The organism is Desulfosarcina sp. BuS5 (assembly GCF_028752835.1).
Classification (GTDB): domain Bacteria; phylum Desulfobacterota; class Desulfobacteria; order Desulfobacterales; family BuS5; genus BuS5.
This window is the reverse complement of the sequence record NZ_CP087952.1, coordinates 922282-979285: the sequence shown is the minus strand read 5'-3', so window position 1 is coordinate 979285 and position 57004 is coordinate 922282. Positions and strand designations below refer to the sequence as shown.

The 57004-nt window shown below is 40.4% G+C and carries 66 protein-coding genes and 1 pseudogene (1 of these 67 cut by a window edge); 28 read left to right on the top strand and 39 right to left on the bottom strand.

The window, feature by feature from the left end:
- Window positions 1-418: the end of an IS66 family transposase gene (gene tnpC, locus BuS5_RS04810; protein ID WP_274428007.1), read on the top strand. Its footprint begins 1142 nt before the window's first position; 418 of the gene's 1560 nt are visible here — the last part of the coding sequence; the start codon falls outside the window, past its left edge; it ends in the stop codon at window positions 416-418.
- Window positions 419-498: 80 nt separating this feature from the next.
- Here the strand turns inward: tnpC (BuS5_RS04810) and BuS5_RS04805 are convergent, their stop codons facing one another.
- The gene (locus tag BuS5_RS04805; protein WP_274428055.1) at window positions 499-681 is read right to left on the bottom strand and encodes a hypothetical protein; all 183 of its coding nucleotides are present in this window, start codon (window positions 679-681) and stop codon (window positions 499-501) included.
- Between the two features lie 732 nt (window positions 682-1413).
- On the opposite strand from BuS5_RS04805, the gene ltrA (BuS5_RS04800) reads away from it, so the two are divergent.
- Window positions 1414-2787 carry a group II intron reverse transcriptase/maturase gene (ltrA, locus tag BuS5_RS04800; protein WP_036019348.1) on the top strand — a complete coding sequence of 458 codons (1374 nt, stop codon included), beginning with the start codon at window positions 1414-1416 and terminating at the stop codon, window positions 2785-2787.
- 145 nt (window positions 2788-2932) lie between these two features.
- Here the strand turns inward: ltrA (BuS5_RS04800) and BuS5_RS20365 are convergent, their stop codons facing one another.
- Both BuS5_RS20365 and BuS5_RS04790 read right to left on the bottom strand, forming a co-directional pair.
- Window positions 2933-3190 (bottom strand): hypothetical protein, encoded by a 258-nt coding sequence (locus tag BuS5_RS20365; protein ID WP_443112705.1) that lies wholly within the window; start codon window positions 3188-3190, stop codon window positions 2933-2935.
- A 123-nt stretch (window positions 3191-3313) separates the two neighbouring features.
- On the bottom strand, window positions 3314-3796 hold the full coding sequence (locus BuS5_RS04790) for a hypothetical protein (RefSeq protein ID WP_274428054.1): 483 nt from the start codon (window positions 3794-3796) through the stop codon (window positions 3314-3316).
- 1072 nt (window positions 3797-4868) lie between these two features.
- On the opposite strand from BuS5_RS04790, the gene BuS5_RS04785 reads away from it, so the two are divergent.
- Window positions 4869-5009, top strand: a complete 141-nt coding sequence (locus BuS5_RS04785; RefSeq protein WP_274428053.1) for a hypothetical protein — start codon at window positions 4869-4871, stop codon at window positions 5007-5009.
- Window positions 5010-5355: 346 nt separating this feature from the next.
- Here BuS5_RS04785 and BuS5_RS04780 read toward each other — a convergent pair whose 3' ends face one another.
- Both BuS5_RS04780 and BuS5_RS04775 read right to left on the bottom strand, forming a co-directional pair.
- Window positions 5356-5712 (bottom strand): DUF5615 family PIN-like protein, encoded by a 357-nt coding sequence (locus BuS5_RS04780; protein ID WP_274428052.1) that lies wholly within the window; start codon window positions 5710-5712, stop codon window positions 5356-5358.
- A complete protein-coding gene (locus BuS5_RS04775; protein ID WP_274428051.1) occupies window positions 5712-5945 on the bottom strand; it encodes a DUF433 domain-containing protein in 234 nt (77 codons plus the stop codon). The genes BuS5_RS04780 and BuS5_RS04775 overlap by 1 nt, the downstream gene beginning before the upstream one ends.
- Before the next feature lie 293 nt (window positions 5946-6238).
- Between BuS5_RS04775 and BuS5_RS04770 the strand changes: the two genes are divergently transcribed.
- A complete protein-coding gene (locus BuS5_RS04770) occupies window positions 6239-6937 on the top strand; it encodes a hypothetical protein (RefSeq protein ID WP_274428050.1) in 699 nt (232 codons plus the stop codon).
- Here the strand turns inward: BuS5_RS04770 and BuS5_RS04765 are convergent.
- The 13 genes from BuS5_RS04765 to BuS5_RS04710 form a co-directional block, all read right to left on the bottom strand.
- Window positions 6887-7873 carry an IS1 family transposase gene (locus BuS5_RS04765; RefSeq protein ID WP_274428049.1) on the bottom strand — a complete coding sequence of 329 codons (987 nt, stop codon included), beginning with the start codon at window positions 7871-7873 and terminating at the stop codon, window positions 6887-6889. The two genes, BuS5_RS04770 and BuS5_RS04765, sit on opposite strands and share 51 nt — an antisense overlap.
- A 122-nt stretch (window positions 7874-7995) precedes the next feature.
- The gene (locus tag BuS5_RS04760) at window positions 7996-9150 is read right to left on the bottom strand and encodes an IS4 family transposase (protein WP_036019371.1); all 1155 of its coding nucleotides are present in this window, start codon (window positions 9148-9150) and stop codon (window positions 7996-7998) included.
- 67 nt (window positions 9151-9217) lie between these two features.
- Window positions 9218-9643 carry a HepT-like ribonuclease domain-containing protein gene (locus BuS5_RS04755; RefSeq protein WP_051375151.1) on the bottom strand — a complete coding sequence of 142 codons (426 nt, stop codon included), beginning with the start codon at window positions 9641-9643 and terminating at the stop codon, window positions 9218-9220.
- Window positions 9636-9941, bottom strand: coding sequence for a nucleotidyltransferase family protein (locus BuS5_RS04750; protein WP_027354937.1), 306 nt, complete (start codon window positions 9939-9941; stop codon window positions 9636-9638). The genes BuS5_RS04755 and BuS5_RS04750 overlap by 8 nt, the downstream gene beginning before the upstream one ends.
- Window positions 9942-11004: 1063 nt before the next feature.
- On the bottom strand, window positions 11005-11343 hold the full coding sequence (mazF, locus tag BuS5_RS04745) for an endoribonuclease MazF (RefSeq protein WP_027354938.1): 339 nt from the start codon (window positions 11341-11343) through the stop codon (window positions 11005-11007).
- A complete protein-coding gene (locus BuS5_RS04740) occupies window positions 11343-11582 on the bottom strand; it encodes an AbrB/MazE/SpoVT family DNA-binding domain-containing protein (RefSeq protein ID WP_027354939.1) in 240 nt (79 codons plus the stop codon). The genes mazF and BuS5_RS04740 overlap by 1 nt, the downstream gene beginning before the upstream one ends.
- Before the next feature lie 117 nt (window positions 11583-11699).
- Window positions 11700-11792 (bottom strand): hypothetical protein, encoded by a 93-nt coding sequence (locus BuS5_RS20360; RefSeq protein WP_443112704.1) that lies wholly within the window; start codon window positions 11790-11792, stop codon window positions 11700-11702.
- Between the two features lie 215 nt (window positions 11793-12007).
- On the bottom strand, window positions 12008-12295 hold the full coding sequence (locus BuS5_RS04735; protein WP_035266442.1) for a hypothetical protein: 288 nt from the start codon (window positions 12293-12295) through the stop codon (window positions 12008-12010).
- Window positions 12292-13356: a hypothetical protein gene (locus BuS5_RS04730; protein ID WP_027354941.1), complete on the bottom strand. Its 1065-nt coding sequence runs from the start codon at window positions 13354-13356 to the stop codon at window positions 12292-12294. The genes BuS5_RS04735 and BuS5_RS04730 overlap by 4 nt, the downstream gene beginning before the upstream one ends.
- Window positions 13357-13775: 419 nt before the next feature.
- Entirely contained in the window at window positions 13776-14885 is a 1110-nt protein-coding gene (locus BuS5_RS04725; protein WP_035266443.1) for a HigA family addiction module antitoxin, read from the bottom strand.
- A complete protein-coding gene (locus BuS5_RS04720; protein ID WP_027354943.1) occupies window positions 14878-15216 on the bottom strand; it encodes a type II toxin-antitoxin system RelE/ParE family toxin in 339 nt (112 codons plus the stop codon). Before BuS5_RS04720 ends, BuS5_RS04725 begins: the two co-directional genes overlap by 8 nt.
- Before the next feature lie 358 nt (window positions 15217-15574).
- Window positions 15575-15697 (bottom strand): hypothetical protein, encoded by a 123-nt coding sequence (locus BuS5_RS04715; RefSeq protein WP_274428048.1) that lies wholly within the window; start codon window positions 15695-15697, stop codon window positions 15575-15577.
- 43 nt (window positions 15698-15740) lie between these two features.
- Window positions 15741-16895, bottom strand: a complete 1155-nt coding sequence (locus BuS5_RS04710) for an IS4 family transposase (RefSeq protein ID WP_036019371.1) — start codon at window positions 16893-16895, stop codon at window positions 15741-15743.
- A 113-nt stretch (window positions 16896-17008) separates the two neighbouring features.
- On the opposite strand from BuS5_RS04710, the gene BuS5_RS04705 reads away from it, so the two are divergent.
- The 4 genes from BuS5_RS04705 (at window position 17009) to BuS5_RS04690 (ending at window position 20087) form a co-directional block, all read left to right on the top strand.
- Entirely contained in the window at window positions 17009-17926 is a 918-nt protein-coding gene (locus BuS5_RS04705; protein ID WP_274428047.1) for a hypothetical protein, read from the top strand.
- 160 nt (window positions 17927-18086) lie between these two features.
- A complete protein-coding gene (locus BuS5_RS04700) occupies window positions 18087-18335 on the top strand; it encodes a hypothetical protein (RefSeq protein ID WP_027355009.1) in 249 nt (82 codons plus the stop codon).
- Entirely contained in the window at window positions 18328-19032 is a 705-nt protein-coding gene (locus tag BuS5_RS04695; RefSeq protein ID WP_274428046.1) for a hypothetical protein, read from the top strand. Before BuS5_RS04700 ends, BuS5_RS04695 begins: the two co-directional genes overlap by 8 nt.
- Before the next feature lie 89 nt (window positions 19033-19121).
- The gene (locus BuS5_RS04690; RefSeq protein WP_157487501.1) at window positions 19122-20087 is read left to right on the top strand and encodes a DUF2971 domain-containing protein; all 966 of its coding nucleotides are present in this window, start codon (window positions 19122-19124) and stop codon (window positions 20085-20087) included.
- 120 nt (window positions 20088-20207) lie between these two features.
- On the opposite strand, the gene BuS5_RS04685 is transcribed toward BuS5_RS04690, so the two are convergent.
- From BuS5_RS04685 to BuS5_RS04675, 3 genes are all read right to left on the bottom strand, one after another.
- The gene (locus tag BuS5_RS04685) at window positions 20208-20474 is read right to left on the bottom strand and encodes a type II toxin-antitoxin system RelE family toxin (protein WP_027355126.1); all 267 of its coding nucleotides are present in this window, start codon (window positions 20472-20474) and stop codon (window positions 20208-20210) included.
- Window positions 20471-20722 (bottom strand): type II toxin-antitoxin system Phd/YefM family antitoxin, encoded by a 252-nt coding sequence (locus BuS5_RS04680; RefSeq protein ID WP_027355125.1) that lies wholly within the window; start codon window positions 20720-20722, stop codon window positions 20471-20473. Before BuS5_RS04680 ends, BuS5_RS04685 begins: the two co-directional genes overlap by 4 nt.
- Window positions 20723-21334: 612 nt before the next feature.
- Entirely contained in the window at window positions 21335-22705 is a 1371-nt protein-coding gene (locus BuS5_RS04675) for a hypothetical protein (RefSeq protein ID WP_274427705.1), read from the bottom strand.
- 405 nt (window positions 22706-23110) lie between these two features.
- On the opposite strand from BuS5_RS04675, the gene BuS5_RS04670 reads away from it, so the two are divergent.
- The 3 genes and pseudogenes from BuS5_RS04670 to BuS5_RS04660 form a co-directional block, all read left to right on the top strand.
- Complete coding sequence (locus BuS5_RS04670) at window positions 23111-23416, top strand: hypothetical protein (RefSeq protein ID WP_274427721.1); 306 nt, start codon at window positions 23111-23113, stop codon at window positions 23414-23416.
- Between the two features lie 284 nt (window positions 23417-23700).
- Window positions 23701-24006, top strand: a complete 306-nt coding sequence (locus tag BuS5_RS04665; RefSeq protein WP_274427819.1) for a hypothetical protein — start codon at window positions 23701-23703, stop codon at window positions 24004-24006.
- A gap of 72 nt (window positions 24007-24078) precedes the next feature.
- A pseudogene (locus tag BuS5_RS04660) lies at window positions 24079-24504 on the top strand (transposase); the annotation flags it as partial.
- Between the two features lie 649 nt (window positions 24505-25153).
- Here BuS5_RS04660 and BuS5_RS04655 read toward each other — a convergent pair.
- A complete protein-coding gene (locus BuS5_RS04655; protein WP_027355183.1) occupies window positions 25154-25606 on the bottom strand; it encodes an HAD family hydrolase in 453 nt (150 codons plus the stop codon).
- A 98-nt stretch (window positions 25607-25704) separates the two neighbouring features.
- Between BuS5_RS04655 and BuS5_RS04650 the strand changes: the two genes are divergently transcribed.
- The gene (locus BuS5_RS04650) at window positions 25705-26583 is read left to right on the top strand and encodes a DUF4338 domain-containing protein (RefSeq protein WP_274427795.1); all 879 of its coding nucleotides are present in this window, start codon (window positions 25705-25707) and stop codon (window positions 26581-26583) included.
- On the top strand, window positions 26573-28024 hold the full coding sequence (gene tnpC / locus BuS5_RS04645) for an IS66 family transposase (protein WP_274427794.1): 1452 nt from the start codon (window positions 26573-26575) through the stop codon (window positions 28022-28024). Before BuS5_RS04650 ends, tnpC (BuS5_RS04645) begins: the two co-directional genes overlap by 11 nt.
- 387 nt (window positions 28025-28411) lie before the next feature.
- Here tnpC (BuS5_RS04645) and BuS5_RS04640 read toward each other — a convergent pair whose 3' ends face one another.
- A complete protein-coding gene (locus BuS5_RS04640; protein ID WP_274428045.1) occupies window positions 28412-28783 on the bottom strand; it encodes an ATP-binding protein in 372 nt (123 codons plus the stop codon).
- Between the two features lie 68 nt (window positions 28784-28851).
- Window positions 28852-29856 carry a transposase gene (locus BuS5_RS04635; RefSeq protein WP_274428044.1) on the bottom strand — a complete coding sequence of 335 codons (1005 nt, stop codon included), beginning with the start codon at window positions 29854-29856 and terminating at the stop codon, window positions 28852-28854.
- A gap of 106 nt (window positions 29857-29962) precedes the next feature.
- Here BuS5_RS04635 and BuS5_RS04630 point away from each other — a divergent pair, with 106 nt between their 5' ends.
- The gene (locus tag BuS5_RS04630) at window positions 29963-31324 is read left to right on the top strand and encodes a transposase (protein WP_274427698.1); all 1362 of its coding nucleotides are present in this window, start codon (window positions 29963-29965) and stop codon (window positions 31322-31324) included.
- Between the two features lie 158 nt (window positions 31325-31482).
- Here the strand turns inward: BuS5_RS04630 and BuS5_RS04625 are convergent, their stop codons facing one another.
- From BuS5_RS04625 to BuS5_RS04575, 11 genes are all read right to left on the bottom strand, one after another.
- Complete coding sequence (locus tag BuS5_RS04625) at window positions 31483-32880, bottom strand: RNA-binding domain-containing protein (protein ID WP_051375240.1); 1398 nt, start codon at window positions 32878-32880, stop codon at window positions 31483-31485.
- A gap of 572 nt (window positions 32881-33452) precedes the next feature.
- Complete coding sequence (locus tag BuS5_RS04620) at window positions 33453-35528, bottom strand: putative transposase (protein WP_274427741.1); 2076 nt, start codon at window positions 35526-35528, stop codon at window positions 33453-33455.
- A gap of 246 nt (window positions 35529-35774) precedes the next feature.
- A complete protein-coding gene (locus tag BuS5_RS04615; protein ID WP_027355089.1) occupies window positions 35775-36062 on the bottom strand; it encodes a type II toxin-antitoxin system RelE family toxin in 288 nt (95 codons plus the stop codon).
- The gene (locus tag BuS5_RS04610; RefSeq protein ID WP_027355088.1) at window positions 36055-36243 is read right to left on the bottom strand and encodes a hypothetical protein; all 189 of its coding nucleotides are present in this window, start codon (window positions 36241-36243) and stop codon (window positions 36055-36057) included. Before BuS5_RS04610 ends, BuS5_RS04615 begins: the two co-directional genes overlap by 8 nt.
- A gap of 32 nt (window positions 36244-36275) precedes the next feature.
- The gene (locus BuS5_RS04605) at window positions 36276-36482 is read right to left on the bottom strand and encodes a hypothetical protein (RefSeq protein ID WP_027355087.1); all 207 of its coding nucleotides are present in this window, start codon (window positions 36480-36482) and stop codon (window positions 36276-36278) included.
- A 115-nt stretch (window positions 36483-36597) separates the two neighbouring features.
- Window positions 36598-36975, bottom strand: coding sequence for a four helix bundle protein (locus BuS5_RS04600; RefSeq protein WP_027355086.1), 378 nt, complete (start codon window positions 36973-36975; stop codon window positions 36598-36600).
- Between the two features lie 196 nt (window positions 36976-37171).
- Complete coding sequence (locus BuS5_RS04595; protein ID WP_027355085.1) at window positions 37172-37591, bottom strand: type II toxin-antitoxin system VapC family toxin; 420 nt, start codon at window positions 37589-37591, stop codon at window positions 37172-37174.
- Window positions 37588-37869 (bottom strand): type II toxin-antitoxin system Phd/YefM family antitoxin, encoded by a 282-nt coding sequence (locus BuS5_RS04590; RefSeq protein ID WP_035266663.1) that lies wholly within the window; start codon window positions 37867-37869, stop codon window positions 37588-37590. The genes BuS5_RS04595 and BuS5_RS04590 overlap by 4 nt, the downstream gene beginning before the upstream one ends.
- 177 nt (window positions 37870-38046) lie before the next feature.
- Window positions 38047-38367: a GxxExxY protein gene (locus tag BuS5_RS04585; protein ID WP_255342839.1), complete on the bottom strand. Its 321-nt coding sequence runs from the start codon at window positions 38365-38367 to the stop codon at window positions 38047-38049.
- Between the two features lie 35 nt (window positions 38368-38402).
- The gene (locus BuS5_RS04580; protein WP_274428043.1) at window positions 38403-38609 is read right to left on the bottom strand and encodes a hypothetical protein; all 207 of its coding nucleotides are present in this window, start codon (window positions 38607-38609) and stop codon (window positions 38403-38405) included.
- 197 nt (window positions 38610-38806) lie between these two features.
- Window positions 38807-39118 (bottom strand): hypothetical protein, encoded by a 312-nt coding sequence (locus tag BuS5_RS04575; RefSeq protein WP_274428042.1) that lies wholly within the window; start codon window positions 39116-39118, stop codon window positions 38807-38809.
- A gap of 285 nt (window positions 39119-39403) precedes the next feature.
- On the opposite strand from BuS5_RS04575, the gene BuS5_RS04570 reads away from it, so the two are divergent.
- The 5 genes from BuS5_RS04570 (at window position 39404) to BuS5_RS04550 (ending at window position 43553) form a co-directional block, all read left to right on the top strand.
- Window positions 39404-39790, top strand: coding sequence for a hypothetical protein (locus BuS5_RS04570; RefSeq protein WP_274427635.1), 387 nt, complete (start codon window positions 39404-39406; stop codon window positions 39788-39790).
- Window positions 39787-40149 carry an IS66 family insertion sequence element accessory protein TnpB gene (gene tnpB / locus BuS5_RS04565; RefSeq protein ID WP_274427634.1) on the top strand — a complete coding sequence of 121 codons (363 nt, stop codon included), beginning with the start codon at window positions 39787-39789 and terminating at the stop codon, window positions 40147-40149. Before BuS5_RS04570 ends, tnpB (BuS5_RS04565) begins: the two co-directional genes overlap by 4 nt.
- Before the next feature lie 53 nt (window positions 40150-40202).
- Entirely contained in the window at window positions 40203-41075 is an 873-nt protein-coding gene (locus tag BuS5_RS04560) for a DUF4338 domain-containing protein (protein WP_274427862.1), read from the top strand.
- Window positions 41072-42631, top strand: a complete 1560-nt coding sequence (tnpC, locus tag BuS5_RS04555; RefSeq protein WP_274427632.1) for an IS66 family transposase — start codon at window positions 41072-41074, stop codon at window positions 42629-42631. Before BuS5_RS04560 ends, tnpC (BuS5_RS04555) begins: the two co-directional genes overlap by 4 nt.
- Window positions 42632-42734: 103 nt before the next feature.
- Window positions 42735-43553: a transposase gene (locus BuS5_RS04550; RefSeq protein ID WP_274428041.1), complete on the top strand. Its 819-nt coding sequence runs from the start codon at window positions 42735-42737 to the stop codon at window positions 43551-43553.
- A 29-nt stretch (window positions 43554-43582) separates the two neighbouring features.
- Here the strand turns inward: BuS5_RS04550 and BuS5_RS04545 are convergent, their stop codons facing one another.
- Both BuS5_RS04545 and ltrA (BuS5_RS04540) read right to left on the bottom strand, forming a co-directional pair.
- The gene (locus BuS5_RS04545) at window positions 43583-44245 is read right to left on the bottom strand and encodes an HNH endonuclease signature motif containing protein (protein WP_274428040.1); all 663 of its coding nucleotides are present in this window, start codon (window positions 44243-44245) and stop codon (window positions 43583-43585) included.
- Window positions 44246-44550: 305 nt separating this feature from the next.
- Complete coding sequence (ltrA, locus tag BuS5_RS04540; protein ID WP_036019348.1) at window positions 44551-45924, bottom strand: group II intron reverse transcriptase/maturase; 1374 nt, start codon at window positions 45922-45924, stop codon at window positions 44551-44553.
- Window positions 45925-46762: 838 nt separating this feature from the next.
- On the opposite strand from ltrA (BuS5_RS04540), the gene BuS5_RS04535 reads away from it, so the two are divergent.
- The 9 genes from BuS5_RS04535 to BuS5_RS04495 all read left to right on the top strand — a co-directional run bounded on the left by BuS5_RS04535 (window position 46763) and on the right by BuS5_RS04495 (window position 53811).
- Window positions 46763-47149 (top strand): hypothetical protein, encoded by a 387-nt coding sequence (locus BuS5_RS04535; protein ID WP_274427635.1) that lies wholly within the window; start codon window positions 46763-46765, stop codon window positions 47147-47149.
- A complete protein-coding gene (tnpB, locus tag BuS5_RS04530) occupies window positions 47146-47508 on the top strand; it encodes an IS66 family insertion sequence element accessory protein TnpB (RefSeq protein ID WP_274427634.1) in 363 nt (120 codons plus the stop codon). Before BuS5_RS04535 ends, tnpB (BuS5_RS04530) begins: the two co-directional genes overlap by 4 nt.
- 53 nt (window positions 47509-47561) lie before the next feature.
- Window positions 47562-48434, top strand: a complete 873-nt coding sequence (locus tag BuS5_RS04525) for a DUF4338 domain-containing protein (protein ID WP_274427633.1) — start codon at window positions 47562-47564, stop codon at window positions 48432-48434.
- Window positions 48431-49801: an IS66 family transposase gene (locus BuS5_RS04520; protein WP_274428039.1), complete on the top strand. Its 1371-nt coding sequence runs from the start codon at window positions 48431-48433 to the stop codon at window positions 49799-49801. Before BuS5_RS04525 ends, BuS5_RS04520 begins: the two co-directional genes overlap by 4 nt.
- 50 nt (window positions 49802-49851) lie before the next feature.
- Window positions 49852-50238: a hypothetical protein gene (locus tag BuS5_RS04515; protein WP_274427635.1), complete on the top strand. Its 387-nt coding sequence runs from the start codon at window positions 49852-49854 to the stop codon at window positions 50236-50238.
- Complete coding sequence (tnpB, locus tag BuS5_RS04510; RefSeq protein WP_274427634.1) at window positions 50235-50597, top strand: IS66 family insertion sequence element accessory protein TnpB; 363 nt, start codon at window positions 50235-50237, stop codon at window positions 50595-50597. The genes BuS5_RS04515 and tnpB (BuS5_RS04510) overlap by 4 nt, the downstream gene beginning before the upstream one ends.
- A gap of 53 nt (window positions 50598-50650) precedes the next feature.
- Window positions 50651-51523: a DUF4338 domain-containing protein gene (locus BuS5_RS04505; RefSeq protein WP_274427862.1), complete on the top strand. Its 873-nt coding sequence runs from the start codon at window positions 50651-50653 to the stop codon at window positions 51521-51523.
- Window positions 51520-53079 (top strand): IS66 family transposase, encoded by a 1560-nt coding sequence (gene tnpC, locus BuS5_RS04500; protein WP_274427632.1) that lies wholly within the window; start codon window positions 51520-51522, stop codon window positions 53077-53079. Before BuS5_RS04505 ends, tnpC (BuS5_RS04500) begins: the two co-directional genes overlap by 4 nt.
- A 111-nt stretch (window positions 53080-53190) precedes the next feature.
- On the top strand, window positions 53191-53811 hold the full coding sequence (locus tag BuS5_RS04495) for an IS66 family transposase (protein WP_274427861.1): 621 nt from the start codon (window positions 53191-53193) through the stop codon (window positions 53809-53811).
- A gap of 444 nt (window positions 53812-54255) precedes the next feature.
- Here BuS5_RS04495 and BuS5_RS04490 read toward each other — a convergent pair.
- Together BuS5_RS04490 and tnpC (BuS5_RS04485) are read right to left on the bottom strand one after the other, a co-directional pair.
- Window positions 54256-55402 (bottom strand): IS3 family transposase gene (locus BuS5_RS04490; protein ID WP_274428166.1). Its coding sequence is split into 2 segments (ribosomal slippage): window positions 54256-55102 and window positions 55101-55402, totalling 1149 coding nucleotides; the frame shifts between segments, so codons are not numbered across the junction.
- Between the two features lie 71 nt (window positions 55403-55473).
- On the bottom strand, window positions 55474-56889 hold the full coding sequence (gene tnpC / locus BuS5_RS04485) for an IS66 family transposase (RefSeq protein WP_274428038.1): 1416 nt from the start codon (window positions 56887-56889) through the stop codon (window positions 55474-55476).
- Between the last annotated feature and the right edge of the window lie 115 nt (window positions 56890-57004).

The window sequence follows — 57004 nt, the reverse complement described above, 5'->3', positions numbered from 1 at the left end:
CAGCGGTCCGCTGATGAAAAAGCTCAACACCTGGTTTCACAAACAAATAGACCAACATTTGGTGGAGCCCAACAGCGGGCTGGGCCAGGCTATTGGCTACATGCTCAAACATTGGGAGGCGTTGACCCTTTTTCTCAGGGAACCAGGTGTACCTTTGGACAACAATATTTGCGAACAGGCTTTGAAAAAGGTCGTTCTGCATCGCAAGAATGCTCTGTTTTATAAAACTGAGCATGGTGCCATGGTAGGTGATCTGTTCATGAGTCTGATTCATACCTGTAATTTATCCGGTACCAATCCTTTTGATTACCTGACAGCACTGCTGGAACATGCCTCTGAGTTGTCAGAATCCCCAGACAAATGGATGCCGTGGAATTATAAATCCGCACTGATTGAACCGGACAATCCTGAAGCATAAAATCACTTTTTAATATTTCCATCCTGATTAATCAGCCGGGTGCCTGCAAAAAAACAGGCACCTAACTGCTGACTGCTTACCTACGCTAAATTTTTTTTTGCGCTATGCACGCTTGCCGAAAGGACACCGAGATCTGAATAATTTGATGGTAAAGCATTTTGTGCCTGGCTGCAAAGAGCTTGAAAAACATATTCAAGCTGTTCAAGCCCTCGAGAATTGATAATTTCGGAAAAACTGCTACGACTGATCCCTCCTCGTGCCAAGATAAATCCGAATCGTTGGGATAAGACACAAGGTCTTTGAAACTCGATATTGTTACCAAGTGGGTGCTCGGGAAACGGTTTGTTTCCTTCATCTCTGCAGGGCTTGCTCTGGCATTGATGTTAAGATAGTCCCACCTGACTAAAGACTAACCAGCAGGTCAGTAGCGAAGTCCACAGGTAAACCCGGTAACGGGAGTCTGGAGCTGGACGGAGCAAGATTGCAGGCTCTGTATTGAGCCCCGAAAAATGTATGGTTGTGGTCATTGTGATAATCCTGCTTGCAGGAAAAAGCCGACGCTTTGGAGACAGCGGAAGGCAGCAGTCCTGAATATGCTAAGGCAAGTATTCAGGACACCACCGGGGTCTTAGACCAGGGCATGTACTCAAAGGGGTAGCTCGGGAACTTGGGAGACCCGGATGTTTCCTTGGGTAAAAAGAACGGTAACAGGAAATCCAGCGCAAGCGAAATCCCGGCGTTGCATAGGAATGTCCCGCCTTGCAACGAGTCTGCCATTGGCAGAAACACAAACATTAAAAGATGGGCGATACAAGGTATCAGGGGAGGATAGCGAAGAGCGAACGAACCTGAGATAAACATTCGGAAGTCTTAGCAGATCATAGTACCGATGATTAAGAATTGAACTATCTTGATCGGAAAGGTGGGGAAGTGATGCCCAAGCGACCCACTGCAGGGAAGGTGAAGCAGGGTATAACGTTTTTTTGGCAGGAATTATGGGAGATACACAGATGTCACAAACCATATCAACAAAAAGCCGAGAAATTGCAAGAACGGTCGCTTGCAATTCCAGACCGATAGAATGGGGACAACCACCGGTGTTAACAGGTGGGTCATCCCTTATCAAAATCGAGCTGCTTGCTCAAAGTAATCCTGAACTGGTATTTACATCAGTAGTCCATCGGATAGACTTTGATTTACTGAAACAATCCTTTCGTAAAATTCGGAAAAGCAAATCTGCAGGAGTGGACAAGGTTACGGCAAAGGAGTATGCCGAAAATCTTGATCAAAACCTCTATAATCTGTATGAACGACTGCGGAGAGGACAGTACGTTGCGTCTCCTGTAAAGCGTATCTGGATAGACAAGGAAGGAGGGAAAAAGCGTCCAATTGGCATACCTGTACTTGAGGATAAAATTGTCCAGAAAGCAGCAGCAGCCATATTGAATGTCATATTTGACAGGAATTTTTACAATTTTTCCCATGCATTCAGAAAAGGTCGGAGCCAACACATGGCAATCAAAGATTTACGTGAGCAATGCTTGAAGCAGAATATCAGCTGGATAGTAAGCGCAGATATTACAGGACTATTTGACAATATTAATCACGAGTTACTTAAAGACATGATACGTCGGAGAGTAAGTGACGGCGGAATGATTCGCCTGATAGGGAAGTGGTTGAATGCAGGCGTAATGGAGGAAGGCAACCTGACGTACTCTGAAACGGGCACTCCACAGGGAGGAGTAATTTCCCCTGTGCTCAGTAATATCTTTCTTCATTATGTTTTAGATGACTGGTACGTGAAAGAAGTGATCCCCCGGATGAAAGGGAGATGCTCCATCATACGCTGGGCGGATGATTTCATCCTCGGGTTCGAGTATGAAAAAGACGCATTGCGTGTCATGGATGTATTACCCAGGCGGTTCGAACAGTTCGAGCTGTCACTTCACCCGGAAAAGACAAAACTGATTCGATTTTCCAAACGCATTAGCGGAAAGGGAAACGGGACGTTTGATTTTTTAGGGTTTACATTTTACTGGTCAAAATCATTAAAAGGGTACATGGTAATAAAGAAAAAGACGGCAAGAAAGCGTTCAAGCCGTTTTATGAAGAGAATATGGATATGGTGCAAGGATAACCGTCATAAGCCAATGGCCGAGCAGTATGAGATTCTTTGCAGTAAACTGCGAGGTTTTTACCAGTACTTTGGAGTAATAAGTAACTACAAAGTGCTGGAAGTTGTGTTTGAATATACTGAGAAAGCATGGCGTCGATGGTTAAGCCGAAGAAGTCACAAGGGCGAAGTAATGTTCGAGGACTTGCGCACAACATACCCACTGCCATTACCCAGAATAGTCCATAATATTTGATGCCGTAAGGGCTGCAAAGTTATACGCCAAACGGGGTGTCGCCTGTTTGGTTGATAATCCGGTAAAAAGGATTTGAACCGAGGAACCGTATGAGGGAAATCTTCACGTACGGGTCTGTAGGGGGGGCGTCGGGTAACCGATGCTCCTACCTGGAATCTGGAGCGACACATTCTTTGGCAAAATCGTCTTCTTTAAGGTGTTGAATAAGATCACGAGCTGATTCATGTTCTTGTAGATGGAAAAATATCAGTGCGTGAAGCTGATCTTCAAAAGTCATTTTCAATGGCCTGTGACCTCGGGATTTAAGCTGTGGCGTGTCAGGAAAAATCTTTTGCAAAGGTTTGAGAAATCGAGCATGAGATTGGGGATTAAAATTCTTTTTTGGGATATTGAATATGTCCATTTTTGTCTTAACTCCTTGTTATAATTATATTTTATAACAAAACGATAAAAAATTTTTATTTGGTTTGTCAAGTAAAAAATGAACATTTTTCTAATTTTTTTATCCCATATAACATGCAAAAACCTAACCGGACACTACTGTGTCAAATATGACATTCAATATGGCTGCTGCTGCTTTCTGGACAATTTTATCCTCAAGTACAGGTATGCCAATTGGACGCTTTTCCCCTCCTTCCTTGTCTATCCAGATACGCTTTACAGGAGACGCAACGTACTGTCCTCTCCGCAGTCGTTCATACAGATTATAGAGGTTTTGATCAAGATTTTCGGCATACTCCTTTGCCGTAACCTTGTCCACTCCTGCAGATTCGCTTTTCCGAATTTTACGAAAGGATTGTTTCAGTAAATCAAAGTCTATCCGATGGACTACTGATGTAAATACCAGTTCATGATTATTTTGAGCAAGCAGCTCGATTTTGATAAGGGATGACCCACCTGTTAATACCGGTGGTTGTCCCCATTCTATCGGTCTGGAATTGCAAGCGACCGTTCTTGCAATTTCTCGGCTTTTTGTTGATATGGTTTGTGACCTCTGTGTATCTCCCATAATTCCTGCCAAAAAAAACGTTATACCCTGCTTCACCTTCCCTGCAGTGGGTCGCTTGGGCATCACTTCCCCACCTTTCCGATCAAGATAGTTCAATTCTTAATCATCGGTACTATGATCTGCTAAGACTTCCGAATGTTTATCTCAGGTTCGTTCGCTCTTCGCTATCCTCCCCTGATACCTTGTATCGCCCGTCTTTTAATGTTTGTGTTTCTGCCAATGGCAGACTCGTTGCAAGGCGGGACATTCCTATGCAACGCCGGGATTTCGCTTGCGCTGGATTTCCTGTTACCGTTCTTTTTACCCAAGGAAACATCCGGGTCTCCCAAGTTCCCGAGCTACCCCTTTGAGTACATGCCCTGGTCTAAGACCCCGGTGGTGTCCTGAATACTTGCCTTAGCATATTCAGGACTGCTGCCTTCCGCTGTCTCCAAAGCGTCGGCTTTTTCCTGCAAGCAGGATTATCACAATGACCACAACCATACATTTTTCGGGGCTCAATACAGAGCCTGCAATCTTGCTCCGTCCAGCTCCAGACTCCCGTTACCGGGTTTACCTGTGGACTTCGCTACTGACCTGCTGGTTAGTCTTTAGTCAGGTGGGACTATCTTAACATCAATGCCAGAGCAAGCCCTGCAGAGATGAAGGAAACAAACCGTTTCCCGAGCACCCACTTGGTAACAATATCGAGTTTCAAAGACCTTGTGTCTTATCCCAACGATTCGGATTTATCTTGGCACGAGTAGTGTTTTGTTGTAAACCCCTGCCTGGTTGCGACAACCTGCTTTTTGTAAAGCAGCTGGATTTGCGAAAGCGTAATTAAACGTTTGCAAATAATACAAAGTTGGCTAACTCACCGTTGTTTGGTGGCGCTTGCAACATAACCAGTTAAAACAATAAGCAACGCCTTGAGAAATAGTTGCAGAAAACGAGACGAGATGCAACCGGATGCTGGAATAATGAAAATAAAAAAACGGTTGCCAAAGCGTAAACCGCTGTTTGCGGCATTTTGCAACAATGATTGTTGATGCGATGCTGACTTTACCAAAAAAGCCACAAAAAGCAAGGCGAGATGTCACCGAGTGCTGAAACAGTGAAAAATGTAAAATGCTTGCCGAAGCTGACGTTCAAAAAAGCAACAAGAAACGCCGGCAAAAGCGATAACCGGCAAATACCGGCAACGGCTGTTAGCAAAACAGACAGTGAAAAATAAAACTCAAAATTAAGCCTGCGATTAGGTTTACAACGCGGCTGTTGAGCCGCGAGAATCGCAGGCACTGGCTGAAAAAGGCAATTTTTTTTCAGCCAGTGCTGAGAATCGCAGTCGGCTCCAACGTCCTTGATAGGTGGAGCGTGAGCGGGAACCTATCAAGGACGTTGGAGGAACTCGACAGCCGCGATAAGTGGACCGTGTGCGTAGCGCAGCGGAGCTCACGGTCCACTTATCGACTAAAATGAGCTGACACAAAAGCCGCTGAAATATTTGGATTTAACGAAAAATCGGCTCGGCTTTTGTGGTCAGCTCCATTTTTTTGTTATGTGCGGTCAGATGTAAGTGATTATCTGATTCCTTTACGAATACGTACAATTCCAGGAGAAACCACCGTAAAAGATTGATAAAGCTTATCTGAGTGTTCTTGTACAACAGATGAAATAATTTTAGCTTTTGCAAGTTGAGATAATCCAGCCAAACGAAAAAACAATACTCCGTTTAAAATTTTATTCTGACGAAAAACTAACTCTCCAAAATCTTTGTCAGCTGTTAACAATAAAGCATTTTGTTGATTTGCCCTTTCAAATACAATGTCATCGGAAATACTTGGATCTATCTCCGCTATATAAAGCACATCATGACCTTCTTCTCTGAGAATTTCAACAACCTGTCTATCAACACATTCATCAGCCATTATATTCATTACGCAACTCTCGATATAGGGTAAATCACATCAGCTTTTAAAGCTTTTGCCGCAAAACCGAGGGCTGCTTGAATAGCATCCTTAGTTAACCGAGGATGAGCATCTATAATCTGCTCAAATGTTTCACCAGCAGCTAACTTTTCTAAAATGAGTTCAACTGAAATTCGTGTTCCTGTAATTACTGGTTTCCCCATCATTACTGATGGTTCAGATTGAATAAATTTTTCATACATTTTGCACCTCATCTCTTAGTTAGCACATAACGCGGCTGTTGAGCCGCGAGAATCGCAGGCACTGGCTGAAAAAGGCATTTTTTTTTCAGCCAGTGCTGAGAATCGCAGTCGGCTCCAACGTCCTTGATAGGTGGAGCGTGAGCGGGAACCTATCACTCGATGATCAAGTTTTTATGATTAGCTAAATTTTAAGCTTGAGAGTATAATCACGGCCATTGAAAAATATTAATAATTTTGAAAGAGTCCATTCATAATGCTATTAACTGAATCTGCACCATTTATCAAACAGTACATTGCTCAAGATAAGAGAATCATGCAAAGAACCAAAGTTAACTCCAAAGGGACGATTAGCAAAATATCAATACGATTTTGTTGGATTAGCAAAATATTTTGAAAAAATAACAACCTTTGTTTGTTGTGGATTTCCTGCCGACCCGGAAACAGGTCAAAAGGAAAAAGCACTTTACATAACCAAGGCTTCAACAGTTCGCTTGAATGCCATACCTGGCAAACATCGAATAGTTGAAAGTCACGACCCTGCCACTCAAACCATCAAGTATCTCCTCACCAATTGTCTCACCTGGGAAGCCACCAAAATCATTTCTGTTTATAGCCACCGCTGGGTTATTGAGGAGTTTTTCAAGAATGCAAAGCAGTTGTCCGATATGGAGGGAGCCACTATCAGGAGTGAACAAGGCGCAACACTAGCGTTGTACCTGGTGTCCTGGATTGACTTCCTCCTCCATTTGGAGAATTACAAGCAATGCACTGTTGGAAAACTGCCAAAGGAACCATTAACGATTCCTTCAATAGTTCGCCGAGCGCAAAACGAAAATTTGGAAGCGTTTGTCTTGCGAGTACAATCCGATGAGGATTTCGTTAACAAACTGGTTGAATTCAGCAGGGCTAACATGAACCGCAATCGTAAGAAATACAAAGAGTTAGTTGTTATTAATGGGGATATTGCTGCTCCTATGAAAAAGGCCGCATAGCAAAAAATATGCCAGATGCCAATTTTTACAGGAACTATTTTTCGAAAACTTGAGTATGTAATTATAGTTGAATAAGTTGATCCACATTACATTACTAAAATTCAACTTGTTCTTGCAATACCCCAGAGTTTTTCTCTGAAGATAGGAGATATGTTGCCTCAGGGTAAGGTTCAGTCTCTTAATAAATGAGGTGTTTTGGCTTTTTCCGGGGAAATCTTTTACAGTACCTTTTACAAAATATTTTTTAACTGTTACAAGCCGACGCTTTATTCGGCGCTTAACAATTTGCAGGTAAGCATAAGGAATTTCAGACATAATGTTTTCGAGCGTATTTTTGTAAGCCGCTAATTTATCTGCAGCGACCTTTAATATATTATCTTTTCCCCATTTGCCCAACTTTTTAACGCCCTTTACTAAACGGTTTGCAGTGTAAGTTGTTCTTGAACCCAACTCGAAACCGATCCAGAATTTTGTTGTTGATTCAAGAGCGATAAAAACCCATAATTGTTGACTTTTATTTTTAAGGTAAGACCATAGTTCATCCATCTGGAGAAATACAATGGTAAGTCCGATAGTAAAACAAAGAAATAGGTGAAATTGCTGGCCTTTTTGCCCAATAGCTTTTTGCCATTGTTCAATTGTCCTTCGATCTTTTTGAAGTACATCGGCAATTGCATCAGTGCCAAGGCCGTAAGAGTTTAGCTTTGCCGTTTGCTCATACTCTTTAAAGCTGCCATGCTTTCCAAAAAGATCGGAATATCCTGTTTCTGAGAATCTATGTTTGCCACCATTGCAGTAAAACATTTGTCTTGGCTCAAAATCGGATTTTGTTATGTAAACTCCATCCTTGGTGATTTTGTTCTCGGTTGATTGATAACATTTGCAGCTTTTCCTGGGACAAAAAAGTGTTAGGGCTGTATTTGCTGTATTTTGCATGGTTGCGATCCTTTGAATAGAGTTTTAACCGTGCTCTACAAAATATATTGCTTTTAGTCTATAGCAATTTTAATTTTTAGTAAAATTTTTTTTTATTCATATTTTCAGACAGTAGTGTCCGGTTAAGTTTTTGCATATAGCATTTGCTCTTTGATAATCAGATTATTAGACCATACGTTTTTTTCGTCAGTACGTAATTCGTTCTGGATGGTATTTCTAAGCTGACGAATCCTCTTTATTGATACAGGTTCATTAAACTGTTCATGGCAGTATATGGCCATAAGCAGGTAGGTTATTAACCCCGCAAGGATTTGAACCATCAGGCCATATCTACTGTGAGCAATCAAGTGGTACACTTTTAAATGTTTCTTCCACCATTTGAAAAAAGTTTCGATATCCCATCTAAGCTTATAAACGGTTGCAACCTGCTCGGCTGTAAGATCATAACGATCAGTTGCCACAAAATATTTGACACCGGCAATTTTATAACCAACCAGTCGAACCGGCTTTCTGGTCTGGTTTACCCCAGGAGTGCCAAGAAGAACCACAGCATCATAAAAAATATAGCTGTCGGGATCAACAGGCTGCTCTTTGATAATAGTTCTTGTTGTTTTCGCTTTGATGCGGCAAACAAAATGTTTTTTTTCATCCTGAAGAAGATCAAAATCCTTATGTGATTGATACCCCCGATCCATGATTCCTGTTTGGCCTTTTGTAAGGATAGACCTGACAAAGGGGCGTTCAGCGCCATTTCCATTTGTCAGATGAATTTTTATAGGAATCTTGCGATTGACATCAAAGCCGAAATGGCCTTTTGCTTTTTTAGCGCCTTTTCTGTAATCAGCCCAGTACATGGACAGAACTGCATCAATTAAAGATCCATCAATGGAAACGAGTTCACCGAGATCTGAATAATTTGATGGTAAAGCATTTTGTGCCTGGCTGCAAAGAGCTTGAAAAACATATTCAAGCTGTTCAAGCCCTCGAGAATTGATAATTTCGGAAAAACTGCTACGACTGATCCCTCCATCTGGAGCGACACATTCTTTGGCAAAATCGTCTTCTTTAAGGTGTTGAATAAGATCACGAGCTGATTCATGTTCTTGTAGATGGAAAAATATCAGTGCGTGAAGCTGATCTTCAAAAGTCATTTTCAATGGCCTGTGACCTCGGGATTTAAGCTGTGGCGTGTCAGGAAAAATCTTTTGCAAAGGTTTGAGAAATCGAGCATGAGATTGGGGATTAAAATTCTTTTTTGGGATATTGAATATGTCCATTTTTGTCTTAACTCCTTGTTATAATTATATTTTATAACAAAACGATAAAAAATTTTTATTTGGTTTGTCAAGTAAAAAATGAACATTTTTCTAATTTTTTTATCCCATATAACATGCAAAAACCTAACCGGACACTACTGATTTGAACTACAGTTTCTATCAAACCTGGAATGCGATCTTTACATACGAAAAATACCACTTCGGCATTCAAATCAAAATAGTGATGGCTAATAATGTCACGCATTCCTTTTGCCCCTTTCCAGTCAACTTCAGGGTATTGAGCAAGCAACTTTCCACCGGTTACCTTGTCCAAATTTTTCAAATTTTCACCGATAACAATCAACATCATGCATACGGCGTCCAACTTATCTATTCCGGCATCGGATAGGAGAAAATCATCGGGACTGCGAACATCTTTGAATCTTCGTTCGATACGATTTGCAGCAGCCAGAATTTGCCTGAGTATTTCCTTTGCAAGCTCCCTGTCAAACATACACGGCCTCAGTGTCGATGCGTTTTTTCAAAAATGTATTCATTTTTTCTCGATAATGAACAATATCCACTTTTGTATGATAATCTGCCTCAAGTTCTTCCTTTATGTGTACCATATTAAAGAGATCAGGCTTGCTCATTCTTACGACAATATCTACATCACTACTCGGTCTTCGATCATTCCTGGCAAGAGAGCCGAAAACGCCAATGGAAGTAACTCCAAATTTCTTTTCAAAAGCTAATTTCTTTTTTTTAAGAACTTTCAACGCCTCATCAAGGCTTAAATTCTTTTTATTCATATTTACCCTCTACTTTCCAGATTATGAGCTAACAGCTCTGAAAATAGTCAGAATTTTGATCCAATAAAATTTTCTACGATGATTGTACTTTAGTCTACCAAAAGTTCAAAGCTATTTTTCTATCATAGATGCGATGACAGACAAACGGCTAACAAGTAATTGTAAGGTTCCGCATATCATGCAGAGTGTTAATAGATAGCCGCATATCATGCAAATCTGAATGATATTTGACTGATAATTTTTTTAACTTTTCCTGAGTAACTCCTTAGCAAAAAGCATCAAGTATCCGTTCTTAAAGGGGAAGTCGTTCCAAAAAATTGTATTTTCATCCATTAAAGCCCAGTTTTCAGACGGTCGGAGAGCCTCGGTTAGAACTATGGGGAATAAGTATTTTTAACTGAAATTCCCAAGAATAGATAAGGGCAGTAAGGTGCTCGCCATTTTCAATGGCAGTGGTATAAAAACGATTCTTTTCACTCGACTATCAAGTTTTTTTCAGTTGACTGAATTTATTGGATATTTTTAAACTGCGATTTTAACCCCCTATCAATAAATTCAACAAGTTACCTTTTGGAGGTGTAAAAACAAAATATTTGCATCAAGTTTTTAACTCTTTGAAAATATTGTATTTATAGAGTCAAGTTTTAAAAACTTGATAGTCGAGTTTCAGATTTCAAAAGGTGTTCTTTTTTACAACTTAACGGAGTCAAACTACCTATAACCCGCTCGTTCACCTGCACCCAGCCTGCTTGCCATATTTTGCATAAAATGTCCGGGAAGAATGCTTCTTTCCTTTCTGATTCGACATTTGTGCCATCACTTAACCGCTCAACGCCGCTACAATCCGCCCTGCTGTTTTCCCATCCCACAATTCCGGACGGTTGGGTTTTCGTTTCAATGTCAATGTTTCCCGATATGCTTTTCGAATTTTATCCACCTGGTTTCCCACCAAAACCGATGCGCCGCCATACTCCCGTAGAACTTAACTGGGTCAGACCCCCAATATTGAAAAAAAGCCCAGGAAGGGCCTAATAAGTTAAAAAATTGATAATAATTTTGAAACTTACTCATTCATCCGTATTAATGCTTCAAACTTTGAGAGCACTTCTTCAAGCAGCGTTTCATCCACCATAGTCACAAATTTAACACCACGAACCCGCCAATCAAGGTTTTTGACCTGATCAGCCAAAACAACACCAGAGATTGTTGGATTATCTTTGATCTTGACCTCAAAAGGGTAGCCTTTTATCTGGTTCGTGATCGGACAAAACAATGCAAGTCCGGTTTTGCCGTTATATGTTGCGGGAGAGATTACCAATGCAGGACGATGACCAGCCTGTTCGTGCCCAGTTTGAGGATTGAATTGCAGCCATACGACATGACAGCGATCCGGTACGTACATCAGAGAATCTCCTTGCCTACAGGCTCGTCCCTGCCAACTTCTTCATGCAGGTTTTCCTGCGTGATTCCAGCCAGCAAATCAGACAGATTATACCGTTTATTTATTGATCTGATCACAATCTCATCTTTTCTTAACGAAAAATCGAATGAATCATTCTCTTCTAACCTGCATTTTGCCGCGATTGACTGGGGTATCATGAATGCAAGATTGTTACCAATTTTAACGGTTTTTGCTTTCATAGTGTGCTCCTTTAAAACAAAATGGTTATGTGGCAGATTGTTTTTTCAACAAATATGCGTTTGTCATATTCAAGGAATTTTTAAACGGACTCATCCAGATTAACCATCCGCCCTTCATTAGTGGACAACTTCCTTTTTCTCTTCAATAACTTCGATAATCGCCTGCTTGAAGAGAACCTTAATTTTTCTATCATCAATTAATGTTTCCATATGACAATATCCCTTAGCGTTGCATCTTTAGTTTATGAAAATCAGCGCCAGGATAATTTATTAGCTGCCGCTTTTTTCCGCTCATGCCCTCTATTAAACTCATATGTCTGAAATCAATGATTTTCAGACTCTTCAGCTCTAAAATCAACCTAACACAATTGCAGGCACAGAAATAATCTCCCGTAGGACTAAGGTGTCTCCCTTTCTTTCTCCTTCTACAACCACCCACATTCATCCAATTTTTTCTGATACTCTTCCCGGCTCAGGGGACAATCCATCAATAGGTCGAAGTCTTTGTTCGGGAGCTTGCATTGCTTGGCCATTTTCCGTTGGTTGGATGAAGAAATCTCACTATGACTGCTACCATGACTTGTCTTGGTCCAGACAGCGGTTTTTTCGCCCGTCAACAGATGATATATAAATTTTCGGTGGTCCCCCTGGTTTTTGGTAAACCCTTTCCGCTCAAGTGCCTTCTCCACGTCTTTCCGGTTTCTTGGATTCATAATGATTTTTCCTCTTTGACCAGATCACGTATCTTCGACCTGAGCTTCTCGGCACTTTTGCTCATCTTTCCTTCAACATCTTTGCCATATTCCTGCCAAACCCAATAGAAATCAGCACAAAACTCAGCCAGAAGATCTTCTCGATTTTCAGCTCCGAGAACAATACCCACATCTTGATAATCCAATGTAAATTCCTGGCTCTCCGGATCAAAGACAACAGGGACGCTGAGCTCTTCATGAAGCATCAGCACATGCCCGTCGGCATGGATTTCCGAAACCTCAAGGGGGCTCACGTCAATTTCCTCGATTTCCAGCACATCGACTATTTTCTCAGGAATACCTCTACTGTCCATCTGAACTTTCCCATGAACCTGGATGATCTCGCGCACATTGGATACGATAAAATCTTCCAACTCCGGGTCGTACGTACAACGGATCACTTTTTGAGCAGGGGCATAAAAAAGTCCCAACGTATTCTCATCAAGATGTATCTGAACCAGTTCACCGGATATCGTCTTTTGCTCGGAGGCCGGAGGTACCAGAATATCTCGGATCGACCTAGCGAGTTCAGGCCGCAAGATTGTCATGATTTGCCCTATAGCTCCGATGCCGACATGCCATTTTGCACCATTCTTTGGACAATAGGAAACGATGGTCCGCAAAACCTTCCGCCGGTAATTACTGTCCGGAATCAAGTTTTTCAATCCTTCCAAGCTGGATTCCTTCAGACAGTTCACGACCTCAAGATATTTTTCCTTCACCGACAATCCAATATCCTCAATCTCGCCAATCCGCTGTGCCGGTGCGATTTCAGCAGTTAGACAGTAGCTCCCTTTTTCTTCCAAGACTCTGTAAATAGCGCAGGCTTTTTTAACTTCCAGAGGAACCCGAATCCGTTGACGATAATCATGCTGCAACTCAGCAAGAGCCAGATAGTATACAGTATCCTGGATGCCTTTTAATATCTGCCCCAACAGCGCAAAGGAAATCTGCCCTTCCTGAACAGCAGATCCCTCAACTTTAATCTGAAAACGACGATTTTCCATCATGTTATCTCCCATCCCCCCGCCTGCTGCCTGCTGCCTGCCCGGTGAAATGCCGTTGCCGTTTATTTCACCCGAACCTGCCTTACTCCTCTAACCTCAAGCCTCACACCCCAAGCCTTTTTCCCCGAGCCCCGAGCATTATTAAATCTTGATAATATTTTCTGAATTCATCCGGGTCTGTTATCCCACAGCTCAGCCTCCTGTTTACCGGATTAAAACCATCTTCTTAGTTTCGATCTGATCTCCAACATTCAGTTGATAGAAAGTAGACCCCCACTGCCGACGTTTACTTTCCTTACTACCTTTACCATTCCATGAGATGGTATGTTTGTGCTAACGTACGCATCACCTGCACCCAAAGCCAATGAGGAGTTGATAAATGGTACTTTTTATGATGTATTACACAAATGGAAAAAATGGCTCGGCTTTGGGTGTCAGAGTGTATGCGATTGTTGGGCACTGAAAGCAAATTTTCTTTTAAGTTTATTAAGCCAACTATATGGTATTAAACCGTCATGTTGAAGTCTTCCAACAATAATGCCTGGAGACAAGTCTAATTCTTTTGCAAACGCTGAAATTGATTGTCTTGAAAATTTAGTCAATGAGGTTAACTTTTTATAATTAGATTTTGAGATTAGAATGTTAGAGGCAAAAACATCTGCTTCGACTTCCTTTTCACTTTTTTCAATGTGATTGTTTGCTTCGATAAAAACTTCAGTTTTGCCATGCAGTAAGATATGACCAGCTTCATGGAAAAAATTAAACCAAAAGTGATCATCCATTTTATGTCTTAAGCTTAAAATAATCATAGCTTTATTAGTATTTAGCCATTTAGTAGCGCCGCTTACATGCGTTTTTGACAGTTCTGGCACAAAAACTAATGAAACCCCTGATTTACGACAACTTTCAATCATGATTTTTTGAAATATTTCAACTGGCTCATTAGTTACTTTTCTAATTTCCGAAAGAGCTACTTTGAACTTTTTTTTATTAAATGGAGCACATTCGACAGATTCAGACATTAGTTCACCAATTCTGAGCCATGTAGCGATAGATTCTGGTTGGCTTTTATAAGCTACAGAACGACGATAAGCGACATTTGGAGCTAAGTAGAAATTATTCCATGCAGAGATAGTGCTTACTCCAAAAAAAGATAACAGGTTTGAAAGATTTTCTGTTAGATTTTTTTTGCGAGGAAGAATACCTAAATTTGATAGCTGCTGAAGGGGAAATTTTTTCACCCATTGTTTTTGTTTATATAGGGAAGCGTGATCCTTCTCCCTTGCAACAAATAGTTCGTAGTCAGTGTTAAGATTGCTCCATAAAGAAGCTGAAACACCAATAGCTCTTTCAAGCCTGATCGCTATTGACGGGGAAATTGAAGCCTTACCATTAATAATTTGGCTGACTGTTTTTAATGTAATGCCACATCTCTCTGCTAAAGCAGTTTTTTTTATGCCTCTTGCCTCCAAGGTTTCTTCTAAAATTTCACCAGGATGTATAGTATAATCTGGCTGGTAAGCATTTGTTTCTATATTATTCATGATAGTCTCCAATCCATATTATTTCGATTGCTGTTATTTGGGATAATTCTATCCCGCCGTCCCTTTTTCGGGGGATTGTTTCATGGTTTGGGACAAAAATTAGCCTCCATTGATCTCTAATTACTACAGCAAACTGTTCATCACGACCCCCTGATAATTGATGGCATCTTTCTGGGGGCTGATGAGGAACATCTGCTAAAGAATTTGCCGCCGCAAGAACTTTCATACGTCTCATAATGAAACGAGTAGTTTTCGAGCCATATTTTTTAATTAATTTTTTAGAAAAATTAAGTTCTTTTTCTAATCGTTTCGTTTTAAAAATTATATGCATTATCAAGATGATAATTCATTTAACCTGTTAGGTAAAGCTTTTTTTATATTTTTTCTGCAAGAAGGAATATAGAGCAAGTAGGTGTGGATGATGCCCAACGATGAACTCACCGGCCGCCAACATGCGGGGCAAGACCTTCCGCAAACGACAACATTTATGCGGAAGAGAGCGTTTAAAAAAAAGCGCCGCGGTTGGCGGTCGGGTTCCAGGTAGGAGCATCGGTTACCCGACGCCCCCCCTACAGACCCGTACGTGAAGATTTCCCTCATACGGTTCCTCGGTTCAAATCCTTTTTACCGGATTATCAACCAAACAGGCGACACCCCGTTTGGCGTATAACTTTGCAGCCCTTACGGCATCAAATATTATGGACTATTCTGGGTAATGGCAGTGGGTATGTTGTGCGCAAGTCCTCGAACATTACTTCGCCCTTGTGACTTCTTCGGCTTAACCATCGACGCCGGTAGTCCCTACAAAACAATGCAGGTGATTAAAAAGTGTCTCTGAAAATCAGTAGTGTCCGGTTAAGTTTTTGCATATAGCATTTGCTCTTTGATAATCAGATTATTAGACCATACGTTTTTTTCGTCAGTACGTAATTCGTTCTGGATGGTATTTCTAAGCTGACGAATCCTCTTTATTGATACAGGTTCATTAAACTGTTCATGGCAGTATATGGCCATAAGCAGGTAGGTTATTAACCCCGCAAGGATTTGAACCATCAGGCCATATCTACTGTGAGCAATCAAGTGGTACACTTTTAAATGTTTCTTCCACCATTTGAAAAAAGTTTCGATATCCCATCTAAGCTTATAAACGGTTGCAACCTGCTCGGCTGTAAGATCATAACGATCAGTTGCCACAAAATATTTGACACCGGCAATTTTATAACCAACCAGTCGAACCGGCTTTCTGGTCTGGTTTACCCCAGGAGTGCCAAGAAGAACCACAGCATCATAAAAAATATAGCTGTCGGGATCAACAGGCTGCTCTTTGATAATAGTTCTTGTTGTTTTCGCTTTGATGCGGCAAACAAAATGTTTTTTTTCATCCTGAAGAAGATCAAAATCCTTATGTGATTGATACCCCCGATCCATGATTCCTGTTTGGCCTTTTGTAAGGATAGACCTGACAAAGGGGCGTTCAGCGCCATTTCCATTTGTCAGATGAATTTTTATAGGAATCTTGCGATTGACATCAAAGCCGAAATGGCCTTTTGCTTTTTTAGCGCCTTTTCTGTAATCAGCCCAGTACATGGACAGAACTGCATCAATTAAAGATCCATCAATGGAAACGAGTTCACCGAGATCTGAATAATTTGATGGTAAAGCATTTTGTGCCTGGCTGCAAAGAGCTTGAAAAACATATTCAAGCTGTTCAAGCCCTCGAGAATTGATAATTTCGGAAAAACTGCTACGACTGATCCCTCCATCTGGAGCGACACATTCTTTGGCAAAATCGTCTTCTTTAAGGTGTTGAATAAGATCACGAGCTGATTCATGTTCTTGTAGATGGAAAAATATCAGTGCGTGAAGCTGATCTTCAAAAGTCATTTTCAATGGCCTGTGACCTCGGGATTTAAGCTGTGGCGTGTCAGGAAAAATCTTTTGCAAAGGTTTGAGAAATCGAGCATGAGATTGGGGATTAAAATTCTTTTTTGGGATATTGAATATGTCCATTTTTGTCTTAACTCCTTGTTATAATTATATTTTATAACAAAACGATAAAAAATTTTTATTTGGTTTGTCAAGTAAAAAATGAACATTTTTCTAATTTTTTTATCCCATATAACATGCAAAAACCTAACCGGACACTACTGGACAATAATAGAAAATCTTTGATTGTTGTGGAAGTCAAGCGTCCTGCAGAGGATATAACGAAGGACTATGTAATAGGGCAATTGAGGTCTTACATGAGGCAAATGAAATCCGATTTCGGATTTTTAATTGGCTCAGATCTGAGAGTTTTTTATGATGGCCCATTAAATCCTCACTCTGATCCAATATTGTTAGAAAGAATTGATTTTGAAAAACAATCAGAGAAAGGAATAACTTTTGTAAAATTTTTTAATAAAGGTAGTTTGGCGGAAAATAGGCATGATGAATATTTAAAAAACAAGCTCCATAAATTTAACAAAAAAAGAGAAGTGAATTCATTAGTTCAGCAGTTAATTGGATTCGAAATAAAACAGAAAGTAATAGGTTACCTGAGAAATGAGTTCCCAGACACGGATGATGAGACATTCTCGGATGCACTTCAGCAAGTAAAAATTGAAATTTCAAGAAAAGGAGAAATAAAACAACAAATTGTTACAACTGAGAAACAAAAAAGAACGCCCAAAAGAAAAATAATCCGCCCTCAAAATCAAAGACCAAATTACCAATCCTTTGGAGGGGCTTCACCTTCAGCAAAAATCGCAAATATTCCATTTGAAAGTCACTTGGAAACTAGATTAAGGCATATATATGGCGTTTTGTATTTTATGAAACAAGGTCTTGATTACCCTTCGGCAATTCACCAAACACATAGATTATTTCCTGAAGTTCAAGATTATGAAACTATTTCAGACAAATGCAGAAGAGGCTTTGCTGATAGTGTTGATGAATTTATATCTTGGTTTAATTCTGACAAAATACTAAACAAACTTTTAGAAAAGTTTTCTTTAACAGATCACGATTACGATATATTTAAAGAGTTGCTGACACAATAAGTATTTAATTTCACATAACAAATCGTTTCAAGGGACAAGCGGGCAGCGTGGTTTTTTGAAATTCAGTCTTGCTGGCCAAATCCCAATTTATTCAAAATTCATAGCTGTAAATCCCGCTTGCCCCTGAACTCAAGCGTTATACGTGAAAACAGGAGGTCTTATGAGAAATTTACCAAAACTCATCTTCGTCGGAGCGGCAGGCGCCGGATTCTTAACTGGATGCGCTCCAAGTGGCCCAATGCCACCCATGTTCGGTCCAGGCGGTACTGGTATATTGTTATTTGTTATGGTCGCTGCTGTTGGCTATTTTATCTGGCATAAGCTTACTGTTATCAGTACAAGGCTTGAATCATTGGAAAAAGATGTACAAAGTCTAAAAAATAGAAGTAAAGGAGAAGATCATGAATAAATCTCGACAGATTGTAATTCTATTAGCATTGTTTTTGATAGGAGGTATAACTATGGTAAACGCACAAGATAAGCCGCCATTACTTGATAGGCCAACTGTTTCTGGATATGGCCACACGTTAGTACCTCCTCCTCCACCTCCGGGACAAGTTCCACCTCCACCACCGCAAGGAGTGGTGCAATCTCCACCACCTGCTCCCGGATTGACACCGCCTCCCCCACCACCTCCCCAACCAGGTAGTCCTTCAACTGGAGTCTATCAGGATATAATAAATAACGCTTCGCTTGCAGTTGCTACTGCCCAAAAAGCAAAGGCATATTTATCGGCTGGGAAGGTTTGGAGTATGACCGGCCTTCGGGGTGAAGTTGAAGTTAAAGCAGCTATTGTTTATGACGGAACAGCGGTAGCTGTTTTACATTTCAACCCATCTTCCGGTTCTATATTACCGCTTGGCATTCATGTTGTAGAGACAGGAGTGTCTCCACAAATTATTGAAAATATAAAGCGTAATATAGCAACCATCGTCAGTAGCCTTAAAATTTTGAATGGTGCCGAATATAGAGCGCCGGAAAGTGCATGGTACATTCCATTGGCTTCCAAAAACATGATTGTGGCACATTTGAAAATATATACTAATGGGATCCATATTATTCCAGACTATCCGGCAAATCAAGAAATGCAAGCATATGGAAAGTAAGGAGGCGTATAACAATCGGGTCCACTTGACCGACATTTCGCTGCGCTCATGTCGGCAAGTGACCCTTGTCGTTAAGTGCTTTTAATAAAATGAGAAAAACATCTGAAGTCTATAAAAAGATATATCATTATACGACTTGGAATGGCGTGTTAGAAATAATTAAATCTCAGCGTCTTTGGTCCACACACTATAAATTTCTTAATGATTTTAGTGAAATCATCTTGTTCAAAAAACCACTAATTTCTTTTCTTTATCCATATGTATTACAATCATATGAAAGAGTTGTTAGCCAATATCCACATATTTTAGCAGACATTAAAACTACTGGAGGAATACATCAGAATGCCAAGCATGATACAGATGCATTTGTCACTGCTCAATATTCAGCAACGGGTGATGAAATTTATATTCTTTCTTTTTGTGGAGAGCATAAAGAAAAGTATATCAATGATAATGGGTTATTAAGTCAATGGCGAGCGTATGGTGTTGATGGTGGTTGTGCTTTGGTGTTTGATACAAAAGAAATTGAAGAATTATGTAAATATGAATTCGCGAATTATCAATATAATCATATACATATATCAGATTTAATCTATAGTGATGATAAAGATAAATTAGAAAAAGAGCTATCTGATGATTTAGGCGTATTAGCAATGGATGCAATAAAAATGTTCAATCCTGATTTATGGAAAGGGGAAACTGAAGAAACTATTTTGAAGGGATACTACTCTTTTTTGCGCTGTATTACACGTTATAAACATCGTGGTTTCAAAGAGGAAAACGAAGTAAGAATAGTTGCTCTACCAAGTAATAATTTATCATTAGATACAAACAACAATTCTAGCAAAAAAGACAAAACTATATTATTTAAATCAAAAAATGGATTAAATGTGCCATATATAGAGTTATTTGACTCTGATGAAATAATACTACCAATAGAAAAGATTATCGTAGGTCCCCATAGAGAAAAAGAATTAAGAGCTAAAACATTAGAGGTTATGTTACGAAAAACAAAAATTGAAATAATGTGTTCAGATATCCCATACATAAGTTAGTAAAATAAGGCACTTAACAATTGGGTGCACTTGACCGCCATTCCGCTGCGGCCTTCGGCCTTGCTTCATGTCGGCAAGTGACCCTTGTCGTTATAAGGCTCAAAATATAAGGAAATAATTTTAGGTGAGGTTTCTGTATATATCTTTACGGTGGCCAATTTTGACAATCAGAATCAATAGGACATCATCTTGAATCTCATAAACAATCCGATAATCTCCGACTCGGATTTTGTGAAAGGGGTTGTTTCCCTTCATCTTGGTTGTATCCGGGTTCGGAAGGTTTTCAGCGAGATTGTCAATAGCCTTGCTTATACGTTTTTGGTCAGGTTTAGAAATCTTCTTGAGCGCTTTTGCCGCAGATCTCTTGACTTCTATCCTATATTTCAAATTTCGAGTTCCTTTTTCAGCACTTCCCAGGGGATCGGTTCACCGGGTTCATTTTTAGATTTCCATGCATCTTCTATATCAATTCGGTCCTCTAAATCTTGCAGCAATTTAAGCTCTTTCATGGACACAATGGCGGCAATAGGTTCGCCCCGTCGGGTCAAGACAAAGGACTCATTTCCAAATGCAACCTGGTTAATAATATTGGCAAATTTTTTTCTTGCATCAGCGGTTGTAATTTTTTTAAGCATGGTAATCACCTCAAATGAATGATATGTACAAATGGTGCTATATGTTCATATGGTACGCCATGAAATCTTTGTTGTCAATAGAAAACTTTAATCGAAATATAAGGCCTTATAACCAGGGCATGAACCTTGACTGGGTTTTCGCTGGCGCTCAAACCCAGCAGGTTATGCCAGTCGTTATGCCTTAAAGCAAGAAAAGTGTATAAAGCAACTTGAAAAGAAATTTAACCCTTTTTTTGGGCAATAGAATGTTACATATGAATTATTTGCGGAGTGCTGCTATTGGTGCATTATGGTATTTTTTAATAACGCTTATTGGATCAGTCATTTTTGACAACGACACTACCTTTTCCAAATCTCAAGATTTAATCATTGGACTACTGTTTGGCCCATTTTATTTTGCAGCCTTTCTTGCATATCCTACAGCTATCGTTATAGGAACAATACTGATATGTTGGTCTGGGGTGTCTAAATCCCCATAATTAGCTTGCTCAGGATTTGGCCCCCCCTTCAGAATATAAGTTATGTATGTCAATTTGCTCCATTTATAAACAAAGCATTAACATGTTGATAATACCCATTATTTATATTTGAATGTGGTCAAACAAATGCTTATTAAGCTGCGGCACGGTTATTATATTCAGCATTATTGGGCGCATAAGGTTGTTTTGTAAACTTATTTACGGGCCCACCTAATTGTTCAAAATTTGCTGTAATATCAGTTACATCTTTTGATTTTTCATCATTTTTTGGCACCGGTAGAAGAGTTAAACCACAGTCAAACTCAGTTGACAAACTATCTGTAAGGCTTCCGGGGGTTGGTAAAATTTTTCGGCGCTGCCGAGTTAAAGACAACAACTTATTTTCAACTTCCTGTTGTTCCTTTACTGTAACGCCCATTGCCATCCGAACGGATTCTCTATTCACAGATCCGCAAAAAGCCGGTAAACGAAGTGCAATTCGGTTTGCATCTTTTACTTCTCCTGTACCATGTGTTTTACCAAGTCCAAACAGGGATTCAATATTATCAGAACAAATAGGCATTCCAGTATTGCCCATGCCCAATGATTCAGCGACTATTAATTGTTTTTCCATCCAGGTAATAAAACCGATACGTACTTGAGAGCTTTGAGGGATATTTTTTAAAAGTTCTTTGCACTCTTTGTAGGTTTTCATATTCAAGCCTTGAGCTTTAAGAATTTCCTGGCTTTTTAAAAGAGGAGATGCATCACGAAGAAATCGCTTGATAAACTGTTTATATTCAGGAAGTTTACCAAGATAATTCCTAAGTTTTGAAACTACAGAGTCCTTTGAAACTCGCCCCCGTGGTGAGTGCTTAAGAACCATTTCAGCCCATTTCACCATTCGATGAATATTCATGAATCGAGCTTTTGTCGAAACCTTTGGGGGTGCAAAAAATGCAAGTACTGTTTGCTTAAATTTTTTTGAGGCTTGTCCGCAAGCAGAGATAAAACAGTCATACGAAGGATGTTTTGTATATTCTTTTTTTAATAGATTGGCAACAACATGAGAAATATCATCAATGGAGAAACTTGAAAATCCTCTTTCATTTAGGAGTCTGACACCTTTCATGAGGTCCATTCCTCCGTCTTTCAAATATGCAGCAGGTTTTCCGGTGATGAGAATCACCTTTTGTAAAAAATTTGCAATGGATTCTCCAGTCCATGATTTCGCCACTGAAATTGCTACACAATTGATGTTTTCAAGAGTTGGAGCACCTTCATGATTTTTAAAATGATCAGTTCTAAGCTCCAAAATAGCAAGAATTTTACCAGCTCCCAATGCTATTGAGGTATCTATCATCCAAATAGCACCATTTACAATCTTATCCATATCAAAAGAAACAGAAGAAAGCCCTTTATAGTTCCAGATTTTTGATAGTGAATATCTGGTGACCCAGTTAATGATCGTTTGAGGGCACGGTATTTTGGTTATCCCAAGGTATGCTTGTAAAATGCCAAACATTCTTGATATTGCTCTGAATCCAACGTGTCCGACCAAAAATAGGCGTAAAGAAATAAAAATCAATTCCTCCTTACTATTAACCGACAATGTGTTCTTTTTACGTTCTTGTTCTAATTCTTGTCTATTTTTCCGGAGTTCAGACTTGTATTTATTTCGTTCATTTTTAGTACGTTTCAGCTCAGCTTTCTGATACTTAATTATACGAGTACGATCAACTGCTTTGTCTTTCCAGGCAGTTCTACTTTTTTTAATTTTGAAACTTTACTCATAGCAATAACCATCTTTTTGGTTAAAATATTTGAATATATAGGGAATAATAATTTTTTTCAATCAGCAATTTTGAATTATTGACGGCATTTTGTTATGGTCTACGCAAATTTTACTGAAAATATTGAAGGTGCCTGAATGACATATGATAGATTGCAAGCAAAAATAATCCCTGGCAAACATTGTAGCTTTTGTGGAAACGATTCTGTTCCTTTAATAAAAACAAAATGTTGTGACCAATGGATTTGCTGTGACACTTCTTTTGCATCTATAAAAGGTGGAGATTATTGCCAATATCATCACGAGCACGAGGGTCTCTGCCATTTTCATTACAATAACAGCCATTCAGGGATATGGCAGGAGTGCAAAGAATGCCGGGATTTGGTTGGGGAAGATAATTTTAATGCTGCATTTCATGACCCCAACAATGTGCCAAGATATTAATCGCACTCATGATAGGGCCAAAAGTTGAGCAAAAAAAGTAGCCACAAAACTGAGTTTTTGGACACCCCATACTTAATTATACGAGTACGATCAACTGCTTTGTCTTTCCAGGCAGTTCTACTTTTTTTAATTTTGAAACTTTACTCATAGCAATAACCATCTTTTTGGTTAAAATATTTGAATATATAGGGAATAATAATTTTTTTCAATCAGCAATTTTGAATTATTGACGGCATTTTGTTATGGTCTACGCAAATTTTACTGAAAATATTGAAGGTGCCTGAATGACATATGATAGATTGCAAGTAAAAATAATCCCTGGCAAACATTGTAGCTTTTGTGGAAACGATTCTGTTCCTTTAATAAAAACAAAATGTTGTGACCAATGGATTTGCTGTGACACTTCTTTTGCATCTATAAAAGGTGGAGATTATTGCCAATATCATCACGAGCACGAGGGTCTCTGCCATTTTCATTACAATAACAGCCATTCAGGGATATGGCAGGAGTGCAAAGAATGCCGGGATTTGGTTGGGGAAGATAATTTTAATGCTGCATTTCATGACCCCAACAATGTGCCAAGATATTAATCGCACTCATGATAGGGCCAAAAGTTGAGCAAAAAAAGTAGCCACAAAACTGAGTTTTTGGACACCCCAGCTGTGGTTCTTCTTGGCACTCCTGGGGTAAACCAGACCAGAAAGCCGGTTCGACTGGTTGGTTATAAAATTGCCGGTGTCAAATATTTTGTGGCAACTGATCGTTATGATCTTACAGCCGAGCAGGTTGCAACCGTTTATAAGCTTAGATGGGATATCGAAACTTTTTTCAAATGGTGGAAGAAACATTTAAAAGTGTACCACTTGATTGCTCACAGTAGATATGGCCTGATGGTTCAAATCCTTGCGGGGTTAATAACCTACCTGCTTATGGCCATATACTGCCATGAACAGTTTAATGAACCTGTATCAATAAAGAGGATTCGTCAGCTTAGAAATACCATCCAGAACGAATTACGTACTGACGAAAAAAACGTATGGTCTAATAATCTGATTATCAAAGAGCAAATGCTATATGCAAAAACTTAACCGGACACTACTGATTTAAAATCAACTTTAGTATTTACTAAATCTGAAGGGTCCCGGTTTTTGCAAAATTTTCATAATAACTGACATTGAGCAGATCATGTCATAACTTCCTGAATTTTATTGAAAGTGAAAATTTTAGATCAAATTTACGTGCAATAAATTCAATGAGTTATATTAAATGACAATGCATGTTTTTCTCATTTATTTTTCTTTTTTATTTTGTGCTTAAACTTTGAAACGGCAAAATTCAGTTCTATCTATGTTTGTTTCTGTGTCGGTTATTTGCAGATCGTCATCAAGGAGTTCAGCGATAAGTTCTTCACTTTTCAGCATCAAGGATTGTTGCTCACGTTTATCCTGCCCTCCATGTACTTACTAAAGAGAAATTGGAAATTGAGGAATTTGTTGTGAGATGTCTCAACATATTGAAGGATAGACGAATCTTGTAATGCAGAACAAAAAAAGGTTAAAGGTCATGGGATCTCGCCATAATAACAGGCTGAAAACATAAAAATTCAAAGGCATTCACAGAAAAATGCTTATACATGCTGGCCACCATCCTCAAAAGCCCGCAAGCGATTCAGGCTACCTTGGCGATAATTGAAACCTTTTCCAAAATACGAAAACTGTCTCACAATATCAAGATTCTTTAACTGATCTCCGTCCCAGGCGGAAATGGTGATCGTTCTTCATCATTAACAACCCTAAGAAATTTAGTTCCACAATCTTGAGCCGCATCAAAATCCGTTATGGCATCACCAACGAACAAGCAATCTCCCAGCTTATACCCATAACGTCCTGCGATATCCTTAACAATCCCCTCTTTTTTTCTCGGAGAACCGTGTACCTCCAGAAAGTAAAGGGCTATATTTCTCTTTTTCGCGATAACTTTGATTTCCTCATCCGGCGTGCCCGATACAACAAAAGCCGGAATACACTGTTTTCTGAGCTGTTCCAAAGTTTCCAATGCACCATCAACGAACGGAGCGGCCAACACGCCTTCTATGGCAAGCTGGTTGAATTCTCTACCAAGAGCTTCCAATATATTTTTATTAATAGGTTTTTGCAAAATTTTTTTGTAATAATATTCGTAACCGTTCACGGGCAATAATCGTTTTGAGTTTAAAATTTAATATCTAACCGCAAATTTTTTTAAGAAAAATTTTGCGTTCCAGTGCCTGATGGTTTATAGTGTCAGGAATGGAATCAGTCATAACATATCGGAGGCGATCAGTCACCAGGCAAAATATAGCGACCGTCAGGCGGATTATTGAATCACATCCTGACAAAAGCAGACGCTTCATTTCTCAAGAAGTCTGCAGGGAATGGAACTGGAGACAGTCTAATGGTGTTCTTAAAGATATGATCTGCCGAAGCCTGCTGCTTCTTTTGGAATCAAAGGGTTTTATTAAACTGCCTGCCCGAAAATGTACCCCTCCCAACCCTCTTGCAAAGCGAAAAAAAACATCCTGGGTAATAGTCGATAAAACTCCTGTTCATTGTTCTGTCGAAGACCTGTTTCCTATAAAACTTGACCAGGTTCGCAGAACTTCTTTTGAGAAGATATTCAATGGTCTTGTAAGTGAGTACCATTATCTTGGTTATACTCAACCAGTTGGGGAGCATCTCAAATATATTGCATTTTCTCATAATCGCCCTATTGCGTGTTTGGCATGGGGGTCAGCGCCATGGTATATTGGAGCACGAGATCGTTTCATTGGCTGGAGCAAAAAGATTAGAGAGAACAATCTTCATCTAATCGCCAACAATCTCCGTTTTTTGATCCTGCCATGGGTTCAAGTCCCTTGTTTGGCATCATATTTATTGGCATTGAACCGTCATCGCTTGTTACAAGATTGGAAAACTTTATATCATCATCCGGTTTATCTGCTTGAAACCTTTGTTGACACAGAGCGCTACCGCGGTACCTGTTATAAAGCGGATAATTGGATCTGTGTGGGGCAGACAACCGGTCAGGGCAAGCTCAGCAAATCAAAGCAACCACTACTTTCCAAAAAGGCTGTTTATGTTTATCCCTTGACTAAAAACTTTCGCAGGGAGTTATGTCATGACGCATGATGAAGCATTGGCTTTGTATAATGCCGGGCTGAAAGTTACGGTCAAAATCCTGTGTGATTTAAGCAATACTATTGAATTTCAGGAAGAGCAGATAAAGGCTTTGGAGGTCAAGGTTGCCAAGCTTTCAAAAAACTCATCTAATTCCAGCAAACGCCCTTCTTCTGATGAGATCACAAAGCCAAAAAATCAAAAAGAAGGAAATCGTAAGATCGGAGGCCAACCCGGACATGAGAGGCATCTTCGTACTCCCTTCACCGAGGATGAGATAAACAAAACTCATCCATACATACTAACTGTTTGCCCTGTATGCGATGGGGAAGTTCATATAATTGATGCGCCTCCTCGTATTATCCAACAAATGGAACTGCCGGAGCTGCCGATAATCAAAGAAGAACATCGTTCGTATCCGGTATGGTGCGAGAAATGTCAGCAAATTCATTACATGCCTTTTCCTGCTAATATAGTCAAGGAAGGGCTCTTCAAAGAGCGCTTGACAGCCTTGGTTGCCTATATGAAAAATGTCTGTCATGCATCGTTTTCCACAATCAGAAAATTTATCCGAGACGTCCTTGGAGAAAATGTTTCCCGTGGATATCTGCGAAAAGTAATTGAAAAAGTAAGTCAGTCCCTGGAAGCGCCATACAGTGAATTGCTCAATCGTTTACCTTTCGAGGAAGCAGTAAATGTCGATGAAACCGGCCATAAGGAAAACAAAGACAAGTTTTGGACATGGGTTTTCAAGGCTGAAATGTATGTGCTGTTCAAAATCGACAAGTCCCGTGGATCAAAAATTTTAATTGATGTTTTGGGTAAAGAGTTCAACGGAGTACTGGGTTGTGATTATTTTTCGGCGTATCGCAAGTATATGAAGGATTTTAACGTTACTATACAGTTTTGTATCGCCCACTTGATTCGGGACATCCGGTTTTTAACAACTTTGCCAGATAAAGAAACAAAAGCATATGGCGAAAAACTTCTGGATGAAGTCCGAAATATGTTCAAGGTTATTCATGATCGTGACAATATAATCCCGGAAGACTTCACCAATGCTCTTGAAAAGGCTAAGGCAAGAATTATTACAGCAGCCTTGGAGGATGTTCCGAGTCGACTGAATAAAGACGGTAAAGAAGAAAAACGGGAAGCCAAAAATATGGCCAACCGATTCCGCAAGCATGGTAAAGAATATTTTGAATTTATCACAACTCCCGAAATAGGCCCTACCAACAATGTGGCAGAACAGGCAATCCGATTTATCGTAATAGATCGTTACGTAACTCACGGTACACGCAGTATCAAAGGACGAAAAAGTTGCGAACGGTTATGGACTGTAATTGCAACATGCGCATTACAAGGCCGATCAGCATTCAATTTTATATTGGAAGCAGTTAAGGCGTACTTCAAGAATGATCCCGCCCCATCCCTTATACCTGATACCTCATAGTGAATTTACGATAGGAATCCCTCGGAATCAGTCTATTAAAAAACCTGGAGTTGATTTGACATTCCGCCACTGCGTGATCGACTGGCCACTGATTTCGAATATTCCGTGTATATTTCGCAGAGGACAATCATAGGTGATGCGCTTATTCTTACACTGATCATGAAATGAGAACGAGATTTCCTAAGTAGTGATCAAATGCAAGAATTTCTTTTTTTGTCTCTTTATAATCCAACATCCTCATCAAAGATGAATCGGTAGGCGTAGTAGTATATCCCTAAAATTTTTTCATCCTTGAAGACAGCGATACTATATACCGTTTATTCATAGGCCCAACCATTTCCTGCCATTCCAATATTTAAAGGGGGCATTTATACCCGTGAACGGTTACTAATATTCAAATTTTTTGAACCTTGAAACACTTCTTTGTATGTCGGTATAACCACAGGCCTGATAGCTCCAGGATACGGTATGTTCATATTTTATATTCCTCACGCAAAGGCGCCCAGTTAAGGGATGGCTAAAGAATAGAATAGAATAGAATAGAGGAATCCTGTTCAAGAGTTTCCCCGGGCTAAAAATAGTGATCCGGTCATCAAAAATCTTGATTTGGATATCAGAAGAGTTAGCGTAATCCCGATGCACAACAGCATTCAACAAGGCTTCGCGCAGTGCGGGCAAAGGATAGGCAAATCGCTCCCTGCGCGGCAGGCTGCCATCAAATTCAAACGCCACGCTGATATGCGAAACAAGAAACTTCATCGCCCGCAATATTGATCTGGGCCGTATCTACGGGGCAGGTATGGGGACGTCTATGATATTATGCGTTTTTACCCTATCAACTCAAATCTGTTTTCTCTTTCAATTTTTTCACCTCTTATGGATGAACGACTTACCGCTGATTGGCATATATTCAGCTTTTTTCCAATTTCAATGGTTGTCATGCCGAGCTTTCGATGAGCCCAAAAACATAAAAGACTTCGCGCTTTAACTGTTGGCGGTGATTTCCCGAAAGCCGTTACCTGCTCAATCTCCATGCCCATCACTTCGGCAACCCGCTGTATTACCCGATTGAAATCATAACCTTTGGCTCTTAATTCATATTTCTGCTCAAATTCTTCTTCGGCGGCCTTTAAAACATTTTCAACAAAATCACTGTCACCTAAAATGCGTTCATCTCCCTTAACACGTATGCCTGCTTTGCGAAAATCTTTGAGAACCGACCAGCCGCCTATACTCCTTAATAATCCACCACCGGTAAGATCCTGCCGTTTACCTGCGCTTATACCTTTTTCCACAAACGCTCGATACCCTTTTATTGCCAATCTTTTTTTGCCGGAAAACAGTTTATAAACATAATCGATATTCTGCCATTCCTCACTGGCTTTATTCATCAGAACACTGTGACCGCACCACTTATATTTATCCAGGCTTTTCATATCTTCCACAAGACCCGCCCTCAACGGGTTTAAGTGGATATAACGCACCAATTCCTTTAGATATATATCTTCCTGGCATAAAATTGACTTGTACCTGTTTTGAAAAAGTTGACCGTGGCGACGGTATTTCTTATTGAAACATACCGCGTATCCGGTGAGCAAACGACTCATTAACACAGAAACCGGAATCAATCCGGTTTTTAATAATAAGTGGACGTGATTTGGAATCAATACCCATGCAAAACACTCGGTTTGTGTTTCAGGAATCAAATTATTGAGCCGATTTAAAAAGTTTTTCCGATCATAATCTGATCTGAAAATTTTCTTACGTTCTATCCCCCTGACAATTATATGATGCAATGCTCCAGGTGCATCTATTCTCGCTTTTCGTGCCATGTTTAAAATGCTCAAGTTTTCGAAAAATAATAGTAGACAAAATTAACAAAACGTGTCAAAATAGTTTGGTTCATTTTTTTTCTCACATATACATCAAGGAGAACAAATGAAAATTCCATGTGCCAAACGGCTTGGTTTTGTTGTAAGTGGTCTCTCTTTTCTTCAACCCGCACTGACGAATGCCCAGATGTATGACTTTACCTTGGTTGCTACAGCATTAATATTAGGGTCACGTCTACATCTTACTGAAATTAGCTGTATGTTGCTGAAAGAGAAAGCAGTGAGCACACTTTCCTATCTTTTTTCGAATGCAAAAATTTGTACAGATGAATTGCAAATGCTCTATTTGCTTCAGACACTCAACACATACAAAATTTCTCATGGCTATTTCATCATAGATGATACCATGAAACATCATACCAAATTTTGTAAATGGATTCATGGTGTTTTCATATTGTTCGATCATGCACTTGGAACCAATTTAAAAGCAACTTGCATTGTTTTCCTCTATTATAGTGATGGGGCACTTATCAAATTCCCCATTGCTTTTCGAGTATATCACAAGGGAACCGGTACTCTTATGCCTTGGCAACGCGGTAAACGGTGTGACTGCATAACCAAATATGATCTTGCAGTAGAAATGATGGAGTGGGCCATATTAAAAGGGTTTCCAAAGTGTATTGTTCTTGCCGACTCCTGGTTTGGAATATCGCCATTTATCAAGGAGCTTAATCGGCTTAATCTTGACTATGTGCTTGAGATAAAAGCTAATCTCAAGATAAGAGAATCATGCAAAGAACCAAAGTTAACTCCAAAGGGACGATTAGCAAAATATCAATACGATCTTGTTGGATTAGCAAAATATTTTGAAAAAATAACAACCTTTGTTCGTTGTGGATTTCCTGCCGACCCGGAAACAGGTCAAAAGGAAAAAGCACTTTACATAACCAAGGCTTCAACAGTTCGCTTGAATGCCATACCTGGCAAACATCGAATAGTTGAAAGTCACGACCCTGCCACTCAAACCATCAAGTATCTCCTCACCAATTGTCTCACCTGGGAAGCCACCAAAATCATTTCTGTTTATAGCCACCGCTGGGTTATTGAGGAGTTTTTCAAGAATGCAAAGCAGTTGTCCGATATGGAGGGAGCCACTATCAGGAGTGAACAAGGCGCAACACTAGCGTTGTACCTGGTGTCCTGGATTGACTTCCTCCTCCATTTGGAGAATTACAAGCAATGCACTGTTGGAAAACTGCCAAAGGAACCATTAACGATTCCTTCAATAGTTCGCCGAGCGCAAAACGAAAATTTGGAAGCGTTTGTCTTGCGAGTACAATCCGATGAGGATTTCGTTAACAAACTGGTTGAATTCAGCAGGGCTAACATGAACCGCAATCGTAAGAAATACAAAGAGTTAGTTGTTATTAATGGGGATGTTGCTGCTCCTATGAAAAAGGCCGCATAGCAAAAAATATGCCAGATGTCAATTTTTACAGGAACTATTTTTCGAAAACTTGAGAAAATGTATCATATAATAATTTCTAAGTAAAGCATAATATCATAGACGTCCCCATACTCCCTCGTCCCCATACTCCCTGGGTGGTGAAATCCCCCATCTCCACTTTATTCAATTGGATAATATCCACCTGTCTTTGGGGCACCTTGAAATCTAATCTTGTGCTGTTTCCGAAGCTCTCCGAGCCATCGCTCCATGGTTCTCTGGGGTAGGTCCATAGCGGCTTTAATATCTTTTGTTTTCAGCCCGGGATTGGCTCTGATGAAATCAAACAATTCGCTTACTCCGCCACTTATTCCGCCACTTACTCCGCCACTTACTCCGCCACTTACTCCGCCACTTTTTGTTTCTCTGATTGGAAACAACGTCACTTTAAAATTATCACCCAATATTTCAAATATCGGCTCAGATGACCCGATATCCGCCATTGCCTGGCGCACCCGTTTGATGCCTGATCCATATTTTTCAATTATTCCCGCTTCTTTGAAGATGGCGGCAATCTGCTTGTTCCTGGGATTGGATGCCATTTTTCCTGAAAGGATATCCTGCATATTAATGCCCTTGGGCAAAGGGCCGGGGTTAAAAAATTCGATTCGGTTTTGAAATATTTTTATGGTGGAGTCACCTTGCGCTCGGTAATCCCGGTGGACAATCATGTTGACGAGGATTTCTCTGACGGCTTCAAGTGGATATTCCCAGACCTCATCTCTTTCAGGCTTCCCTGATATGACAAATCGTTTGCTGATGTGCTTCTTCACAAAGGTCATACATGTTTCCATCTCTGAAAAAAGATCATCTCGAATTGTCAGATTATCCCGAATAATTGTTTCCGAATCAAAACGTCCGGCATCAATAGTGGAGATCAGGGATGAGTGTTTACAAAATAAAAGGAAACAGCCAAAAGAAATTGAATTTTCACGCAATAATTCAAATTTTTTGAGCACGATCAAAGGATCATCAGTAATAGGATAATCTCGATAACGATTTGAAATATCGATAAATCGATTCACTTTATCCAATGAGATATCACTAATGCCATGATTTGAATCTTTTGCAAAATCCCAGCTGAGATTAATTGTCTTCAGATGTTCATTGGCAATTTCACTCAAATCCATAAGATGATTCGAATTGTGAACCCTTTTATAATATTTTCCTCTAAAGCTGATTGGCTTAATCGGATATGAAATGACAGATAAGCTGACGATTGTCTTGCCGTCTTGTGTTAACTGTTCAACATCAGGAACAATAGCGGGGGAAGTCGAGTGTTTTATCTGATTGACCCATTTCTGGATACTTTCCTGTGTCGTTTTTGCCCCAATAACTTCACCTTTGTCGCTGATGCCTATCAAGACTGTTCCACCCAGGCTGTTGGCAAAAGCGGATAAGGCTTCTATGGTCTCTTTTCCAAAAGACGTCTTGAACTCAAGTTGTTCGGATTCGCCTTGGTTTATGAGAATTTGAAGATCTTTCACTTTCAGATACACCTTTGGATATTCATATTTCATGGTCTTTCATCGGGGTCTGACCCGCTTAAGTTGCAGATAAAATGCTTAATTTTTTATGGGCATATAGTTCAACTTGAGTGTACAATAATTTCCTCCACATTTTTGAGTGGAGTCAAATATATCAGAAGGAAATCATCTTGTCCATCATCTTACGTGTCGCTGTAGTGCCAATATACATGTTGCCCAATATAGGCGGATATCAATAAAAAGTCAAGTTATTTTTTATTTTATGGCACTACATTGGTAAAGCCAGAGCAAATTATTTTTAACCTATTAAAATCATTCAAATTAAATTTTTGAAAATTCTAAAATGAGGCTTATTTTGAGCATTTGCCCATAAAACTCAAAAAGATGGGCTAATAATATTTTTGGACACGGATTTACGCGGATGAACACTGATTTTATGAGGAATTGGGAACGCTGTTACATTGTGAAGTTATGGCAGATAATCGTCTATAATTTCAGAGTTACCCACTTAAAGTGGAACAGGCTGTAAAATCAGAGATGAATACGCTATTACAGACCTCGGAAAAAAATAGCATTTTAAGCATAATTTTTTGGACACTTTCCTTTTAAATAGGTGACGAACCAACTTCAATCTGTAATATTTTTCCAATCGGAATATAGGCGCTTAATGCATTCAATCTTTTACAAAATTGTTCCTGCGCTTTTCGGCGGCTTGGTTGTTGAAGAGGCTCCAATCGGACAACCACTCTGTCTGCTTCAGATTTGATCCATCCATGAGACTGAGTGATGGCATAAAACAAGTCCACATATTCATTTTCATTCGGGTAATGACACAATAACCAGTCAGTCATATCCTTACGCGCATTCCATAATGAAGCTGTAACAAAATCAAAAAGATTTTTTCCTTCATTATCAATCTTCTTAAAGGAATTATAATCCTCAAGAGTAGAAACATCCACCTTTTCAGGCAGTTGTTTTTTCTCATTGAGGAGCTTTGTGAGCTCTGCCTCTAACTGGCTTATTCCTGATTCTAAACAGGCTTTCAAGCTGTTTTCGCGCCTTGAGCCATCTTTGTTTAAAACTTCCTTAGTCCTTGAATTTTTTTTATGCTTTTTATCAAGCTTTTTACGTACGGTCTTAATTTCTTTCTCAATGGATTTGATAGCAGGATTTGCTATAAGCTGTTTATCGCTATCTAATGTTTTAAAGCCGGGGTGATAATGAAAAGGATGCCTGTCATGGAGGTGTTTAAATGTATTTTCAGAGGCACCCCAGCGGTTCAATATAGCTTGTGCGCATTGAAGAGTAGTTATAGGTCTGCCGTCATCCCATGCAAGACAGCATGTCCGACGGTTGCTGGTCTGATTCCAAAGATAAATTTTCCTGAGTTCAAAGGTTTTAGTTTTACCATTTTCCTCCAGGGTGAAGGTCTTTTCACCCTCGAAAATGCGGTATTTTTTGTTGTTCATCTCAAAGGATTCGTTAAAACAATCATCATCTAACTCCTTGAGTTTTTTTGAATCAACGTGTTTTTCCCAAGTAACAAAGGGAATTTTATCTTCAATAAGAGAGTTAAAAAATGGAGCGCCATACCCTTCTCTGTCAAAGACCATGATGGGAGGCTCTGTAAGTTCCTTGGCCCATTTTTTTTTCAGTTCGACAATATGAGTTTTAAGATCGCCTTTTCCTTCTTGAATCTGAAAATCAACAATACGACCACTTTCATCGCATGTAACTATATTTGTTTGTCCCGGCATCATCATTTTGCGCTGTGTATTAAAGGCAAGATGAATTTTTCGTCTGCCTGTGTATGGAAGCAGATGCCCATCTGCAAACCATATACAGGTACTGACCAATCCGCCTAAAAGCTGTTGCTTAAAAAATAATTTACAAAGAGATGTGGAAAATCGTAAATTACAAGCTGCATAGAACCATTGCCAAACATCTCTTTTTGGAGGCAATTTATTGAGGCCCAAAATAAGCCCCGCTTCTTTCTGGTTAATATTTTTCAGTTGTTCTATGGATTTGATATTATTGGCGACCATCAACAAGAAAACTAAAAATATTTTATAGGCAGAACCAAAATAACCCATTATCAGCTTAAGCCATTGATTTGTACTAATTAAAACAATTAGATAAGGGAATATCCCTGCAAAACGAGTGAATTTCCAATCATGAAGGCTCTTAAATGGTTGTTCGTCTTTTGAAACAAGTTGTTCGCCGAATTCAAAATCAAGCTCCTGCTGTTTTTTTTGATTTTCTAATCGTTTAGCTTTTCTCTCTTTAGCGAGAATGACAGCCTTGGTGCCCTGTATGCGTTTGTGCTGCGTGCTCTTGCGATGTTGTTCAAGATTTTTGCCCATTTTGGGATTATATCCACCCAATAAGCCTTCTGTCCCAAATTTTTTTTTGCTCTCAATGTAATTGTGTATCGTTTGTCTGCTAATATTAAGGGCACCAGCCAATAAAGATTTATTCGCACCCAATTCAACGGCATCAACAACAAATATTTTTTTTGCCGGCTTGTCAGAAATATCAACCTTTTTAACAATGATATCGCGGTTTTTAAGGGTAATCATGTGCTTATTTCTTCTGTTAAAAACCAACGACAAATTTGCGCCAATCATTTTGGTGTTATCGTTTTTTTTCTTTGGTATATCTGGAAATAGTTGTTTTTGCATAATTGATACCTTAATGTGGTGTACGCAATGTGAATTTTTAATAAGGTATCACAAAAAAATATTTTTTACAAAATAAATTTACATTAAATAAAAGAAATAGTTAAAATAAAATAGGTTAAACATATGAATGTCCAACATTATGCTTGTCCAATAAATTACTGGAGAATAGTCTAACTACCTGAATAATAAGGCTTTACGCATTTCTATTCACTTTGTACGTTCCGAGGTCTGTATTACCAATATAACTTACTTTATACGATCTCTGAGGATTTTATAAAAACTTTCCCTTTTAGCGATCATTAGCACATTAATAATAAAATCGTTTTCTTCAAGCAGATATGCGATTCGATATTGCACTTTTCCAATTTTAACATGGTACGAACGAATGCCAGACAACGGCCCAGTCAGTTCTTTTCCGTCATGTGGTTCCGATAATAGCTTTGGGAGCCATATATTCTTTATTTTTTTTCGTACACCTATATCAATTTTTCTCAGATCTTTTTTAACTACTGGATGATATTGCTCCTTATACATCGAACACTCCATCCCTTGACAGGAATTTGAAACCATCTGCTTCCACTTCTTTTTTTCGTTTTATCAATTCCAGCCCTTCATCATTAAGCAAAAGGCAAAGAGTCTCTATCTCTTTTACATCCATGCTGTTAATTATATCTGCTATGTTTTCTAATGGAATGTTAATGCTTACTTGTGCCATCTCGCTCCTCCTGGTGAGAATTGGGGACATTGTTACAGTATGTTACTCAGATAATTGTCTATAATTTTTGTATTGTCAAGAATTTTCCTTCCTCTCTGCCGGCAGTCGCTCACACCTCTGCCACTTATTCGCAGGATGCGCGCCACGTCATCACCACGATAATCCAGTTTGTCCACAGCAAGGTAACAGACTTCTGCCCTTGCCTGGCTGAGGTAGCGCTTCCGGCTTTTGGAAATCAAATCCTTAATTTTAATCTTACGTTTGGCACAGACCCTTGAAAGAGGTCGGAGATCAGAGATCAGAGGTCGGAGATCAGAGATCAGAGGTCGGAGGTCGGAGGTCGGAGGTCGGAGGTCAGGATTTCAGGATGAATGGACCGGGATTTTTTAACATTGAACCGAGCATTTTGCCTACTGATCTACATCTTTCCGTTAAACGATCATGATCCGCTATACTTAAATATCCACAATCTCTGGCGAAATTTAACCATGTATCAGTTTCGCTGTTTTCACCATCAACATCGGTTAATTTGCTTATAAAATGAGCCTCGTATCTACGTTTTGCCCAAGCTTCTCTGAGGTTGCTGCATACCGATCGTGATGATCTCCTGATTTGATCTGTCAGAGAATATTTTTCTTCAAATGGCCATGCTTTGCTGAATTCAAATATCTCCATGGCCAGTTCATAGGCAGCCTTATACACCTTAAGATCTTTTGCTGAATTTATGAGCATATGCAGGCTATTATATCCAAATGCTTTTCCCTGATTTCCGGCCTTTGGCCATTACGTGCTGCAGTACACCTGGGGCGTCGAGTCTGGCTTGGCGTGGCATAGTATTTTTGGATTCTCTGCGAGAATTAACGCTGTTACAATAGGTTTTACAGCCCGGTTTTGCTTGACCAGATCAACTATTCCGTCTGTGCCCTTTTCATGCATTATGCCAGTTTTCAATTTTCAGCCTTAAAAACTGTTTAAAATCATCAATGTTCCGTGTTACCAGAATCAGACCATTCACCATGGATATTGCCGCAATCTGTCCATCAACAAATGGCGGAGTTAAGCCTTTTGAGGATAATCTGGCACGTTCCCCGGCATGCCACTCTGCTGCCCTGTCGTCATAAGGAAGAATAAGCATCGTGCGTTTAACGATGTCATTAAGAAATGAAGCAATAATTTCACGTTTACGGGACTGCGGAAGGCGCTGATAACCAAATTGAAGTTCATGCCAAACCGGAGCAGCAGTGACTATTTCGTGCTGGCGTCTTTCAAGCATATTCATGACCGATTTATCAGGGACTGTTTTCACGGCCTCTGAAAGTACGTTTGTATCAATGAGATATTTCATCATCTTAACTCAATTCCTCTTCCGGAAGACAGATCTCGAAGCCCGTTGAAATCCCTGTCAGAAATCTCAATCCCTTCATCCTCAGTTTTTCGCCGAAATTCCGAAATGGCATTCCAAAAACCCGTATATTTGCGACTGAGCCGTTCATATTCTTGAATCGACAGCAATATTGCAACCGGTTTTCCTCGTCTGGTCAACTCGACATATGGCCCCTTTTCGACATAATGAACAATGGTGGGAAGTCTGTTTTTTGCTTCAGCTATGGAAAATTGCTTTTGCATTATTATCACCTCCTTGATATATTATCTTTTTATCCATTATAGCCATCTTTATAGCCGTAATCAAGAAAATAACCAAAAGCTTATCTCTCACAGAGCTCTCAGAGGACACAGAGAAAAAATATTATTTAAAAAAAAAGAGCGTTCCCCTCTGCGGACTCTGCGAGAGTTTTTTTATCCTTATGGTGTGTTGATGATTCTTGTTATTCCATTCTTGAGCAAAACTTCGTTAAAATTTATCAAAAGTCCAAGTGGTTTCTCTGTCAATTTCAAGTAAGTAAGGAGTTGCTTTTTATGAACAGCCTTTACTGCCTCAACTGATTTCAATTCCACTATAACTGTTGATTCAACAAGTAAATCAATCCGAAACCCAATGTCAGTAATTTTTCTGCCGGAATAGACAACTGGAATTTCCACTTCAGTCTCAACCTTCATACCCATATCTGACAGTTCAATCGCCATGCATTTCTGGTATACCGATTCCAAAAGACGTGGCCCCAGTAAAGCAATGGGGACGTCTATGATATTATGCGTTTTTACGCTATCAACTCAAATCTGTTTTCTCTTTCAATTTTTTCACCTCTTATGGATGAACGACTTACCGCTGATTGGCATATATTCAGCTTTTTTCCAATTTCAATGGTTGTCATGCCGAGCTTTCGACGAGCCCAAAAACATAAAAGACTTCGCGCTTTCACTGTTGGCGGTGATTTCCCGAAAGCCGTTACCTGCTCAATCTCCATGCCCATCACTTCGGCAACCCGCTGTATTACCCGATTGAAATCATAACCTTTGGCTCTTAATTTAGACCTCGTACTTTTAGCAATATTAATTAGACGCTATGACATCTAATAATCTGAATATATTTATAATTAAAACTATAGTGTAAAGCTGCATAAAAATTGGACACGGCAATTTTTATGCCATCATGTTGTTTAAATTAATCCAATAAGTTAGAAATAAAGTTTATAAAAACATTGTCGAATTCAAATACCGAGGTCTGTAATTCATATTTCTGCTCAAATTCTTCTTCGGCGGCCTTTAAAACATTTTCAACAAAATCACTGTCACCTAAAATGCGTTCATCTCCCTTAACACGTATGCCTGCTTTGCGAAAATCTTTGAGAACCGACCAGCCGCCTATACTCCTTAATAATCCACCACCGGTAAGATCCTGCCTTTTACCTGCGCTTATACCTTTTTCCACAAACGCTCGATACCCTTTTATTGCCGGAAAACAGTTTATAAACATAATCGATATTCTGCCATTCCTCACTGGCTTTATTTATAAGAACACTGTGACCGCACCACTTATATTTATCCAGGCTTTTCATATCTTCCACAAGACCCGCCCTCAACGGGTTTAAGTGGATATAACGCACCAATTCCTTTAGATATATATCTTCCTGGCATAAAATTGACTTGTACCTGTTTTGAAAAAGTTGGTGTCCTTTCGGCAAGCGTGCATGAAAAACAAATTCAAATAAGGTAGTATCGGTCATTCAAATCACGTAATATTATATAAGGAGGATGACCGATGAATCTTATGCAGCCTTCAGGCGAGTACAGTCTGGATGAAGTACGGGAAAAATTTAAACAATGGCGTAACAGCCGGGATAGAGGTAAAGCCATTCCGGAAGCATTATGGGAAGCCGCTGCCTCGTTATACCCTGCCTATTCTCTGCACCGTATATCAAAAGCCTTGAGCCTCAACCATACCAAGCTAAAGCATTACGTCCAGAATATATCACCAAATCCGTCCGTGCCGACGGCATCTTTCATCGAACTTGATGTAGCCCAAGCCCCTTTGCCTTTCAAGGGCATTATCGAGATGCAACATCAGAACGGTGCCAGGATGACAATGCAAATTGCGGACAGTTCTGACTTGATCAATATAACCCAACAGTTTTGGAGTCAGCCATGATTCAGATAACTCCGCAAATGCGTATCCTGCTGGCCATAGACCCGGTGGATTTCAGAAAAGGTATCGACGGTCTAAATGCTGTTTGTCGGCAGGTGCTGCGCTCCGATCCATTTTCAGGGTATGTTTTTATTTTTCGTAATAAAAAGGCAACTGCCATAAAGATCATTATGTATGATGGCCAAGGATTCTGGATGTGTCAGAAAAGGCTGTCTAAGGGACGTTTCAACTGGTGGCCAAACAAATCCGGTGAGGCGGTCAGGCCTCTGGCCGTTCATGAACTGCAGCTTCTGATCTGGAACGGTAATCCTGTAAAGGCTCATGTTGCACCATTGTGGCGGCCAATTCCTGTAAAAAAATAGAAAAAAATATTTAATGACTTGCGTTCCAGTAAAAAATGTGATATTTGATGCCCATGTTTACGTATAGAGGCAGAGTCGTTACTGACAAAGATATTATTTTTATCAAGGAGCTTATTGCTCAAAATCCGGATGCCAGCCGCCGGGCGCTTTCCAGAAAACTGTGCATAGCCTGGAATTGGGTCCAGGCCAATGGGGCATTGCGTGATATGGTCTGTCGGGGTATGATGTTAGAACTGCACCGTGCAGGATTCATACGTCTGCCGGACAAAAAATGTAATCCCCATAATCCATTTGTAGAACGTAGAAAACCTAAAAAAATTCAGATCAATCAAACTTTACTGGAAACAAAATTAGCCAAAATACGGCCGCTTGAATTTTGCCAGGTACGCAGAAGCCCGCATGAAAAAATGTTCAACAGCCTGATCGAGTATTACCATTATCTGGGTTACTGCCATTCAGTGGGCGAACAGCTGAAATACATCGTTTATACTGATGGGCGGCCAATAGCATGTTTTGCCTGGTCTTCTGCAGCGAGGCATATAGGCTGCAGGGACAGGTTTATCGGCTGGGATGCGAAGACGCGTAAAAAAAATCTGCACCTTTTGGCGTATAATACACGATTTTTAATTCTACCATGGGTGCGCGTACCACATCTGGCCTCCCATCTTCTTGGTCACATGATAAAAATCTTGGCCCTGGATTGGCGTAAAATCTACAATCATCCCATCTGGTACCTTGAAACTTTTGTGGACAAAACCCGTTTTGCCGGTACCTGTTACAAGGCTGCGAACTGGAAGTATCTTGGAGACACCACCGGCAGGGGTAAAAATGATCAGACATTTAAACCGAACCGATCTATAAAGGCTGTTTGGGGATATCCATTAGCCAAAAATTTTCGCAGCCTTTTACGGGGGGACACACAGTGAAGACCCCGGAACGTATAGACCTGGACGTCAAGCAGTTAGATGCTCTTTTAAAGCGTGTTAAAGAACTGTTGCCACCTGAGGACTATGAACTCATCAAGGCTATGGCTGACACTATCTACCTTTTAAGTCAGTGTGTGGACAATAAAGCCGCCTCCATACGACGGCTGTTGCGCATGCTGTTTGGTGCAACTACCGAAAAAACTGGAAAAACAAAGGCTCACCCAAAAAAGAAGAATTCTGTTAAAGCTAAAAAAGGTCATGGCCGCAAACCTGCTAAAAATTATACCGGGGCAAAAAAAGTCAGAGTCTTCCATGATACTCTTAAACCTGGAGACAACTGCCCTGAATGTTTAAAGGGCAAGGTATATGAATTAAAGGAGCCGCAGCGAATCATACGCATCACCGGAAACGCTCCATTAAGTGGAACTGTCTATGAAATGCAGCGTTTACGCTGTAATCTCTGTGGAGCAATTTTCACCGCATCGACACCTGAAAATGTGGGTGAAGACAAATATGATGCAAAAGCCAAGGCCATGATTGCTCTTTTGAAATATGGTACCGGTATGCCATTTAACAGACTTAAAGATCTTCAGCAAAGTCTTGGCATACCATTGCCTGCATCGACACAGTTCGAGATTGTCGATCAAATGGCAATGGAACTTACTCCGATTTATCAGGAATTTATCCGTCAGGGCGCTCAGGGCGATATCATTCATAATGATGACACCACTATGAAGGTTTTGTCCCTGATGAAGGAAAACAAAGAAAATAACCCGGAACGTAAAGGTATATTTACCACGGGTATACTGTCAAAAACCGATGATCATAAAATTGCACTGTTTTTTACCGGCCGTCAGCATGCCGGAGAAAACTTGATGGATTTACTTAAGCGTCGTATTGGTCTGAGCCCACCCATTCAGATGTGTGATGCTCTGTCCAGAAATGTTCCCAAAGAATTCGAAACTCTGCTGGCAAATTGTCTTACACATGGACGAAGACAGTTTGTTGACGTACTGCAAAGCTTCCCGGAAGAGTGCAGTTATGTACTCGAAATCCTCGCAGAGGTATATAAAAATGATAAGATTACCAAAGAACAGAACATGGAAGCTGAAGAACGGCTACGGTTTCATCAGGACAACAGCGGTCCGCTGATGAAAAAGCTCAACACCTGGTTTCACAAACAAATAGACCAACATTTGGTGGAGCCCAACAGCGGGCTGGGCCAGGCTATTGGCTACATGCTCAAACATTGGGAGGCGTTGACCCTTTTTCTCAGGGAACCAGGTGTACCTTTGGACAACAATATTTGCGAACAGGCTTTGAAAAAGGTCGTTCTGCATCGCAAGAATGCTCTGTTTTATAAAACTGAGCATGGTGCCATGGTAGGTGATCTGTTCATGAGTCTGATTCATACCTGTAATTTATCCGGTACCAATCCTTTTGATTACCTGACAGCACTGCTGGAACATGCCTCTGAGTTGTCAGAATCCCCAGATAAATGGATGCCGTGGAATTATAAATCCGCACTGATTGAACCGGACAATCCTGAAGCATAAAATCACTTTTTAATATTTCCATCCTGATTGATCAGCCGGGTGCCTGCAAAAAACAGGCACCTAACCGCTGACTGCTTACCTACGCCAAATTTTTTTTTGCGCTATGCACGCTTGCCGAAAGGACACAAATATTCTTCCAATTTTAGATCCCTTAGCCGTACAAGAACTTTATATTGATTCAGAATATACCAAAGAAAAAGACTTCCATTATTATAAGAAGGTTGTTTTTAAAAATGGTGATATTTTTATTTGTCTAAAAAAAAATAAACAAATTCTTAAATTAATCAAACCTGCTACAGACAGCGATGAAGAATGGGAACCCTTTAACAAGGATGACGAATTCAAGGCAATACAAGTCAAATTACCCAAAACAGGGCTTGAAATGAAAATTGTTATTCTTAGAGATCGAGAAAAAAAAACTGAAAACATACGGTGTTTTAGTTCTACCAACCTGCAACTTCATTCAAAAGACATTCTCCGTAAATATCGTTTTCGTTGGGTTATTGAAAATGGGATCAAGGATCTTGTTTCCAGTTATTTTATAGATGAGATTTTTGGTCTTGATCCAGTAAAAGTTGAATTTGAATTTTATTGTGTTATGGTAGCCAGGCTTGCTTATGAGTATTTTTTAAAAGAATTAGGGGGGCAGTATTATAATAAAGTTGATGGCAATAAATGTACCCTCCAAAAAATGCGTACGCTTCTATTTGAAAAAAGAAACTGTAAAATTGAGCAGGATCATTCCGGCAACTTAATATTGACTCTTTTGGACTGGCAAAAAAAAGGGACTATTGAAGATCATGTCTCAAAAATGCTTTTATCCTTAAAAGAAAAAGGTAAAAATAAAACCTTGTGGTGGAATAATCGTAGTGTTTTTCTGCGCGCTAAAAATCAGTACGATTTTTTAAAAAGTGTCCAATAAAGTCGTCGACAAAATGTCCACCATACAGCTCAGATTTCGTCTGAACATTCATAAATTTTACGAATCCATTTTTCCATATTTTCCCTACGATTCTCTATATCTTCATCTCGGTTAGGTAAATTATAAGGAGCCATATATTTTAAGGATTTCCCGATGTCTTGATACTTATCTAAATCAAACGAATGATAAATCTGTTGAAGATTGTGAATAATTTCGTCTTGTAGTTTTTGGGCTCTTGAGTTAAAGGACCTTAATGGATTTGCAATCCAAGCAATATTGAATAAACAATCAAGAAGGGAAAAGGCTTGTGAGTCGAAGAAATAAGCGTTCTCTCTACCATTTTGAAATAAGCATGAGAACAAATACTGATACTCTGTGATAAATTCTTTAACCCTTTTAATTTCCTCTAAGTCAACATTTACAGCTGTTGAGATATTATTTTCAGATAAAAGTTTTTTGTATTCCTTAAGAGCTTTTCTATCAATAATACCCTTATGCGCCATTTTATGATGTTTATCACAAAGTAATATAAGGTTCTCTCTTCTATTGTCTTTTCGATTCTCATTGATGTGATGTATTTCTAAGTAACTATGTTCTATACAATTTTTAACAGAACAAGTATGACCAGCCTCAACTTCTACGGATCTTCGGATTTCTGCGGGGATATTAGGTCTTTCATTAACATACGCCATATATTTACTCCAACTCTATGATTACTTATTATATTTGATCACTAACGATGAACTCACCGGCCGCCAACATGCGGGGCAAGACCTTCCGCAAACGACAACATTTATGCGGAAGAGAGCGTTTCAAAAAAAGCACCGCGGTTGGCGGTCGGGTTCCAGGTAGGAGCATCGGTTACCCGACGCCCCCCCTACAGACCCGTACGTGAAGATTTCCCTCATACGGTTCCTCGGTTCAAATCCTTTTTACCGGATTATCAACCAAACAGGCGACACCCCGTTTGGCGTATAACTTTGCAGCCCTTACGGCATCAAATATTATGGACTATTCTGGGTAATGGCAGTGGGTATGTTGTGCGCAAGTCCTCGAACATTACTTCGCCCTTGTGACTTCTTCGGCTTAACCATCGACGCCATGCTTTCTCAGTATATTCAAACACAACTTCCAGCACTTTGTAGTTACTTATTACTCCAAAGTACTGGTAAAAACCTCGCAGTTTACTGCAAAGAATCTCATACTGCTCGGCCATTGGCTTATGACGGTTATCCTTGCACCATATCCATATTCTCTTCATAAAACGGCTTGAACGCTTTCTTGCCGTCTTTTTCTTTATTACCATGTACCCTTTTAATGATTTTGACCAGTAAAATGTAAACCCTAAAAAATCAAACGTCCCGTTTCCCTTTCCGCTAATGCGTTTGGAAAATCGAATCAGTTTTGTCTTTTCCGGGTGAAGTGACAGCTCGAACTGTTCGAACCGCCTGGGTAATACATCCATGACACGCAATGCGTCTTTTTCATACTCGAACCCGAGGATGAAATCATCCGCCCAGCGTATGATGGAGCATCTCCCTTTCATCCGGGGGATCACTTCTTTCACGTACCAGTCATCTAAAACATAATGAAGAAAGATATTACTGAGCACAGGGGAAATTACTCCTCCCTGTGGAGTGCCCGTTTCAGAGTACGTCAGGTTGCCTTCCTCCATTACGCCTGCATTCAACCACTTCCCTATCAGGCGAATCATTCCGCCGTCACTTACTCTCCGACGTATCATGTCTTTAAGTAACTCGTGATTAATATTGTCAAATAGTCCTGTAATATCTGCGCTTACTATCCAGCTGATATTCTGCTTCAAGCATTGCTCACGTAAATCTTTGATTGCCATGTGTTGGCTCCGACCTTTTCTGAATGCATGGGAAAAATTGTAAAAATTCCTGTCAAATATGACATTCAATATGGCTGCTGCTGCTTTCTGGACAATTTTATCCTCAAGTACAGGTATGCCAATTGGACGCTTTTTCCCTCCTTCCTTGTCTATCCAGATACGCTTTACAGGAGACGCAACGTACTGTCCTCTCCGCAGTCGTTCATACAGATTATAGAGGTTTTGATCAAGATTTTCGGCATACTCCTTTGCCGTAACCTTGTCCACTCCTGCAGATTTGCTTTTCCGAATTTTACGAAAGGATTGTTTCAGTAAATCAAAGTCTATCCGATGGACTACTGATGTAAATACCAGTTCAGGATTACTTTGAGCAAGCAGCTCGATTTTGATAAGGGATGACCCACCTGTTAACACCGGTGGTTGTCCCCATTCTATCGGTCTGGAATTGCAAGCGACCGTTCTTGCAATTTCTCGGCTTTTTGTTGATATGGTTTGTGACATCTGTGTATCTCCCATAATTCCTGCCAAAAAAACGTTATACCCTGCTTCACCTTCCCTGCAGTGGGTCGCTTGGGCATCACTTCCCCACCTTTCCGATCAAGATAGTTCAATTCTTAATCATCGGTACTATGATCTGCTAAGACTTCCGAATGTTTATCTCAGGTTCGTTCGCTCTTCGCTATCCTCCCCTGATACCTTGTATCGCCCATCTTTTAATGTTTGTGTTTCTGCCAATGGCAGACTCGTTGCAAGGCGGGACATTAAGGTACTCCCCATTGTCAAGACAAAAAACAAGGTTTTTTAAGGTGCGCTTTTGAGCTATAAATAATCCTGAAAATTAAAAAAATAATAGTAAATAAAAAAAATATGTTTCTGTTTATCATAAAAATGTTCATAAACAACTTAACTAATTGATTTAATAAATAATAATACCATTCTAAAATGTTCATAACTTATTGATAAAATGTTTATAACTTTTTTGTATCTCATTAACATACTGTTAAAATTCAATATTAATATGTTTATAACTTATGCCGCACGTTGAATAGGGCATTCACCAAAATATATTATTTTTACAACCTCACATTGATCACCATTGCTGATAAATCTTGCCTGTTACTTCCTTTAATTTGTCCGATCTTAACTATCAATTTCGTAATCATCCGGCAAATTCAAAAAATCTTTTTTCGCCAATTGACTCTCAATTAAATAACCAATTTGACCATTCCTCTTGAGCTGTGAAATCATCCACTGTGGTAATCGTGTCCTTTCGGCAAGCGTGCATGAAAAACAAATTCAAATAAGGTAGTATCGGTCATTCAAATCACGTAATATTATATAAGGAGGATGACCGATGAATCTTATGCAGCCTTCAGGCGAGTACAGTCTGGATGAAGTACGGGAAAAATTTAAACAATGGCGTAACAGCCGGGATAGAGGTAAAGCCATTCCGGAAGCATTATGGGAAGCCGCTGCCTCGTTATACCCTGCCTATTCTCTGCACCGTATATCAAAAGCCTTGAGCCTCAACCATACCAAGCTAAAGCATTACGTCCAGAATATATCACCAAATCCGTCCGTGCCGACGGCATCTTTCATCGAACTTGATGTAGCCCAAGCCCCTTTGCCTTTCAAGGGCATTATCGAGATGCAACATCAGAACGGTGCCAGGATGACAATGCAAATTGCGGACAGTTCTGACTTGATCAATATAACCCAACAGTTTTGGAGTCAGCCATGATTCAGATAACTCCGCAAATGCGTATCCTGCTGGCCATAGACCCGGTGGATTTCAGAAAAGGTATCGACGGTCTAAATGCTGTTTGTCGGCAGGTGCTGCGCTCCGATCCATTTTCAGGGTATGTTTTTATTTTTCGTAATAAAAAGGCAACTGCCATAAAGATCATTATGTATGATGGCCAAGGATTCTGGATGTGTCAGAAAAGGCTGTCTAAGGGACGTTTCAACTGGTGGCCAAACAAATCCGGTGAGGCGGTCAGGCCTCTGGCCGTTCATGAACTGCAGCTTCTGATCTGGAACGGTAATCCTGTAAAGGCTCATGTTGCACCATTGTGGCGGCCAATTCCTGTAAAAAAATAGAAAAAAATATTTAATGACTTGCGTTCCAGTAAAAAATGTGATATTTGATGCCCATGTTTACGTATAGAGGCAGAGTCGTTACTGACAAAGATATTATTTTTATCAAGGAGCTTATTGCTCAAAATCCGGATGCCAGCCGCCGGGCGCTTTCCAGAAAACTGTGCATAGCCTGGAATTGGGTCCAGGCCAATGGGGCATTGCGTGATATGGTCTGTCGGGGTATGATGTTAGAACTGCACCGTGCAGGATTCATACGTCTGCCGGACAAAAAATGTAATCCCCATAATCCATTTGTAGAACGTAGAAAACCTAAAAAAATTCAGATCAATCAAACTTTACTGGAAACAAAATTAGCCAAAATACGGCCGCTTGAATTTTGCCAGGTACGCAGAAGCCCGCATGAAAAAATGTTCAACAGCCTGATCGAGTATTACCATTATCTGGGTTACTGCCATCCAGTGGGCGAACAGCTGAAATACATCGTTTATACTGATGGGCGGCCAATAGCATGTTTTGCCTGGTCTTCTGCAGCGAGGCATATAGGCTGCAGGGACAGGTTTATCGGCTGGGATGCGAAGACGCGTAAAAAAAATCTGCACCTTTTGGCGTATAATACACGATTTTTAATTCTACCATGGGTGCGCGTACCACATCTGGCCTCCCATCTTCTTGGTCACATGATAAAAATCTTGGCCCTGGATTGGCGTAAAATCTACAATCATCCCATCTGGTACCTTGAAACTTTTGTGGACAAAACCCGTTTTGCCGGTACCTGTTACAAGGCTGCGAACTGGAAGTATCTTGGAGACACCACCGGCAGGGGTAAAAATGATCAGACATTTAAACCGAACCGATCTATAAAGGCTGTTTGGGGATATCCATTAGCCAAAAATTTTCGCAGCCTTTTACGGGGGGACACACAGTGAAGACCCCGGAACGTATAGACCTGGACGTCAAGCAGTTAGATGCTCTTTTAAAGCGTGTTAAAGAACTGTTGCCACCTGAGGACTATGAACTCATCAAGGCTATGGCTGACACTATCTACCTTTTAAGTCAGTGTGTGGACAATAAAGCCGCCTCCATACGACGGCTGTTGCGCATGCTGTTTGGTGCAACTACCGAAAAAACTGGAAAAACAAAGGCTCACCCAAAAAAGAAGAATTCTGTTAAAGCTAAAAAAGGTCATGGCCGCAAACCTGCTAAAAATTATACCGGGGCAAAAAAAGTCAGAGTCTTCCATGATACTCTTAAACCTGGAGACAACTGCCCTGAATGTTTAAAGGGCAAGGTATATGAATTAAAGGAGCCGCAGCGAATCATACGCATCACCGGAAACGCTCCATTAAGTGGAACTGTCTATGAAATGCAGCGTTTACGCTGTAATCTCTGTGGAGCAATTTTCACCGCATCGACACCTGAAAATGTGGGTGAAGACAAATATGATGCAAAAGCCAAGGCCATGATTGCTCTTTTGAAATATGGTACCGGTATGCCATTTAACAGACTTAAAGATCTTCAGCAAAGTCTTGGCATACCATTGCCTGCATCGACACAGTTCGAGATTGTCGATCAAATGGCAATGGAACTTACTCCGATTTATCAGGAATTTATCCGTCAGGGCGCTCAGGGCGATATCATTCATAATGATGACACCACTATGAAGGTTTTGTCCCTGATGAAGGAAAACAAAGAAAATAACCCGGAACGTAAAGGTATATTTACCACGGGTATACTGTCAAAAACCGATGATCATAAAATTGCACTGTTTTTTACCGGCCGTCAGCATGCCGGAGAAAACTTGATGGATTTACTTAAGCGTCGTATTGGTCTGAGCCCACCCATTCAGATGTGTGATGCTCTGTCCAGAAATGTTCCCAAAGAATTCGAAACTCTGCTGGCAAATTGTCTTACACATGGACGAAGACAGTTTGTTGACGTACTGCAAAGCTTCCCGGAAGAGTGCAGTTATGTACTCGAAATCCTCGCAGAGGTATATAAAAATGATAAGATTACCAAAGAACAGAACATGGAAGCTGAAGAACGGCTGCGGTTTCATCAGGACAACAGCGGTCCGCTGATGAAAAAGCTCAACACCTGGTTTCACAAACAAATAGACCAACATTTGGTGGAGCCCAACAGCGGGCTGGGCCAGGCTATTGGCTACATGCTCAAACATTGGGAGGCGTTGACCCTTTTTCTCAGGGAACCAGGTGTACCTTTGGACAACAATATTTGCGAACAGGCTTTGAAAGTGTCCTTTCGGCAAGCGTGCATGAAAAACAAATTCAAATAAGGTAGTATCGGTCATTCAAATCACGTAATATTATATAAGGAGGATGACCGATGAATCTTATGCAGCCTTCAGGCGAGTACAGTCTGGATGAAGTACGGGAAAAATTTAAACAATGGCGTAACAGCCGGGATAGAGGTAAAGCCATTCCGGAAGCATTATGGGAAGCCGCTGCCTCGTTATACCCTGCCTATTCTCTGCACCGTATATCAAAAGCCTTGAGCCTCAACCATACCAAGCTAAAGCATTACGTCCAGAATATATCACCAAATCCGTCCGTGCCGACGGCATCTTTCATCGAACTTGATGTAGCCCAAGCCCCTTTGCCTTTCAAGGGCATTATCGAGATGCAACATCAGAACGGTGCCAGGATGACAATGCAAATTGCGGACAGTTCTGACTTGATCAATATAACCCAACAGTTTTGGAGTCAGCCATGATTCAGATAACTCCGCAAATGCGTATCCTGCTGGCCATAGACCCGGTGGATTTCAGAAAAGGTATCGACGGTCTAAATGCTGTTTGTCGGCAGGTGCTGCGCTCCGATCCATTTTCAGGGTATGTTTTTATTTTTCGTAATAAAAAGGCAACTGCCATAAAGATCATTATGTATGATGGCCAAGGATTCTGGATGTGTCAGAAAAGGCTGTCTAAGGGACGTTTCAACTGGTGGCCAAACAAATCCGGTGAGGCGGTCAGGCCTCTGGCCGTTCATGAACTGCAGCTTCTGATCTGGAACGGTAATCCTGTAAAGGCTCATGTTGCACCATTGTGGCGGCCAATTCCTGTAAAAAAATAGAAAAAAATATTTAATGACTTGCGTTCCAGTAAAAAATGTGATATTTGATGCCCATGTTTACGTATAGAGGCAGAGTCGTTACTGACAAAGATATTATTTTTATCAAGGAGCTTATTGCTCAAAATCCGGATGCCAGCCGCCGGGCGCTTTCCAGAAAACTGTGCATAGCCTGGAATTGGGTCCAGGCCAATGGGGCATTGCGTGATATGGTCTGTCGGGGTATGATGTTAGAACTGCACCGTGCAGGATTCATACGTCTGCCGGACAAAAAATGTAATCCCCATAATCCATTTGTAGAACGTAGAAAACCTAAAAAAATTCAGATCAATCAAACTTTACTGGAAACAAAATTAGCCAAAATACGGCCGCTTGAATTTTGCCAGGTACGCAGAAGCCCGCATGAAAAAATGTTCAACAGCCTGATCGAGTATTACCATTATCTGGGTTACTGCCATTCAGTGGGCGAACAGCTGAAATACATCGTTTATACTGATGGGCGGCCAATAGCATGTTTTGCCTGGTCTTCTGCAGCGAGGCATATAGGCTGCAGGGACAGGTTTATCGGCTGGGATGCGAAGACGCGTAAAAAAAATCTGCACCTTTTGGCGTATAATACACGATTTTTAATTCTACCATGGGTGCGCGTACCACATCTGGCCTCCCATCTTCTTGGTCACATGATAAAAATCTTGGCCCTGGATTGGCGTAAAATCTACAATCATCCCATCTGGTACCTTGAAACTTTTGTGGACAAAACCCGTTTTGCCGGTACCTGTTACAAGGCTGCGAACTGGAAGTATCTTGGAGACACCACCGGCAGGGGTAAAAATGATCAAACATTTAAACCGAACCGATCTATAAAGGCTGTTTGGGGATATCCATTAGCCAAAAATTTTCGCAGCCTTTTACGGGGGGACACACAGTGAAGACCCCGGAACGTATAGACCTGGACGTCAAGCAGTTAGATGCTCTTTTAAAGCGTGTTAAAGAACTGTTGCCACCTGAGGACTATGAACTCATCAAGGCTATGGCTGACACTATCTACCTTTTAAGTCAGTGTGTGGACAATAAAGCCGCCTCCATACGACGGCTGTTGCGCATGCTGTTTGGTGCAACTACCGAAAAAACTGGAAAAACAAAGGCTCACCCAAAAAAGAAGAATTCTGTTAAAGCTAAAAAAGGTCATGGCCGCAAACCTGCTAAAAATTATACCGGGGCAAAAAAAGTCAGAGTCTTCCATGATACTCTTAAACCTGGAGACAACTGCCCTGAATGTTTAAAGGGCAAGGTATATGAATTAAAGGAGCCGCAGCGAATCATACGCATCACCGGAAACGCTCCATTAAGTGGAACTGTCTATGAAATGCAGCGTTTACGCTGTAATCTCTGTGGAGCAATTTTCACCGCATCGACACCTGAAAATGTGGGTGAAGACAAATATGATGCAAAAGCCAAGGCCATGATTGCTCTTTTGAAATATGGTACCGGTATGCCATTTAACAGACTTAAAGATCTTCAGCAAAGTCTTGGCATACCATTGCCTGCATCGACACAGTTCGAGATTGTCGATCAAATGGCAATGGAACTTACTCCGATTTATCAGGAATTTATCCGTCAGGGCGCTCAGGGCGATATCATTCATAATGATGACACCACTATGAAGGTTTTGTCCCTGATGAAGGAAAACAAAGAAAATAACCCGGAACGTAAAGGTATATTTACCACGGGTATACTGTCAAAAACCGATGATCATAAAATTGCACTGTTTTTTACCGGCCGTCAGCATGCCGGAGAAAACTTGATGGATTTACTTAAGCGTCGTATTGGTCTGAGCCCACCCATTCAGATGTGTGATGCTCTGTCCAGAAATGTTCCCAAAGAATTCGAAACTCTGCTGGCAAATTGTCTTACACATGGACGAAGACAGTTTGTTGACGTACTGCAAAGCTTCCCGGAAGAGTGCAGTTATGTACTCGAAATCCTCGCAGAGGTATATAAAAATGATAAGATTACCAAAGAACAGAACATGGAAGCTGAAGAACGGCTACGGTTTCATCAGGACAACAGCGGTCCGCTGATGAAAAAGCTCAACACCTGGTTTCACAAACAAATAGACCAACATTTGGTGGAGCCCAACAGCGGGCTGGGCCAGGCTATTGGCTACATGCTCAAACATTGGGAGGCGTTGACCCTTTTTCTCAGGGAACCAGGTGTACCTTTGGACAACAATATTTGCGAACAGGCTTTGAAAAAGGTCGTTCTGCATCGCAAGAATGCTCTGTTTTATAAAACTGAGCATGGTGCCATGGTAGGTGATCTGTTCATGAGTCTGATTCATACCTGTAATTTATCCGGTACCAATCCTTTTGATTACCTGACAGCACTGCTGGAACATGCCTCTGAGTTGTCAGAATCCCCAGATAAATGGATGCCGTGGAATTATAAATCCGCACTGATTGAACCGGACAATCCTGAAGCATAAAATCACTTTTTAATATTTCCATCCTGATTGATCAGCCGGGTGCCTGCAAAAAACAGGCACCTAACCGCTGACTGCTTACCTACGCCAAATTTTTTTTTGCGCTATGCACGCTTGCCGAAAGGACACAAAGAATTCGAAACTCTGCTGGCAAATTGTCTTACACATGGACGAAGACAGTTTGTTGACGTACTGCAAAGCTTCCCGGAAGAGTGCAGTTATGTACTCGAAATCCTCGCAGAGGTATATAAAAATGATAAGATTACCAAAGAACAGAACATGGAAGCTGAAGAACGGCTGCGGTTTCATCAGGACAACAGCGGTCCGCTGATGAAAAAGCTCAACACCTGGTTTCACAAACAAATAGACCAACATTTGGTGGAGCCCAACAGCGGGCTGGGCCAGGCTATTGGCTACATGCTCAAACATTGGGAGGCGTTGACCCTTTTTCTCAGGGAACCAGGTGTACCTTTGGACAACAATATTTGCGAACAGGCTTTGAAAAAGGTCGTTCTGCATCGCAAGAATGCTCTGTTTTATAAAACTGAGCATGGTGCCATGGTAGGTGATCTGTTCATGAGTCTGATTCATACCTGTAATTTATCCGGTACCAATCCTTTTGATTACCTGACAGCACTGCTGGAACATGCCTCTGAGTTGTCAGAATCCCCAGACAAATGGATGCCGTGGAATTATAAATCCGCACTGATTGAACCGGACAATCCTGAAGCATAAAATCACTTTTTAATATTTCCATCCTGATTAATCAGCCGGGTGCCTGCAAAAAAACAGGCACCTAACTGCTGACTGCTTACCTACGCTAAATTTTTTTTTGCGCTATGCACGCTTGCCGAAAGGACACGGTAATCTAATTGTCACAAGCTCTCGTTTCAAATGGTCTGGTTTCTTTTTTCGACCAGCCCCTGCACGTTTTCCTCCTCTCATTTTTTTACCTCCAAAACATATAGTATGTTGAATTAAGTGCAACGCTATTCAAAAAATCATCCTAAAAATACGCTATATATTTGATTAGCGTTATGCAATATTCAAACAAACTCTACTACCAACTGATTATGTGTTGGATAGTACGCTTTTATCTTGTTTGCAGCAGGAAACATTTTTTATAATATCAATACGACTTAATGGTATTCTAATTAATTATACAAAGTGGTTCTGAAATTACCCTGGAAAAGTTTTAAAATATATCTCTGCCGGGGTCTGGTAATCCAAAGATTGATGGAGTCGTTCATTATTGTAAAAGCCAAAATATTCTCCAATGTTTTGAATAGCCTCCCTGACGGTCTCATAATTGTGAAGATAAACACGTTCATATTTCACGGTACGCCAAAGGCGCTCTACGAAAATGTTATCCAGAGCACGGCCCCGGCCGTCCATGCTGATCTTCACATCGGCTTTTTTTAAAACGCCGGTAAAGGCATCACTGGTAAACTGACTGCCTTGATCCGTGTTAAAAATCTTAGGTTTTGCAATTTTTAAGGCACCCTGTAAGGCTTTTATACAAAAATCCTTATCCAATGTGGTTGAAAATTCGTAGCTCAGGACATACCGACTAAACCAGTCTATCACTGCTACAAGATAGATAAAACCTGAATTCAAACGGATATAGGTAATATCCGTTGACCACACCTGGTCAACTTGCTCAATGGAAACGCCTCGCAGCAAGTATGGATAAATTTTATGCTCTTTTGATGCTTTGCTCAAATTTGGTTTTGGATATATAGCTTCAAGTCCCATAAGCCGCATCAAACGTCTTATTCGTTTAGGATTAACAGTGTGCCCTTGTCGCTTTAATACGGCCGTCATTTTTTCAACACCGTAGAACGGATATCGGGTATATTCTTCGTCTATCAATCGCATGAGAGCCAGGTTATAGCTCTCATCTTTGCAGGATTGATAGTAATAGGTTGATCTGTTTATTCCCAAAAGATCACACTGGCGCATTACCGGTATCAAAGAATGATTCGGCTCAATGTATTGACGCTTTATATCAATTGAGAAGGTTAGATTTTTTTTTTAGCCAGTCCAATTCGACCTTTAATTGGCCGATTTGTTGGTAAAGCTCCGCCTGGAATTCTTCAGCGTCTTTTTCTTTTTTTTGACGCTTTTTTGAAAATATATCGGGCAATTCTTCTAATAGACGCTTTCGCCATTGATTTATTTGATTTGAATGAACTCCATATTCACTAGATAGTTGAGAAATCGTCTTTTCCTTTTTAACCGTTTCAAGCGCTACTTTAGCTTTGAATGATGGTGTCCTTTCGGCAAGCGTGCATAGCGCAAAAAAAAATTTGGCGTAGGTAAGCAGTCAGCGGTTAGGTGCCTGTTTTTTGCAGGCACCCGGCTGATCAATCAGGATGGAAATATTAAAAAGTGATTTTATGCTTCAGGATTGTCCGGTTCAATCAGTGCGGATTTATAATTCCACGGCATCCATTTATCTGGGGATTCTGACAACTCAGAGGCATGTTCCAGCAGTGCTGTCAGGTAATCAAAAGGATTGGTACCGGATAAATTACAGGTATGAATCAGACTCATGAACAGATCACCTACCATGGCACCATGCTCAGTTTTATAAAACAGAGCATTCTTGCGATGCAGAACGACCTTTTTCAAAGCCTGTTCGCAAATATTGTTGTCCAAAGGTACACCTGGTTCCCTGAGAAAAAGGGTCAACGCCTCCCAATGTTTGAGCATGTAGCCAATAGCCTGGCCCAGCCCGCTGTTGGGCTCCACCAAATGTTGGTCTATTTGTTTGTGAAACCAGGTGTTGAGCTTTTTCATCAGCGGACCGCTGTTGTCCTGATGAAACCGTAGCCGTTCTTCAGCTTCCATGTTCTGTTCTTTGGTAATCTTATCATTTTTATATACCTCTGCGAGGATTTCGAGTACATAACTGCACTCTTCCGGGAAGCTTTGCAGTACGTCAACAAACTGTCTTCGTCCATGTGTAAGACAATTTGCCAGCAGAGTTTCGAATTCTTTGGGAACATTTCTGGACAGAGCATCACACATCTGAATGGGTGGGCTCAGACCAATACGACGCTTAAGTAAATCCATCAAGTTTTCTCCGGCATGCTGACGGCCGGTAAAAAACAGTGCAATTTTATGATCATCGGTTTTTGACAGTATACCCGTGGTAAATATACCTTTACGTTCCGGGTTATTTTCTTTGTTTTCCTTCATCAGGGACAAAACCTTCATAGTGGTGTCATCATTATGAATGATATCGCCCTGAGCGCCCTGACGGATAAATTCCTGATAAATCGGAGTAAGTTCCATTGCCATTTGATCGACAATCTCGAACTGTGTCGATGCAGGCAATGGTATGCCAAGACTTTGCTGAAGATCTTTAAGTCTGTTAAATGGCATACCGGTACCATATTTCAAAAGAGCAATCATGGCCTTGGCTTTTGCATCATATTTGTCTTCACCCACATTTTCAGGTGTCGATGCGGTGAAAATTGCTCCACAGAGATTACAGCGTAAACGCTGCATTTCATAGACAGTTCCACTTAATGGAGCGTTTCCGGTGATGCGTATGATTCGCTGCGGCTCCTTTAATTCATATACCTTGCCCTTTAAACATTCAGGGCAGTTGTCTCCAGGTTTAAGAGTATCATGGAAGACTCTGACTTTTTTTGCCCCGGTATAATTTTTAGCAGGTTTGCGGCCATGACCTTTTTTAGCTTTAACAGAATTCTTCTTTTTTGGGTGAGCCTTTGTTTTTCCAGTTTTTTCGGTAGTTGCACCAAACAGCATGCGCAACAGCCGTCGTATTCCAGGTAGGAGCATCGGTTACCCGACGCCCCCCCTACAGACCCGTACGTGAAGATTTCCCTCATACGGTTCCTCGGTTCAAATCCTTTTTACCGGATTATCAACCAAACAGGCGACACCCCGTTTGGCG

Coding starts and splice junctions, on each gene's coding strand:
- BuS5_RS04535 (WP_274427635.1), top strand. CDS start 46,763: ATGAATCTTATGCAGCCTTCAGGCGAGTACAGTCTGGATGAAGTACGG.
- BuS5_RS04785 (WP_274428053.1), top strand. CDS start 4,869: ATGTCACCGAGTGCTGAAACAGTGAAAAATGTAAAATGCTTGCCGAAG.
- BuS5_RS04665 (WP_274427819.1), top strand. CDS start 23,701: ATGACATATGATAGATTGCAAGTAAAAATAATCCCTGGCAAACATTGT.
- BuS5_RS20360 (WP_443112704.1), bottom strand. CDS start 11,792: ATGGAAACATTAATTGATGATAGAAAAATTAAGGTTCTCTTCAAGCAG.
- BuS5_RS04755 (WP_051375151.1), bottom strand. CDS start 9,643: ATGTTTGACAGGGAGCTTGCAAAGGAAATACTCAGGCAAATTCTGGCT.
- BuS5_RS04760 (WP_036019371.1), bottom strand. CDS start 9,150: ATGGACATATTCAATATCCCAAAAAAGAATTTTAATCCCCAATCTCAT.
- BuS5_RS04720 (WP_027354943.1), bottom strand. CDS start 15,216: ATGCATATAATTTTTAAAACGAAACGATTAGAAAAAGAACTTAATTTT.
- BuS5_RS04670 (WP_274427721.1), top strand. CDS start 23,111: ATGACATATGATAGATTGCAAGCAAAAATAATCCCTGGCAAACATTGT.
- tnpB (WP_274427634.1), top strand. CDS start 47,146: ATGATTCAGATAACTCCGCAAATGCGTATCCTGCTGGCCATAGACCCG.
- BuS5_RS04505 (WP_274427862.1), top strand. CDS start 50,651: ATGTTTACGTATAGAGGCAGAGTCGTTACTGACAAAGATATTATTTTT.
- mazF (WP_027354938.1), bottom strand. CDS start 11,343: ATGTACGTACCGGATCGCTGTCATGTCGTATGGCTGCAATTCAATCCT.
- BuS5_RS04515 (WP_274427635.1), top strand. CDS start 49,852: ATGAATCTTATGCAGCCTTCAGGCGAGTACAGTCTGGATGAAGTACGG.
- BuS5_RS20365 (WP_443112705.1), bottom strand. CDS start 3,190: ATGGACATATTCAATATCCCAAAAAAGAATTTTAATCCCCAATCTCAT.
- BuS5_RS04695 (WP_274428046.1), top strand. CDS start 18,328: ATGAATAAATCTCGACAGATTGTAATTCTATTAGCATTGTTTTTGATA.
- BuS5_RS04640 (WP_274428045.1), bottom strand. CDS start 28,783: ATGAAGTTTCTTGTTTCGCATATCAGCGTGGCGTTTGAATTTGATGGC.
- BuS5_RS04625 (WP_051375240.1), bottom strand. CDS start 32,880: ATGAAATATGAATATCCAAAGGTGTATCTGAAAGTGAAAGATCTTCAA.
- BuS5_RS04600 (WP_027355086.1), bottom strand. CDS start 36,975: ATGCTCATAAATTCAGCAAAAGATCTTAAGGTGTATAAGGCTGCCTAT.
- BuS5_RS04550 (WP_274428041.1), top strand. CDS start 42,735: ATGCACGCTTGCCGAAAGGACACAAATATTCTTCCAATTTTAGATCCC.
- BuS5_RS04775 (WP_274428051.1), bottom strand. CDS start 5,945: ATGTATGAAAAATTTATTCAATCTGAACCATCAGTAATGATGGGGAAA.
- BuS5_RS04725 (WP_035266443.1), bottom strand. CDS start 14,885: ATGAATAATATAGAAACAAATGCTTACCAGCCAGATTATACTATACAT.
- tnpB (WP_274427634.1), top strand. CDS start 50,235: ATGATTCAGATAACTCCGCAAATGCGTATCCTGCTGGCCATAGACCCG.
- BuS5_RS04780 (WP_274428052.1), bottom strand. CDS start 5,712: ATGAATATAATGGCTGATGAATGTGTTGATAGACAGGTTGTTGAAATT.
- BuS5_RS04700 (WP_027355009.1), top strand. CDS start 18,087: ATGAGAAATTTACCAAAACTCATCTTCGTCGGAGCGGCAGGCGCCGGA.
- BuS5_RS04730 (WP_027354941.1), bottom strand. CDS start 13,356: ATGGGAGATAACATGATGGAAAATCGTCGTTTTCAGATTAAAGTTGAG.
- BuS5_RS04560 (WP_274427862.1), top strand. CDS start 40,203: ATGTTTACGTATAGAGGCAGAGTCGTTACTGACAAAGATATTATTTTT.
- BuS5_RS04710 (WP_036019371.1), bottom strand. CDS start 16,895: ATGGACATATTCAATATCCCAAAAAAGAATTTTAATCCCCAATCTCAT.
- BuS5_RS04570 (WP_274427635.1), top strand. CDS start 39,404: ATGAATCTTATGCAGCCTTCAGGCGAGTACAGTCTGGATGAAGTACGG.
- BuS5_RS04590 (WP_035266663.1), bottom strand. CDS start 37,869: ATGCAAAAGCAATTTTCCATAGCTGAAGCAAAAAACAGACTTCCCACC.
- ltrA (WP_036019348.1), bottom strand. CDS start 45,924: ATGGGAGATACACAGATGTCACAAACCATATCAACAAAAAGCCGAGAA.
- tnpC (WP_274428038.1), bottom strand. CDS start 56,889: ATGCTCCTACCTGGAATACGACGGCTGTTGCGCATGCTGTTTGGTGCA.
- BuS5_RS04650 (WP_274427795.1), top strand. CDS start 25,705: ATGGAATCAGTCATAACATATCGGAGGCGATCAGTCACCAGGCAAAAT.
- BuS5_RS04750 (WP_027354937.1), bottom strand. CDS start 9,941: ATGAATAAAAAGAATTTAAGCCTTGATGAGGCGTTGAAAGTTCTTAAA.
- BuS5_RS04765 (WP_274428049.1), bottom strand. CDS start 7,873: ATGCAAAATACAGCAAATACAGCCCTAACACTTTTTTGTCCCAGGAAA.
- BuS5_RS04630 (WP_274427698.1), top strand. CDS start 29,963: ATGAAAATTCCATGTGCCAAACGGCTTGGTTTTGTTGTAAGTGGTCTC.
- BuS5_RS04525 (WP_274427633.1), top strand. CDS start 47,562: ATGTTTACGTATAGAGGCAGAGTCGTTACTGACAAAGATATTATTTTT.
- BuS5_RS04705 (WP_274428047.1), top strand. CDS start 17,009: ATGCAAAAACCTAACCGGACACTACTGGACAATAATAGAAAATCTTTG.
- BuS5_RS04610 (WP_027355088.1), bottom strand. CDS start 36,243: ATGGCACAAGTAAGCATTAACATTCCATTAGAAAACATAGCAGATATA.
- BuS5_RS04580 (WP_274428043.1), bottom strand. CDS start 38,609: ATGGAGATTGAGCAGGTAACGGCTTTCGGGAAATCACCGCCAACAGTG.
- BuS5_RS04615 (WP_027355089.1), bottom strand. CDS start 36,062: ATGTATAAGGAGCAATATCATCCAGTAGTTAAAAAAGATCTGAGAAAA.
- BuS5_RS04790 (WP_274428054.1), bottom strand. CDS start 3,796: ATGGGAGATACACAGAGGTCACAAACCATATCAACAAAAAGCCGAGAA.
- BuS5_RS04545 (WP_274428040.1), bottom strand. CDS start 44,245: ATGGCGTATGTTAATGAAAGACCTAATATCCCCGCAGAAATCCGAAGA.
- BuS5_RS04635 (WP_274428044.1), bottom strand. CDS start 29,856: ATGGCACGAAAAGCGAGAATAGATGCACCTGGAGCATTGCATCATATA.
- BuS5_RS04690 (WP_157487501.1), top strand. CDS start 19,122: ATGAGAAAAACATCTGAAGTCTATAAAAAGATATATCATTATACGACT.
- BuS5_RS04595 (WP_027355085.1), bottom strand. CDS start 37,591: ATGATGAAATATCTCATTGATACAAACGTACTTTCAGAGGCCGTGAAA.
- BuS5_RS04680 (WP_027355125.1), bottom strand. CDS start 20,722: ATGCTTAAAAAAATTACAACCGCTGATGCAAGAAAAAAATTTGCCAAT.
- tnpC (WP_274427794.1), top strand. CDS start 26,573: ATGACGCATGATGAAGCATTGGCTTTGTATAATGCCGGGCTGAAAGTT.
- BuS5_RS04740 (WP_027354939.1), bottom strand. CDS start 11,582: ATGAAAGCAAAAACCGTTAAAATTGGTAACAATCTTGCATTCATGATA.
- BuS5_RS04575 (WP_274428042.1), bottom strand. CDS start 39,118: ATGTTTATAAACTGTTTTCCGGCAATAAAAGGGTATCGAGCGTTTGTG.
- BuS5_RS04620 (WP_274427741.1), bottom strand. CDS start 35,528: ATGCAAAAACAACTATTTCCAGATATACCAAAGAAAAAAAACGATAAC.
- ltrA (WP_036019348.1), top strand. CDS start 1,414: ATGGGAGATACACAGATGTCACAAACCATATCAACAAAAAGCCGAGAA.
- BuS5_RS04735 (WP_035266442.1), bottom strand. CDS start 12,295: ATGAATCCAAGAAACCGGAAAGACGTGGAGAAGGCACTTGAGCGGAAA.
- BuS5_RS04675 (WP_274427705.1), bottom strand. CDS start 22,705: ATGTTTGGCATTTTACAAGCATACCTTGGGATAACCAAAATACCGTGC.
- tnpB (WP_274427634.1), top strand. CDS start 39,787: ATGATTCAGATAACTCCGCAAATGCGTATCCTGCTGGCCATAGACCCG.